42 protein-coding genes and 1 pseudogene (1 of these 43 running past the window's edge) are annotated in these 57,671 nt (G+C 55.0%); 20 read left to right on the top strand and 23 right to left on the bottom strand.

The annotated features are described in order from the left end of the window. A protein-coding gene (locus tag SHM7688_RS01150) for a hypothetical protein (protein WP_188128139.1) crosses the window boundary here: on the top strand, positions 1–103 show its final stretch. 479 nt of this gene lie to the left of the window's left edge; only the last 103 of its 582 coding nucleotides appear in the window; its start codon lies beyond the left edge, outside the window; its stop codon occupies positions 101–103. Here the strand turns inward: SHM7688_RS01150 and SHM7688_RS19535 are convergent. Together SHM7688_RS19535 and SHM7688_RS01145 are read right to left on the bottom strand one after the other, a co-directional pair. Continuing rightward, positions 81–185: pseudogene (locus SHM7688_RS19535) on the bottom strand (transposase); the annotation flags it as partial. The gene SHM7688_RS01150 and the pseudogene SHM7688_RS19535 sit on opposite strands and share 23 nt — an antisense overlap. A gap of 238 nt (positions 186–423) precedes the next feature. After that, positions 424–1,788, bottom strand: a complete 1,365-nt coding sequence (locus SHM7688_RS01145; protein WP_058238198.1) for an aminotransferase-like domain-containing protein — start codon at positions 1,786–1,788, stop codon at positions 424–426. A gap of 263 nt (positions 1,789–2,051) precedes the next feature. Between SHM7688_RS01145 and SHM7688_RS01140 the strand changes: the two genes are divergently transcribed. The 8 genes from SHM7688_RS01140 to SHM7688_RS01105 all read left to right on the top strand — a co-directional run bounded on the left by SHM7688_RS01140 (position 2,052) and on the right by SHM7688_RS01105 (position 8,603). Next, positions 2,052–2,534, top strand: coding sequence for an MSMEG_0572/Sll0783 family nitrogen starvation response protein (locus SHM7688_RS01140; protein WP_058238197.1), 483 nt, complete (start codon positions 2,052–2,054; stop codon positions 2,532–2,534). Positions 2,535–2,644: 110 nt separating this feature from the next. Next, positions 2,645–3,625 carry a Nit6803 family nitrilase gene (locus SHM7688_RS01135; protein WP_058238196.1) on the top strand — a complete coding sequence of 327 codons (981 nt, stop codon included), beginning with the start codon at positions 2,645–2,647 and terminating at the stop codon, positions 3,623–3,625. After that, positions 3,618–4,718 carry an MSMEG_0568 family radical SAM protein gene (locus SHM7688_RS01130; protein ID WP_058238195.1) on the top strand — a complete coding sequence of 367 codons (1,101 nt, stop codon included), beginning with the start codon at positions 3,618–3,620 and terminating at the stop codon, positions 4,716–4,718. The genes SHM7688_RS01135 and SHM7688_RS01130 overlap by 8 nt, the downstream gene beginning before the upstream one ends. Then, entirely contained in the window at positions 4,715–5,263 is a 549-nt protein-coding gene (locus SHM7688_RS01125; RefSeq protein ID WP_058238194.1) for an MSMEG_0567/Sll0786 family nitrogen starvation N-acetyltransferase, read from the top strand. Before SHM7688_RS01130 ends, SHM7688_RS01125 begins: the two co-directional genes overlap by 4 nt. Beyond that, entirely contained in the window at positions 5,260–6,246 is a 987-nt protein-coding gene (locus tag SHM7688_RS01120) for a sll0787 family AIR synthase-like protein (protein ID WP_058238193.1), read from the top strand. Before SHM7688_RS01125 ends, SHM7688_RS01120 begins: the two co-directional genes overlap by 4 nt. Continuing rightward, positions 6,239–6,517, top strand: coding sequence for an MSMEG_0570 family nitrogen starvation response protein (locus SHM7688_RS01115; protein WP_058238192.1), 279 nt, complete (start codon positions 6,239–6,241; stop codon positions 6,515–6,517). The genes SHM7688_RS01120 and SHM7688_RS01115 overlap by 8 nt, the downstream gene beginning before the upstream one ends. Before the next feature lie 11 nt (positions 6,518–6,528). Further along, a complete protein-coding gene (locus SHM7688_RS01110; RefSeq protein ID WP_058238191.1) occupies positions 6,529–7,785 on the top strand; it encodes an MSMEG_0569 family flavin-dependent oxidoreductase in 1,257 nt (418 codons plus the stop codon). A 59-nt stretch (positions 7,786–7,844) separates the two neighbouring features. Then, positions 7,845–8,603, top strand: a complete 759-nt coding sequence (locus SHM7688_RS01105; RefSeq protein ID WP_058238190.1) for a Pnap_2097 family protein — start codon at positions 7,845–7,847, stop codon at positions 8,601–8,603. Positions 8,604–8,989: 386 nt separating this feature from the next. Here the strand turns inward: SHM7688_RS01105 and SHM7688_RS01100 are convergent, their stop codons facing one another. Together SHM7688_RS01100 and SHM7688_RS01095 are read right to left on the bottom strand one after the other, a co-directional pair. Beyond that, positions 8,990–11,035, bottom strand: coding sequence for an NADH:flavin oxidoreductase (locus SHM7688_RS01100; RefSeq protein ID WP_058238189.1), 2,046 nt, complete (start codon positions 11,033–11,035; stop codon positions 8,990–8,992). A gap of 26 nt (positions 11,036–11,061) precedes the next feature. Continuing rightward, positions 11,062–12,639 (bottom strand): trimethylamine methyltransferase family protein, encoded by a 1,578-nt coding sequence (locus SHM7688_RS01095; protein WP_083498819.1) that lies wholly within the window; start codon positions 12,637–12,639, stop codon positions 11,062–11,064. A 215-nt stretch (positions 12,640–12,854) separates the two neighbouring features. Between SHM7688_RS01095 and SHM7688_RS01090 the strand changes: the two genes are divergently transcribed. Continuing rightward, positions 12,855–13,718, top strand: coding sequence for a LysR family transcriptional regulator (locus SHM7688_RS01090; RefSeq protein WP_058238187.1), 864 nt, complete (start codon positions 12,855–12,857; stop codon positions 13,716–13,718). Positions 13,719–13,862: 144 nt separating this feature from the next. Here the strand turns inward: SHM7688_RS01090 and SHM7688_RS01085 are convergent, their stop codons facing one another. The 12 genes from SHM7688_RS01085 to SHM7688_RS01030 form a co-directional block, all read right to left on the bottom strand. After that, positions 13,863–14,702: a GNAT family N-acetyltransferase gene (locus SHM7688_RS01085; protein ID WP_058238186.1), complete on the bottom strand. Its 840-nt coding sequence runs from the start codon at positions 14,700–14,702 to the stop codon at positions 13,863–13,865. A gap of 131 nt (positions 14,703–14,833) precedes the next feature. Next, on the bottom strand, positions 14,834–15,520 hold the full coding sequence (locus SHM7688_RS01080) for a fumarylacetoacetate hydrolase family protein (RefSeq protein WP_058238185.1): 687 nt from the start codon (positions 15,518–15,520) through the stop codon (positions 14,834–14,836). A 72-nt stretch (positions 15,521–15,592) separates the two neighbouring features. Beyond that, positions 15,593–17,227, bottom strand: a complete 1,635-nt coding sequence (locus SHM7688_RS01075) for a S41 family peptidase (protein WP_058238184.1) — start codon at positions 17,225–17,227, stop codon at positions 15,593–15,595. Continuing rightward, on the bottom strand, positions 17,227–18,636 hold the full coding sequence (locus tag SHM7688_RS01070) for a SagB family peptide dehydrogenase (protein WP_058238183.1): 1,410 nt from the start codon (positions 18,634–18,636) through the stop codon (positions 17,227–17,229). The genes SHM7688_RS01075 and SHM7688_RS01070 overlap by 1 nt, the downstream gene beginning before the upstream one ends. An 11-nt stretch (positions 18,637–18,647) precedes the next feature. Then, the gene (locus SHM7688_RS01065) at positions 18,648–20,894 is read right to left on the bottom strand and encodes a TOMM precursor leader peptide-binding protein (RefSeq protein WP_058238182.1); all 2,247 of its coding nucleotides are present in this window, start codon (positions 20,892–20,894) and stop codon (positions 18,648–18,650) included. Positions 20,895–21,011: 117 nt separating this feature from the next. Continuing rightward, positions 21,012–22,910: a thiocillin family RiPP gene (locus tag SHM7688_RS01060; protein WP_058238181.1), complete on the bottom strand. Its 1,899-nt coding sequence runs from the start codon at positions 22,908–22,910 to the stop codon at positions 21,012–21,014. 412 nt (positions 22,911–23,322) lie between these two features. Next, on the bottom strand, positions 23,323–25,662 hold the full coding sequence (locus SHM7688_RS01055; protein ID WP_058238180.1) for an ankyrin repeat domain-containing protein: 2,340 nt from the start codon (positions 25,660–25,662) through the stop codon (positions 23,323–23,325). Positions 25,663–25,781: 119 nt separating this feature from the next. Further along, on the bottom strand, positions 25,782–28,244 hold the full coding sequence (locus SHM7688_RS01050; RefSeq protein WP_058238179.1) for an acylphosphatase: 2,463 nt from the start codon (positions 28,242–28,244) through the stop codon (positions 25,782–25,784). A 40-nt stretch (positions 28,245–28,284) separates the two neighbouring features. Further along, on the bottom strand, positions 28,285–29,262 hold the full coding sequence (locus SHM7688_RS01045; protein WP_058238178.1) for a hypothetical protein: 978 nt from the start codon (positions 29,260–29,262) through the stop codon (positions 28,285–28,287). 46 nt (positions 29,263–29,308) lie between these two features. Beyond that, complete coding sequence (locus SHM7688_RS01040) at positions 29,309–30,856, bottom strand: hypothetical protein (RefSeq protein WP_058238177.1); 1,548 nt, start codon at positions 30,854–30,856, stop codon at positions 29,309–29,311. A 242-nt stretch (positions 30,857–31,098) separates the two neighbouring features. Continuing rightward, positions 31,099–33,285 carry a xanthine dehydrogenase family protein molybdopterin-binding subunit gene (locus SHM7688_RS01035; RefSeq protein ID WP_058238176.1) on the bottom strand — a complete coding sequence of 729 codons (2,187 nt, stop codon included), beginning with the start codon at positions 33,283–33,285 and terminating at the stop codon, positions 31,099–31,101. A gap of 4 nt (positions 33,286–33,289) precedes the next feature. After that, positions 33,290–33,754: a (2Fe-2S)-binding protein gene (locus SHM7688_RS01030; RefSeq protein ID WP_058238175.1), complete on the bottom strand. Its 465-nt coding sequence runs from the start codon at positions 33,752–33,754 to the stop codon at positions 33,290–33,292. Between the two features lie 415 nt (positions 33,755–34,169). On the opposite strand from SHM7688_RS01030, the gene SHM7688_RS01025 reads away from it, so the two are divergent. After that, on the top strand, positions 34,170–35,063 hold the full coding sequence (locus SHM7688_RS01025) for an AraC family transcriptional regulator (RefSeq protein ID WP_058238174.1): 894 nt from the start codon (positions 34,170–34,172) through the stop codon (positions 35,061–35,063). 12 nt (positions 35,064–35,075) lie between these two features. Here SHM7688_RS01025 and speB read toward each other — a convergent pair whose 3' ends face one another. From speB to speA, 4 genes are all read right to left on the bottom strand, one after another. Continuing rightward, positions 35,076–35,924 (bottom strand): agmatinase, encoded by an 849-nt coding sequence (gene speB / locus SHM7688_RS01020; RefSeq protein ID WP_058238173.1) that lies wholly within the window; start codon positions 35,922–35,924, stop codon positions 35,076–35,078. Continuing rightward, on the bottom strand, positions 35,921–37,090 hold the full coding sequence (nspC, locus tag SHM7688_RS01015) for a carboxynorspermidine decarboxylase (RefSeq protein WP_058238172.1): 1,170 nt from the start codon (positions 37,088–37,090) through the stop codon (positions 35,921–35,923). Before nspC ends, speB begins: the two co-directional genes overlap by 4 nt. A 79-nt stretch (positions 37,091–37,169) precedes the next feature. After that, the gene (locus tag SHM7688_RS01010) at positions 37,170–38,381 is read right to left on the bottom strand and encodes a saccharopine dehydrogenase family protein (RefSeq protein ID WP_058238171.1); all 1,212 of its coding nucleotides are present in this window, start codon (positions 38,379–38,381) and stop codon (positions 37,170–37,172) included. A gap of 23 nt (positions 38,382–38,404) precedes the next feature. After that, positions 38,405–40,294, bottom strand: coding sequence for a biosynthetic arginine decarboxylase (gene speA, locus SHM7688_RS01005; RefSeq protein ID WP_223229283.1), 1,890 nt, complete (start codon positions 40,292–40,294; stop codon positions 38,405–38,407). 400 nt (positions 40,295–40,694) lie between these two features. Between speA and SHM7688_RS01000 the strand changes: the two genes are divergently transcribed. The 4 genes from SHM7688_RS01000 to SHM7688_RS00985 are packed head-to-tail and all read left to right on the top strand — an operon-like array spanning position 40,695 to position 44,602. Continuing rightward, entirely contained in the window at positions 40,695–42,119 is a 1,425-nt protein-coding gene (locus tag SHM7688_RS01000; protein ID WP_058238169.1) for a circularly permuted type 2 ATP-grasp protein, read from the top strand. Beyond that, a complete protein-coding gene (locus SHM7688_RS00995) occupies positions 42,119–43,060 on the top strand; it encodes an alpha-E domain-containing protein (protein WP_058238168.1) in 942 nt (313 codons plus the stop codon). Before SHM7688_RS01000 ends, SHM7688_RS00995 begins: the two co-directional genes overlap by 1 nt. Positions 43,061–43,063: 3 nt before the next feature. Beyond that, on the top strand, positions 43,064–43,861 hold the full coding sequence (locus SHM7688_RS00990; RefSeq protein WP_058238167.1) for a transglutaminase family protein: 798 nt from the start codon (positions 43,064–43,066) through the stop codon (positions 43,859–43,861). A 9-nt stretch (positions 43,862–43,870) separates the two neighbouring features. Beyond that, on the top strand, positions 43,871–44,602 hold the full coding sequence (locus tag SHM7688_RS00985; RefSeq protein ID WP_058238166.1) for a proteasome-type protease: 732 nt from the start codon (positions 43,871–43,873) through the stop codon (positions 44,600–44,602). 149 nt (positions 44,603–44,751) lie between these two features. On the opposite strand, the gene SHM7688_RS00980 is transcribed toward SHM7688_RS00985, so the two are convergent. Beyond that, the gene (locus SHM7688_RS00980; protein ID WP_158500637.1) at positions 44,752–46,380 is read right to left on the bottom strand and encodes a phospholipid carrier-dependent glycosyltransferase; all 1,629 of its coding nucleotides are present in this window, start codon (positions 46,378–46,380) and stop codon (positions 44,752–44,754) included. A gap of 160 nt (positions 46,381–46,540) precedes the next feature. Here SHM7688_RS00980 and SHM7688_RS00975 point away from each other — a divergent pair, with 160 nt between their 5' ends. The 3 genes from SHM7688_RS00975 to SHM7688_RS00965 all read left to right on the top strand — a co-directional run bounded on the left by SHM7688_RS00975 (position 46,541) and on the right by SHM7688_RS00965 (position 51,211). Further along, positions 46,541–48,058 (top strand): UbiA family prenyltransferase, encoded by a 1,518-nt coding sequence (locus SHM7688_RS00975; RefSeq protein WP_058238164.1) that lies wholly within the window; start codon positions 46,541–46,543, stop codon positions 48,056–48,058. Between the two features lie 20 nt (positions 48,059–48,078). After that, on the top strand, positions 48,079–48,432 hold the full coding sequence (locus SHM7688_RS00970; RefSeq protein WP_144432451.1) for an EamA family transporter: 354 nt from the start codon (positions 48,079–48,081) through the stop codon (positions 48,430–48,432). 310 nt (positions 48,433–48,742) lie between these two features. Then, entirely contained in the window at positions 48,743–51,211 is a 2,469-nt protein-coding gene (locus SHM7688_RS00965; RefSeq protein WP_058238162.1) for a response regulator, read from the top strand. A gap of 266 nt (positions 51,212–51,477) precedes the next feature. Here SHM7688_RS00965 and SHM7688_RS00960 read toward each other — a convergent pair whose 3' ends face one another. Further along, entirely contained in the window at positions 51,478–53,226 is a 1,749-nt protein-coding gene (locus SHM7688_RS00960) for a GAF domain-containing hybrid sensor histidine kinase/response regulator (RefSeq protein ID WP_058238161.1), read from the bottom strand. 387 nt (positions 53,227–53,613) lie between these two features. Next, entirely contained in the window at positions 53,614–54,267 is a 654-nt protein-coding gene (locus SHM7688_RS20195; protein WP_083498813.1) for a competence protein CoiA, read from the bottom strand. Positions 54,268–54,436: 169 nt separating this feature from the next. On the opposite strand from SHM7688_RS20195, the gene SHM7688_RS00950 reads away from it, so the two are divergent. Both SHM7688_RS00950 and SHM7688_RS00945 read left to right on the top strand, forming a co-directional pair. Next, positions 54,437–55,501 (top strand): DUF4297 domain-containing protein, encoded by a 1,065-nt coding sequence (locus SHM7688_RS00950; RefSeq protein WP_058238159.1) that lies wholly within the window; start codon positions 54,437–54,439, stop codon positions 55,499–55,501. Between the two features lie 53 nt (positions 55,502–55,554). Beyond that, positions 55,555–57,246 carry a hypothetical protein gene (locus SHM7688_RS00945; protein WP_058238158.1) on the top strand — a complete coding sequence of 564 codons (1,692 nt, stop codon included), beginning with the start codon at positions 55,555–55,557 and terminating at the stop codon, positions 57,244–57,246. The last annotated feature ends 425 nt before the right edge of the window (positions 57,247–57,671 follow it).

The following is a 57,671-nucleotide window of genomic DNA, read 5'->3' as shown; positions in this document are numbered from 1 at the left end:
TGAAGCACGCATTGCACGCTTTGGCAGCGTCAGACACTTCCCTTTCGTGACATTGCTGAGCAATGCACTGTCGGGCAATGCATACCACCGTACTTTGATTTGAACTTGTAGAACGTGCCCTGGCTGAGCCCGTGCTTGCGGCACACCTCCGCAGTTGGCATGCCTGCTTCCTGTTCCTTGATCATCCCGATGATCTGCGCCTCGGTAAAACGGCTCTCTTTCGCATTCGTTTGCTCCTTCAACAAGTTGAGCAAACTCTACATTAAAGTGCGGGAGGTTTCGGTGGGCAGGTCACCAGTAACACTGTGTCTTCTGCGACCACCATGTAGACAGATGGCCCGGCAACGTTGCCGGATCAGGAATGGTAAATCCACTTATTCTCAGCTGCAAAGACTGGTCGGGCCATCGCGTAACTGCGCCTGACTACCGAGCCAGTTGCCAGATCTGGTTGTTTAGAGTTGCGAGCGTCTTGGGCAACGCAGCACGCGGTAGACGCCCGCCTAGGCAAACGCGCACATATTTTTCTTGATCGCCTGCGGTTCGAAATGCACTTTCTGGCGCAATGCCGATTTCATGGTTAGACATGTATGCCATCAAGGCCGCGCAGGTTACTGGTTCTGGTAGCCTTAGCCAAATGTTAAACGCATGTGGGTTGGCAACAAAATCTGTTTCGGTGATCACCTGTTTAGCGATGTCTTGACGGACTGCAGTTTCTTTGCGGATGAAGCGCCGTATTTGATCTGCCGTGCCATCCAATACCCAGCGCGTCGCGAGTGCCATTGATACTGGCGATGCCATTCCCGAAACCGCACTAATGCCATTTTCCATTGCAAAGCCAGCACGCGCATTTGGGGCAACCGAGTAAGCAAGCCTTAGCCCCGCTCCAATACATTTCGCAAGCCCACCGATGTACCACGTCAGTTCAGGGGCGCTGGTGGCCATCGGAGGTGGTGCGCCTGGCAGAATAAATCCATAAGCATCATCCTCGATCAATGGTAGATCATAACGCTTCATGATGTCCGTGATTTCAAGACGGCGGCTTTGAGGGACGATCATGGTTGTCGGATTGTGTAGTGTCGGATTCAGATAGAGTGCTCTGGGTTTATGCCGAAGAATGGCGTCTTCCAGTGCCTCAGGCAGAATGCCGTCGTTGTCCATGGGCAACCCAACCAGAACGAGACCAAGCTGTGCTGCGATCTTTTTGAATCCCGCGTAGGTAACATCCTCGCATAATACTGTGTCGCCTGGACGTGCCAAGATGGTTAAAATCGCCAGCATCGTCGCATGCGCTCCGGGAGTGACAGCAATGCGATCTAAATTGGGAACCAATCCCCGCATTGATAGCCAAATAGAGGCCGCCTCTTTATCAACGTCACCGCCAATAGGGTTTTGGTAGCGCAAGAGGTGCACAAGGTCATCAGACACCGCTGAAAGCCCTGCGCGCATACGCTCCAGCAACTCGGGGTCAGTTGGTTCTGGCGGCGTGTTCATTGTCAGATCATTAGCAAGTGCGCGACGGTCGTCGCTGTTTCTGCTTTTACTTTTTTGCGACAATACAAATGTACCGCGTCCAACGTGTGATTCAATCAAGCCGCGATTGATTGCTTCACGATAGCCCCGCGAAACCGTTGTGAAATCAACGCCGATCAAATCCGCCAGACGGCGTTGGGGCGGTAGCCTGTCGCCAGGCAACAGCACACGGTCTTTCATATCCTGGGCGATACAATCCGCGATCGCCAGATAGCGAGGTTTGCCAGCCTGTTCGATTCGTTGTGCCCAGTTGTCCATAAATCACCTGCGTTTTGATCCATTTCTCAAGTATTGTATGCATTAGGTGCAGGCAATGATGTGCAAATTGGCCGCAGTACTTTTTGGTTTGTAAAACGTTTAGCGCCTATTTTTTGCCAAAAATTCTTCTATTTGCATAAAATGAGGGCGGATTCATATAATCAATACAATTACATTGATTGCATAAATGTATGGATATGTGGCGCCACTCTCCAGGCTTCGTCTAGCGATGGGTAACCCAATGCGAACGACAGGAGAACGCAATGCCCGAAGTCACGACACCAGCCCATAAAGATGGCGATTTTTTCGTAAACTATGAAGAAAAAGTTTTTGAAGACGTCCAAGCCGAAGAAGGGCAAAAAGCCCTTGTAACCTTTCACACCGTCGCCTTTGAAGGTTCCATCGGCTTGGTGAACATCCTTCAGGCGATCCGTTTACAGCGCAAAGGTTTTGAAACCTCTATTTTATTGTATGGCCCCGGCGTATCACTTGGCGTTCAGCGTGGCTTTCCGACGCTTGGCGATGAGGCGTTCCCAGGCGCACAGAACTATGCAGCCAACTTGAAGAAGTTCATGAAAGAAGGCGGCAAGATATTTGCATGCCGTTTTGCGCTACAGATGTTGATGGGCCATGGCGAACCATCGCTGGTGCCAGGTATCACGCCAATTGCACCACAAGATGTGTTGGACCTGAAGCTGCTGCACGTGCGCGACAACGCTCTGATTCTTGATACTTGGACCCTCTAAGTTTCCCTCTGTCCGGGGCAGCAATGGCGTTGCCCCGGTCATTTGTTCCTCTTTGCAAACCTATTCTGAGCGGCAACGGCGTCGCTCGCCCCTGCACAAAGGCTACTCACATGACAGATCACATCGTCCGCGCCGCTGCTGTCCAGATCGCACCGGACTTAGCAAGCCGAGCCGGCACTATAGAACGCGTATTGAATGCTATCGCAGAAGCTGCTGAAAAAGGTGCAGAACTGATCGTCTTCCCGGAAACATTTGTACCATATTATCCCTACTTTTCGTTTGTATTGCCCCCAATTCAACAGGGTGCAGAACACCTTAATCTATACGAGGAAGCTGTGGTGGTCCCGTCTGCCGAAACTCAGGCGGTTGCCGATGCAGCGCGAAAGCGTGGCGTCGTTGTGGTCTTGGGGGTGAATGAGAGGGACAACGGTTCGTTGTTCAATACCCAGCTCATCTTTGATGCTGACGGTACTTTAGTACTGAAACGGCGCAAGATCACACCAACCTATCACGAACGTATGGTTTGGGGCCAAGGCGATGGAGCAGGTCTTAAGGTTGTCGACACCAAAGTGGGTCGTGTTGGTGCATTGGCGTGTTGGGAGCACTACAATCCGCTTGCGCGGTATGCGCTCATGGCTCAACACGAAGAAATTCACGTCGGCCATTTCCCCGGTAGCCTTGTTGGTCCGATTTTTGCTGAACAAATCGAGGTCACGATGCGCCACCACGCCTTAGAGGCTGGTGCATTTGTTGTGAACTCAACAGGATGGTTGGCGGAAGAGCAAATCGCCAGCATCTCTGAGGATCCCAAACTGCAAAAAGGTCTGCGCGGTGGTTGCATGACCTGCATCATCTCACCCGAAGGGCGTCATGTGGTACCACCTTTGACAGAGGGCGAAGGTATTCTGGTCGCCGATCTGGATATGAAACTGGTGACCAAACGCAAACGCATGATGGACAGCGTTGGCCATTATGCCCGACCAGAGTTGCTGCATTTGGTGCATGATGCGCGTCCGGCGCAGACTGTTGTGCGCATTGAAGACTCGCAAGACACGGTAGCAACCCCAAATCTGGAGGCTGAAGATGTCTGAAGCCGAACTTATCAATGAATTGCAAACCCGTGGAATTCGGTTGGTCGATCCAACTGCTGGCATGGAAAGCCGCCGGGGCGGTGCAGGTCCAACGGATCACAAGGCCGTAACTGTTGGCGACACGACCGTCATGGTTCCTGTGCACACAGCCCCGGCGTTTGAAAGCCCCTATGTGGTACAAGCGCCAAGCTCTGACGGGATTTCAGAGATAACAAAACGAGGTAGATCTCTGGGGAATATACGCCTCCCGATGCGTCCCAAGTTTTACGATCTTAAAACGGCTGATGGTGTCGAATACCATAAGATCGCGGCTCTACATTCCAAAGACGTGCTCGCGACGACCATTCTTCAAACGTGCATCCGGTATGAAAGTCGCAAGAAGACCTGCCAATTCTGTTCGATTGGTCAGTCGTTGGCGGCAGGGCGCACCATTGCGCGTAAGACACCGGCTCAGTTGGCGGAAGTTGCGAAAGCAGCGGTAGAGTTGGATGGCGTAAAGCATATGGTGATGACAACAGGCACGCCCGCAGGCAAAGATCGTGGCGCTTCTGTCATGGTCGAAAGCGCGGTTGCCGTCAAAGCCGCCGTTGACCTGCCGATCCAAGGCCAATGTGAACCGCCAGAGGACAACATCTGGCACGAACATATGTTCAATGCGGGTATAGATGCTTTGGGAATGCACCTCGAAGCGGTGACCCCAGAGGTGCGCCAACGCATCATGCCCGGCAAGGCGCAGGTGAGCCTTGAGAAATACTTCGACAGCTTTAAATCGGCGGTCAAAATATTTGGGCGCGGTCAGGTGTCGACCTATATCCTTGCAGGATTGGGCGACACCTCCGAGGCTATTCTAAAAACCTCGCAAGAGCTTTGTAAAATTGGTGTCTATCCTTTTGTGGTGCCGTTTGTTCCTGTTTCTGGAACGCCGCTCGAAAGCCATCCTGCGCCAACTTCTGATTTTATGGCAGGCATTCTAAAGCCGCTGTCAGGCATGATATTGCGCGCAGGTATGAGTGCAGAAAGCTCCAAGGCCGGTTGTGCCAAATGTGGGGCCTGCTCAGCATTGTCGACATACGAAAAGCTGCGCGTATCATGAGCTTTCATAACGCCCGCGTCTTTCTTTCGCCTGATGTGATCATCCGTGCCGCTGCTCGGCCTTGGGAATTCAGAGGCGTGCAGGATCTGCGTCATCAGGTCTTTGTGCAGGAGCAAGAAATCTTTGTTCACCATGACCGCGATCCAATTGACGACATTGCTATGCCTTTGGCGGCAATTAGCACGATGGCCAGTGAAGCAGATCAAGTGGTCGGGACGGTTCGTATTCACGAAGAACGCCCACGTCTTTGGCGTGGTTCGCGGCTTGCGGTCGCGCGTAGTCACCGCCGCATAGGGCGTCTTGGTGCCGAGTTGATAAAGCTGGCGGTGTGCACTGCGCATGGACGTGGCTGCGACCGTTTTCTTGCGCAGGTTCAGATCCAGAATGTCTCTTTGTTCAGGCGCTTACACTGGGCGCCTCTGCAAGAGATCGAAGTTCACGGCATGCCTCATTTGGAGATGGAAGCTGATTTGGCTGCTTATCCGCCTATGTGTGATCCTTTTGCGGGTTGGAAATCCTTGTTCCCAAGGCGGGGTCGACCATGATCAAGCCAAACCAATCCCTCCGCCAAATCGTGCGTGAATTGCGTAAGCATCCATCGATCCTCAGCAAGTTGGATATCGCGCAAGCCACCACAACGCTGGGGCTGACGTCTGCAAGCACAGGCCAACCTGGTGATGACTGCGCGGTCTTGCCGACCAAAGATGGGTTCGATCTGTTTTCGTGTGAGGGCTTTATCAACGCATTTGTCAAAGCGGATCCGTGGTTTGCAGGCTGGTGCGGCGTTATGGTGAATATTTCAGATATCCTGTCCATGGGCGGGCGGCCACGCTATATCACTAACGCGATTTGGGCCCCAAATGTCGGGCAGGCTCAGCCCGTTCTGGCTGGTATGAAGGCTGCATCACAAGCCTATGGCGTACCGATAGTTGGTGGCCACACCAATCTTCACACGGATGATCTACAGCTTTCTGTCTCGATTCTTGGCCATGCAAAAAAGGTGATTTCTAGCTTTGCAGCCGAACCAGGTGACGTCCTGATCTGCGCCATTGATTTAAGAGGCAGTTACCGAGAGCCTTTTGACAATTGGAATGCCGCCCTAACGAAACCGCCAATTGAACTGCGCGACAATATGGGCATTCTTCCGGCCCTTTCCGAGGCTGGCCTTGTTACAGCGGGCAAAGATATCAGCCAAGGCGGCATAGCGGGAACAGCGCTGATGCTGGCAGAAGCCTCAGATGTTGCAATCACACTTCAACTCGAAGCATTGCCGCATCCCGACGGGATCGACATGGCGCGCTGGCTGCGCAGTTTCCCAAGCTTTGGTTTCCTGATGACCGCGCGCGCCGAAAATGCCGAAGCCGTTTGCGCGGCTTTCCAAAGTAGGGGCATCGCCGCAAGCACTTGTGGAGATATCACTGACGGCAGTTTCGTTCACCTCAAAAGCAGAGAAGGTGCCGCCCAATTTTGGGACTATGCACGTTCTCCCTATTTGAACCTTGCAGCAAAAGAGGCTCCTCATGCCTGAGACCCGGTTTACCGTGCGCTGGCCAGATGGCCACATAGAAGAATGCTATTCGCCTTCGAGCGTTATCAAAGACTTCCTAACCGCAGACACGACATATCCGCTGGATGATTTCATCATGCGCTGCCGGATCGGCTTGGAAAAGGCCAGTTTCCGCGTCGAAGCAAAATTTGGGTTCCGCTGCTCCAGCGCCGACGCCCAACTGACCAAAATCGAGAGCAAGGCAGGTGCCTTTGATTCTCCGGCGCAGGTTACCTGCTTATCCATTTCCTAAGGACATCCTTCATGACCCATCGAGACCATAAATCAGTTGTTGTTGTTGGCGGCGGACAGGCCGGGCTCTCCGTTAGTTATTATCTGACCCAAGAAGGTTTGGATCACGTCGTGCTGGAGCGGCACCAAAAATTCCACTCCTGGCGTATCAACCGGTGGGACACCTTCTGTCTTGTGACCCCAAACTGGCAGTGCCGCTTGCCTGACTTTGCGTATCAGGGAGATGACCCCGATGGCTTTATGGTGAAGGATGAAATTACCGAATACCTGGATGCCTTCGCTCAGACGTTCAATCCTCCGATCATTGAAGAATGTGAAGTGACAAAAATTACCCGACGTCCGGACGGGTGTTATTTTGTGGACAGCAGCCAGGGCAACTTCAGCGCAGATCAGGTGGTGATTGCCACAGGCGGCTATGACAATCCGATTGTGCCGCCTTTTGCGGATCAGCTTGACCCCTCTATTTTGCAAATGCATTCAGTCGATTATCGCCGCCCCGAACAAATGCCGGAAGGAGCGACCTTAGTCGTAGGCACTGGCCAATCCGGCGTTCAATTGATGGAAGACATGCACCTAAAAGGCCGTGATGTTCATCTGGCAGTTGGCCCCGCACCACGCGCACCGCGCAGGTATCGCGGTCGTGACTCCACCGATTGGCTGCATGATATGGGGCATTACGCCATCACCATTGCGCAACATCCCAATCCGGAGCATGCGGTCACTAAGACCAACCACTATATGACTGGTCGTGATGGAGGTCATGAGATTGACCTACGCAAATTTGCAACGGAAGGGGTGTCACTTTACGGGTCTGTGAGCGGTATGGAAGGTAAGAAAATCCAGTTTTTACCGGATTTGGAAACCAATCTTGATGACGCAGATGAAAGTTATGTCGGTATTCGGAATGCCATTGATGCGCATATTGAGAAACACAACATTGATGCTCCGAGTGAGCCCGCATTTAAAAAGCTCTGGCGTCCAAAACAAGAGATCACCGAGATCGACTGTGAAAAAGAAGGTATTACCTCGGTCCTCTGGGCTATCGGCTTTCGCCCGAATTACAGCTGGATAGACGTCGATGTTTTTGATGATCACGGTCGCCCCGTCTATGATCGCGGCGTTTGTCAGCAAGACGGATTTTACTTCATCGGGCTTGGCTGGCTGAATACTTGGGGGTCAGGTCGTTTCTTAGGCATCGACGAAGACTCGCGCTTTCTGGTGGAGCAAATCACTGCGAAGGCAAAGTCTGAATTGAAGGCCGCATCGTGAACCCCGCAATTGGGTCCGCAACAGAGGCGGTGCCACGTCTGACGTCGATACGTCAAGGTATGGCACATTTGGCACCGCAGGGTATCTCTGAAGACTGGTGGTTAAAGTACTTAGGAGACGTGCACTGGCAGTTGATCGCGCAAGCGGTTGGCCAGAACACAACGGTCTTTCGCGACAGGCGAGGTCGTCAACTGTACGCCGCCTTCTGCGCAACGGAGTTTGAGCAAACTCACCCCAGCTTGGCGCGGTTGGGCGAAGAGGTCGACGTGCATTCCGAATTGCGGTCTGCTGGTCGCAGTCGTATCCAATCGAACCATATTCTATGCATCCACGGTACAGAGATCGCCCGTTTCCGACTGGTATCAACGTTTGTCGCACATGTGGAGGCCGGCGTGAACGCAAGCGTTCGCCGCGCGACACCTTATTTGATACCGGTTCTTGATCCCGCAACTGATGATTTTGCGACCAGAGCTGCGGCTTTGGCAAAACGACAGAAATCGGAAATCGGTGACGATACAATAAAAACGACGCCCTATACTCCCATCGGAAGTGACTTCAACGCGGTGGGGCTCTTGTACTTTCCTAGCTTCACGCGGGTTTTCGATGAAGTGGCGTTCGAGGGGGAAACCTCAATGAGATGGAACCCTGTGAAGTACCGCAAGATCGTATATCTCGCGAACATCGAATTGGGTGAGCAAGTGGTTGGGGCTTTTTCAATGGGGAGCCGCAATGCAATCGATTTGTGGGGGTATCCCTCAAATGCGGACATGCGACGTAAACTAGCGCATTGCTTAGTGTGGCGACACAGAGGAATTTAAAGCTGGGTGCCGGGATTGGGGGGAATGCGCTAATGCCAAATCTGGTGTCCAGGCGATCGCCATGTGTCGGCTTGATTTCGGGTTGAAGGGTTTATGTCGTTGATGAAAGTGACGTCTTGGATGGCATCAGCAACTCATCACGCTCTTTGATCAGGCGCTCCCTCGCTCTGGCGAATTTCGCCTCGAGTGGGCATTAAATCTTTTAATAGCAATGTTTTGACGCTGATGGCGCCCAGTAAGGAGAACTGGTCCTCCGTGCTGCGCAACCCGTTGACTATCTCGTCTGCCTAGAAATAAACCCGTTCGCTGAGGCCCGGATCGGCTTTGTGACAGTCATCAAAGTGGGCGATAAATGGTCCCCTCTGAGCCAAAGAGACATACAGTCGCTAGATGTCTTTCACTAATCTGAGTGCATCGTAGATTGCAGCGTGTGTATTGCGGGCACTGATAGCGTCGCCGATCCGAAACAGCTGGAACCGGCCTTTGGGATTGCGCGCGATGTCCTGAGGTTGGCCGTCAATCAAGGCGTTATAATCCACGGCACCACCATTTCTGGAAAACGGTTTCAGATCAAAATAGAGATCATCAAGTGGCAGTGTGCCATAGTTTATAACCACCTGATCATAGGCCTTTTCGGACGTGTGGTTGCTGTAATCCGTGCCGATGGTGGCGTTCAGAAGGTTCCCGACGCGTGTTACATTCTTTAGGCGACGGGTGACGGTAAAGGTCACATCCTTATCCTGAAGCGCGCGCATGTAGGGCACCAGATTCATCGCCATGATTTCGGGGGCGAACACCCGGTCTGGTGTCATGATCTCCACCGTGGCCCCGGAGTTGGCAGCAACTTCAGCCGCTTGCAGGCCGGGGTGATCTCCGCTTTCATCATAGATTAGAATGTTGTGCCCCGGTTTCACGTCGCCTGAGATGATATCCCAGCTTGTAACCACCAGTTCTTGCTCCTTACCGCTTTCAAACAGCTCCGTGTTCGGCAGGCCGCCAGTTGCGATGATCACCACATCAGGGTGCAGCGCGGTTACATCGTCCCTTTCGGCCCAGGTGTTGAAATGGAACGTGACATCGCGCGCAGCACATTGTGCCATGCGCCAGTCAATAATGCTGATCATTTCGCGCCTGCGCGGGTTTTGCGCAGTTAAGCGCACCTGTCCTCCCGGATCAGGCTGCGCTTCAAACACGGTAACGTCATGCCCCCGTTCGGCTGCTATCCGGGCTGCCTCCAGTCCGGCTGGTCCAGCCCCGACGATCACCACTGTTTTAGGCTGCGCAGCAGGTGAAATCGTATGTGGCATCGCCTGTTCCCGGCCGGTGGCTGCATTGTGCATGCACAGTGCGTCGCCCGCCTGATAGATCCGGTCAAGGCAGTAGGTCGCCCCCACACAGGGGCGAATGTCGGCCTCGCGGCCTGCGATGATCTTTTGTACAATATGAGGGTCAGCCATATGTGCGCGGGTCATGCCGACCATATCCAGCAAGCCGCTGGCAACCGCATGGCGGGCCGTTGCGACATCTGGAATTTTGGCGGCATGGAACGTGGGCATGCCAGTGGCTTTTTTAACTTCGCCAGCGAAATCCAGATGGGGAGCATTTTTCATTCCCTGCACGGGGATCACATCTGTCATTGCTGGGTCCGTATGGATGCGTCCTTTGATAACGTTTAGAAAATCAACCATTCCGCTGTTGGCCAGCCGCTTGGATATTTCGAGGCCCTCTTCAGGAGTGATCCCACGGTCTTCTACTTCATCCGCCGTGTAGCGCAGGCCCACGATAAAATCATTTCCGACCCGATCGCGTATGGCATGCAGTACATCCATTGGAAATTTCAGGCGGCTTTCCAGGGTTTGTCCGCCGTAAGGTCCAACCAAGTCATTGGTGAGGGGCGACCAGAACTGATCCAAAAGATGGCCGTAAACCTGTAGTTCAATCCCGTCCATGCCACCTGCTTTCATGCGTTCAGTGGCATCGGCAAAATCGGAGATGATGCGGTCGATGTCCCAATCTTCAATCAGTTTGGGAAAGGCGCGATGCGCCGGTTCGCGGTGTTTTGAAGAGGAGACCGATGGCAACCAGTTGCCCTTATTCCACCCCGTTCTGCGACCCAGATGCGTCAGTTGGATCATGACGGCGCAACCATGCTCGTGACAGGCATCGGTAAGCCGCCGAATATGCGGCACCACCTCGTCCTTGTAGGCAAGAATATTGTTGAAAACTGGTGGGCTGTCCTTGCTGACGGCAGCGGAGCCGGCGGTCATTGTCAATGCGACACCTGCCTTGGCCCGTTCAGCGTGATAGGCCACATAGCGCTCTTTTGGCATTCCATCCTCAGGATAGGCCGGTTCATGGCTGGTGGTCATGATCCGGTTGCGCAATGTCAGGTGCTTTAATTGATACGGTTGCAAAAGCGGATCATTGGACATTTTCAAGGCTCCTTGCGACTTGTATGTTAGTACCACATATCGGTCATTGAGGCTTTTTTTCGAGCGATGTAATCTTTCAGAGCATCGTTTGTGGCTACGTCCATCGCTGGTGCTTCATAGGTATTCAAGGCCTCTTTCCAGCGCCGGTTTGCGCGTTGGGCTGCATCTGTACCTCCCTGTTCTTGCCAAGTTTCATAGGGCGTGTCATCCGTCAGGCCGCTGTCCCAATAGGCTGTCTTGTAGTGGCGTAGCGTGTGGTCCGTGCCAAACAGGTGCTCTCCGGGGCCGTTCTGTGCCAGGGCTTCAAATCCAAGGGTGTCTTCGTTGACTTCTATGCCTTTGAGATAAGCATGCAGAGCGCCGCATAGATCGGTGTCCATGACAAATTTTTCGTAAGACATCGATAGTAGCCCATCGAGAAATCCTGCGGAATGGAGGATATAGTGCGCGCCGCCTTGAATGGCCGACATCATCGACATCATGGCTTGTTGCATGGCCTGGGCATCGGGCAGCTTAGAAGTGCTGAAATTCCCTGCGCAGCGTAGCGGCATGTTTAGCCGTCGTGCCAGTTGCCCCATCACCAAAGAGCCCAGTGCGGGTTCTGGAGTGCCAAATGTTGGAGAGCCTGAGCGCAGCGACATGGATGACAAAAAACCGGCAAGCACCGCTGGCGCGCCTGGGCGTACCAATTGTGTCAGAGCGCAGGAGGTCATGGATTCAGCCAAACACTGCGCAACAGACCCTGCCATTGTCAACGGTGAGACCGCGCCGCCCAGCAGAAATGGCAGGTGAATGCTGCCTTGCCCTGCCGCTGCATATTCGCGAATGCCAGCGCTTGTCACCCCATCCAGAACCAGAGGCGAGGTGGTGTTGAAGTTGCCCATGATAACGCAATGCTGGTCAACATAGTTCGCACCAAACAAGATGCGGCACATCTCAATGCTGTCCGCGGCACGTTCCGGGGCGGTGATTGATCCCAAAAACGCCCGATCGGAATAGCGCATATGCGCATAAATCATATCCAGATGACGTTTGTTTACGGGAATATCGGTAGGCTCGCAGATCGTACCACCTGAATGATGTAGCCAGGGGGAGGACTGCGCCAGTTTCACGAAGTTTTCAAAGTCTTCGAGGGTGCCATAACGGCGCCCTTTGTCCAGATCCATGACAAAGGGGGATCCATATGATGGCGCGAACACCATGGCGTCACCGCCTATTTCAACCGTATTCGCAGGGTTACGTGCATGTTGGCTAAAACGGGCAGGCGCGGTTTTCAGCACTTCGCGGATCATGCCCGGCTCAAACTTGGCGTTCCATCTATCTGTCGATAATTCAGTTATATGCGCCCCGGCGTCACGGAATAGGCACATGGTTTCTGGGTCTTCGCGCAGTTCAATGCCGATTTCAGCCAGGATACGATCTGCGGTTGCTTCGATTTTTCGCAGGCTCTCCTCGCCAATTAGGTCATAGGTGGGCGTGTTCCTGGTAATAAATGGGACACGCAGGTGCGGGTTTAGCCCCGGTGTGGCACTAGACTCGGAGTGTGAGCGGCCACGCCGACTGCGGCGGGGGGATTGCACGGGGGACGGAGCCTCTAATGACACGGGATTTTCCTTTTGATGAGGCCGAGTAGCAAGCCCTGGCCCATGGTCTGCCGATACTCTTCACTCTGGGCATTTGACGTGTTCTGGCAATTGCATTTAATTTCACCTTGGATTATCTGAATTAATCCTAATCGATGAATGAGCTAAATTTGTAAGGCTGAAATGATTCTATAGATGAGGTTGATTTGCTTAAACGTCCATATGATCTTCCGCCGATGAGTTCTCTGATTAGCTTTGAAGCTGCGGCCAGGCATGTCAGTTTTAAAGCCGCTGCACGCGAGTTAAACGTGACTCCTGCAGCCATCAGCCATCAGGTCAAATCTCTGGAACAGGAGCTGCAAAGCGCATTGTTCCGGCGTCACCATCGGGGAGTTGAACTGACAGAGACCGGGGCCTACTTGTTGGTGTCTCTTCAGCGTGGATTTGAATGTATGAATGACGCTCTGAATCAACTCAGAGCGCGCTCTACAAAGACCTCCGTCACCATCCGCGCAACAACTGCGGTCAGTTCTTTGTGGCTTACGCCGCGTCTGGCGCAGTTCTGGAAAATACATGGACATATTTCCGTGTCCCAAATTGTGAGCGACACTGATCAGGCCGGGTCAGACTGTGATCTGAGTATTCACTATGGCGATATGTCGAATGAGACCGGTACCTGTCATGCGCTGTTTCATGACCACATAATGGCGCTCGCCAGTCCGCGTTTTGCACAGCTTCACAAAATCGAACAGATTTCAGATCTTGGGAAAGTTCCGCTTATTCATTTGGATGCAGACAAAAGCACCTGGACCGACTGGCACGGCTGGTGCAAGGCACAGGGCTATCTGGGGCCTTTGCGAAACAGTCTTCGTGTCAATAACTATGTGATTGCACTTCAAGCTGCACAGGATGATATGGGCGCAGTTCTGGGATGGCACGGTTTGACAAAGATGTTCATAGATACCGGCAAGCTGATCAAGATCCTGCCTGAAACGGTGGCGTCACCGGTCGATTTCTATGTCAAGTTACACCCAAACGCCACCGACCGTGCAAAGCTGGTCTATGATTGGCTGACACATGAGCCGAGCTGTGACAAGTAAGACTGCGGCTCCTTTGTCTGCAAGCTTTCTGGGGATTGATGCCGGTCGCAGTGTACGCACTGCTCGTTTGGCTTTTCTGAGAAAGTGATCTTGCTTGGGGGCTCAGGAGCATTGTTTGTGACCAGATCAGCCTCCCAGCAGAGCTTAGCCCAACTCCAAAGAGGTGACCGCGAAAAATGGACTTGAGGTATCCTTGTACACACGGGGGGCAGGGCCGCGATACATGCGCGCCGTCGCAAAGCCGGGCGTGAGACCCAGCGTTGTGCAAAGCGCTTTGAGCGCAGCGGAGGTGTCGGGCACATCCAGCGTCATCTCGGTACCAAACAGGCTGGCCGCGTGGGATAGCAGGCTGCGGGCATCATCGGCTGACTGCGCCAGAAGCGGGCCGATTTTTGCTCCGGATGCGCATTGGCGCACGGTACAACAGCCGGTGATGGTGCCGCGCTCTGACAGGATCAGGGTTTTGCGGCTGTCGGCCTCTGTGAACCAGGCGTTCAGATAGGCGGGCTTCGCTGTGCCGGAGGTCGCGGCTTCCATCGCGATCAGGGCAGGTTGATCCCGTGCGGTGGCCATACGGATCTGGGGGTGACGCGTGGCGGGAATGGAACCGGTGAACCGTGTGGTCGCACTGAAGAGGTCAAACCCGGAGGCTGCATAGTTGGCTTGTTGATCTGGCACACCATCAAGGCCAATGGTGCGCGATCCGGCATGTTGAAGCGCGTGTTGCCACAGGGCGTATCCCACGCCCTGACCCCGATGGGAGGGCTGGGTGATGTAGAGGCCAAGAAAGGCAAAATCGGCAGAGTGGTTTACGACGGAAATTGCCGCCAGAAGCTCAGTACCATCGGTGGCGACAAAGAAACCTTCAGGGTCGGCCTGCCAAAAGGCCTCAGCGTCTTGCAGGCCGGGGTTCCAGCCTTCGTCTCTGGCCCAGTTCAGAATCTGCACAAGGTCCGTTTGGCTGGCAGTGCGATTGATAATCATGGTGGTCTCTCGGTCGTGGCGCGCGTGGTCTTCTGCGGAGCCTAGCACCGGTCGCGCGACGCGCAACGACTGCGAGTGTTTCAATTGGGGTTGGGAGAGCGGGTGCGCAGTTTTTCAGCAGGAGCTGCGGGTCAGGTGACGGTCACGGTGAGAGGTGCGAGCTCCGCTATCGAAAGGGTCATGACATCCCCCCTGATCACGGGGCCGACGCCCGCAGGGGTGCCCGACAAAATCACATCGCCTGCTGCCAATGTGAAGTACGTAGAGAGAAAGGCGATCATTTCGGGCACTTTCCAGATCATCTGATTGAGATTGCCCTCCTGCTTGATGGTGTCGTTGAGCAAAAGGCGGATGGGGCCTGTGTTGAGATGGCCGGTCTTCACGACAGGATGAATGGGGCCAATGGGGGCGGAGTGCTCAAATGCTTTGCCAATTTCCCACGGGCGGCCCTGCGCCTTGGCGGTGGCTTGCAGGTCGCGGCGTGTCATGTCGAGCGCGGCGGCATAGCCATACACATGTGACAGCGCGTTCTCGGTCGAAATATTGCTGCCGCCAGAATGCAGCGCAATGGCCATTTCTGCCTCGTGATGCACATCACTGCTTTGAGAAGGGTAGGGGAACGTGGGTGTGGGCGAGAGATTGTTAGGGTTTTTCTGAAAGAAAAAGGGCGGTTCGCGGTCTGGATCATGCCCCATTTCACGGGCGTGATCTGCGTAGTTGCGCCCGATACAATAGACGCGCCGCACCGCAAAAAGGGCGTCACTCCCCACAACAGGCAGGGCAACGGGGGCGGCGGGGGGCACGACATAGTCCGGCATGGCGCTCTCCTTCAAATGACGGTTGGCTCTTGTGATAGAGGCAACCGCCTTTGCGTTCAATCTGCGGGAGGCTCAGATCGCGCCTTGAAGCACATCGGCGGCGCGCAGCAGGAGATCCTGATTGCCGGCGACCACGTCACGCCGCGTGGTGTGGTGTAGGATATCAGGGCTGGCCCCCAGACCTTCGAGGGGCAGGCCATGGTTTGGCCCCACACGCAGGGCGCGGCGCACAGCGATGTTGGCTTCTATGCCTGCTGGCATTGGGGGCAGGGGGGCGGCACCGCCTTCCTGAGAAAAGCGTGAGATCTGTCCAAGGTTCCAGACATTGGCCCCACCTGCGCCAGTGGTGGGATCCAAGCCTATGATTTTGCCGATCTTGTTGTCTTCAAAGCCCGCCGCAAAATAGTCTGTTGTGGAATAACTCAAGGCATCGGTGATCAACACCACCGGCCCTTTGTAGGTGCCCTCCAGCCCCTGCCAATGGCTATCTTCTACCAGCGGAAAGCCCTGCGAAAAGGTGGCACCTGTTTCCAGCACCATATCCAGCGATCGCTGCCAGCGTTGAAAGAAGGCGGCGCCACTGCTGAGACGGCGTGTGGCGGGGGTGGCGAGAAAGGCATTCCGGCTGAAGTCTACGGGGTTTGGGGTGAGCAGGCGCAGGAGGGCTTCTCCTGCGGGGATGGTGCCACCCGGATTGGCGCGCACATCCACAATCAGCCCGGTTTGTGGCATTTGCATAAGCAGGGCGGCGATCTCTTCGACAAAGCCGCGTATGTTGCGGGCGCCAAATGAAAAAATCCGCAGAAGGCCAAAGCTCTTCCCATCGGGCAGGGTCATCACAGAGGAGCGCACGCCGGGGGCGGCACCGGTTGCGCCCTGCAGTTCATCAAAACGCATGCCAGAGCCGGTTACGGTCAGGCCAAGGCCGCGCAGTCGGTTTTGCCCGGGATCACAGAACAGGGATTTCAGGGTCTGGTTGACCACTTCGGTTCCCTCATCCAATCCCAAAAGGGGCACATTCCCGCTCTCACGGGTGCCAGCGCCCGCGGTTGCATCTGGTTTGAATGTCACCTGCCACAGAAATGTGGCCTGTCGCTGGGCGCCGGTGGCGTCCACATAGGTCAGCGTGACCCAATCTTCGTCTGGTGGGGGCGCAAAAGCCAGAGGGCGCAGGGTGAGTGCGCGCAGCGCCAATGCGATCCGTGCCCAAGGGTTGGAGCCATTGGTTTGCCAAGACAGGGTTTCGACAAACCGCTGAATCGGGGTGCCGTTCCAATGGGTGAGTTCTACCCCGACGGTGAAATGCGGATCGTCTGGCGCCTCCACCAGTTTTGTCACGATCAGCTTGCGCCGTCCGGCCTCGTAGCAGCTTTCTGCGACAAAGGGCAGATAGGCGATCATAGCGTTCCAAGGGGCGGGCAGACGGATGGAGGTGTGGCGATCCCGCAGTTTCAGGAAAATACGGGCCAGCCGCTGCAAATAGGCCGCAGTGGATGGATAAGCCGCCGCATCATCTGCGAGAAGCTCAAGCTCGCGCAGAGGGTTGATGGCCATGGAGGCGGTTTTTTGCGGCAGATGGACATAGTAGTCGCGCAACACATCGCGCAATTGCAGGGCAATGGCGCTGAGATCACCGGAGGAGATTTCAACCGTCTGATTGCGCAAAGCAAACAGAGCATAAGAGGGGCTGTTTGGGGTGTTTGGCATCAGGCGTCTCCTGGACCGGATAAGGCGAACTCGCCAATGGAGCCTTCAAAATGGGGATCTTGCCCTGTCAGGCGGGCGAAGGTGGCGGCATTGCCCAGCCCAAGGCCGCAGGGGGAAAGACCCATCGCGGTGGCCGCGAGATAGAAGGCCATATAGGCGGCTCCTGTGGTCTTGAGTTGCGTGGCATAGGCCATGCCCGCGTATTTCCACTGCATGCGTTGAAACCGGCTGCCGAAGGTGAGCACAGCATCGGGGGCAGATGTCATGGCCATTGCGGTGAGCGCGTCTTGTGCGAGGCTTGCGCAATCGTCATCCCATTCTCGCAGGAGCAGCAGCTCATGTGTGGCTGCGGCATAGTAGTAAAAGCCGGGACGCAGCCCAGCGATGTTTTGTGCGGTGATGTAGATTTCAGATTCATAAGCCCCCCCACCGGACGGATAGGGGCGGGAGGTGAAACTGCCGATATCGGTTTCAAAATGGGAGCGGATGCGGGCGGTGCGAAACAGGAAGATGCCCAGCTCTGCCAGAGTGAGTGCGCGTCGCAGTTGCGGGCGGCGGGAACTGCGGCGCTCCATGGCCTGCGTCAGCGAGATATCCGTCGCGGCAAGCATGTTCAGCTCTGGCGCAAGGAGCGGCACTCTGCCGAGGTTGTCAGGTTCCGGATGCAGCGCGGGCTGTGCGTAGATTTCGTCTTTGAAAGAGAAAGTCGCGCCGATGGGATCATTGGCAAACCCCATGCGGGAATGGGCGTGAAAGGCCAGATCCTGCGGCTGCCACTGGCGCAGGGTGTCATCTTTGTCTTCGGGCAGGAGGCCGTTTTCATCTTGCGGTGCAATGATGCCAGCCTGTGCCAGCATGGCACAGATTGGCGCGCGCTGGGCGGTTGGGATGCGCCCTTGGGCCAGTCCAGCGACGGTGGTGCCTTCGGTGAACAGGGCAATCAGTTTGGCCCCTGTCACTGTATCGGTGCGGATTGCGGCACGATAGCCGGAGAGCGGTCGTTCGATGATCAAGCGACTCCCTTCGCGCCGCAGGGTTGCAAAGCGTGACAGACGGTAGGTGAGAGTTTCCTCAATCGCCAGATCCATCGTGGGCAGAAGGTCAGGCTGCATGGGCCATAGGGTGAGCACGGCCTCTGTCCTGTCGGCGGAGCCAAAGCGCAGAGCGCCAATTGCACCAAGGCTTTGCAACAGACTGAGCAACACATCCGATGCCATGGTTTCTCCGCCGTCCATTGCTGTGGCGGTGATGGCCTGCAGATCCGCTATGCTGGTTCCGTTGGACGTGTCTAGGCACTCTAGGAGCTGTGCGCATGTGTTTGGGGCGTGCACACGCAGCGGCGCCAGTGCGGCTTCGAGCAGGGCCGCTTTTTCGGTGTCGTGACCGGGGTCAATCCAGACATGCATCATGGTGGCTCTCCTCAGAGGAACATGGCAATTGGGTTGAGCTGGTCTTCGCGCAGCGGCGCATCCAGACGCCCCATTTTGACCGGCACATCGTATAGCCGCCCCGGTGCATAGCGGGCCCAGAAGTGGCGCAGGCCCGGTGCAAAGACCCGCACCACGGGAAGGCCAATGTCGGCGCGGGTCTGATCAATCACCAGTACTTCATGCCCGGCCTCTTCCACACGCTGGATGGCCGTGCGCAGTGTGTGGGTGATGTCGCCGTCTGGCAAAGGGGCATAATCGGCCAGCTTGCGCGCAGGCCCTTCAGGCACAAGGTAGGGCTGGTTGTCATAGGTGGCGGTTTGCCACCAGTTGAGGCTGTCGGGATCGTCAAAGGCGTAGTGAGTGCGGCCGTCAACACCGACCGAAAGCACCGCCGGCATAAACTGGTTCATCTCGGTGATGGCCCGCATGATGCCCACGCGCGCATCCAGATGGGCGCCAAAGCCCATGACGATGTCTTCTGTCGGGCCGCCGGTGCGGCGATTGATGGCCACAAAAGACGGGATGCCCAGATCGGTTGTTATGTCGAGCACGTGGAACTCACGCTTATGCTGTGCATAAAAGGCGCGGTTTTCGGCGACGAACGCATCATCCAGCCCCGTGAGGTCCACCTCGGGCATGGCGAGGCGATTGTACCACCAGATGGCCACAGAGTCGCGTTCCACCAACTCCATGAGACCTTGCAGGCAGGCGTCTTCATAGCTGGAGCCCGCGGCGGCACCGTTGCTGTCTGCCCAAGAGGTGAAGCGGTTGTCCGGTGCTGGGTAAGAATAGAACAGCATGGAGGTGGGGAGGTATTTCATCCGCTTTTGGGTGATTGACCAGACCGGTGTCCATTCCACGATCTCATCATGGGTTTGATTTTCAGGCACGATCTGAAACTGGCTGCCGCGCGCGTTCCATGCCTCGCGATCGGCGTATTGCTGATCGGAATAAAGCATCAGTTCATTGGGATGCAGCGCGCTGTCACCCAGCATGCCCAGTGATGCCGGAATGCGGATTTCTTCGCCGCGGAACTTGCCGGAATAGCGCTCAAGCGCCTCACAGAGGGCAGAGGTGCGGGCCTGTGTATCGGTGCGGCCCTTGCCAGAAGATACAGAGCGCAGGTTTTGCTTAAGCCCCCAGAGGCCCGCTGGTTTGACCGCAAGATTATTTCCTGCCGAGTAGGTGCGCAGAGGGGTGACACCGTTGTAGGGAGAGGGCGTCAGATCCTTTATGACGCCGGTCAGCGGGCTGACGTGCGCGGCATATCGCGCGTAGGTTTCTGCTGCGGTCATGGTGCGCTCGCCGTTTTCGACGCCCTGCGCGGATTGGCGGACCTCAAAATCCTTGGGTGCGCCACCAATCAGCCCCTTTTGGGGATCGCCGCAACAGGCGCATTGGGGACGGTGCAGCAGGCTGTGTTGTTTGCGTTCCAACGTAAGGGGCATCAATTGGTTGATCACACCTGTAACCTCGGGGTTGGCTCCTGCCACGATGTAACGCATGAGCTGTGTTGTCGCGGTGGCGAGTGCCTGCGCATAAAAGGCATCAGATTGCACAACAGGGCGCGGAGGCGCGCCTTTTATGGCCATACGCCCGGCAAGCATGATTTCAACATCGCGGTTTTCCAGCAGGCGGGTTTCCAGGCATTCCCAGCATCCTGTGGTGCCGGGAATGAACAGCGGTCCGACCAGCGGGGTCAGACCCCATGGGCGCACCAGCAGCCAGGGATCACCCGATGCTGTCAGTTCGGCATTCAGAGCGCGCAGGTTTTCGTCCAGATAGTCTTCGACGATCACCAGTTTGATACGGCCGTTTTCCTGATCAATACTTAGACCAGCAGATTGCGCCCACGCCAGTGCCGTGGCCTGTTCCTGCGCATTTGGTGCCAGAACGGTGACAGGGCATTGCGCAAGCTGGGCGCGGGCAGCCTGACTGTTGATCCCCAAGGAAGACCAGAAGAGCGCCTCATCTGCTGTGGCATCTGGATCGGCCTCGCGAAGGTGACCTGCTTGTGTGAGATAATCCAGCGCCGCATAGACCTCTTCGGCGCTGGCGATGGCACTGAGTAGAGCGACGATGTCATCGCGGCTGTTTTCGCCATTCAGCAGCGGCAAGAGCTGGCTGAGAATATGCCCTTCCAACGCGAAGCTCTCCGCATCGGACAGAAGTACATGGCCTTCGCCATAGACAGCATAGGCTTGATAGTTTTCCTTTAAGATAGGGCGAAACAGCATGGGAGACCTCGTCGAATATTCAAATGGCATTGGCTTGAAATCATAGGGTGCATCGCCCGCGGGACAGGCGGGCGATGCGGGGGCTATGGCGGTATGGGGGACCGCCTGCCAGGAGTGTCAGTCGTCGTAGAATTCACCGCTTAGAGGCTGAGCCATGGAGGCGGCGCAGGCCGAAGCCATACATCCATAGCTGGCGGCCATGCCTTCGAAATCCCAATAGCTGCCATAGTCTTCAAATTCGCCACGCAATGGGGTCATTTGACGGGGACGCAGTGTGGAAAGGGAGGCCTTTGGCATCACAGGTGTGAGGGTTGGGTTGCGCAGGGTTGCGGTTTCCATAACCACGCTGTCACCGGCGCTGCCGTAACATGCGGCGGTGCCAACGGTGCCAGCACATCCGCCGAAGGAACCTGCGCTGCCGATTGTGCCTGCGCTGCCCCAGCATCCGCCCATCATGGGATCCTGTGCTGCTGCGCCATCAGCGACACAACCACAATAGGTGGCAAAGGAGCCCATTGAGGCGCCAGAGAGCCGGGTGGACCGCAGATCCGCCATAGGTGCTTTGGCAAAGCTGCCATGTATGGTGGCCGTGGTCTGTTGCGTCATCTGACAGGGGCTGACGCAGGGCGTCAGCGTAGCGATTTTGCTGCGCTCCAAGGGTTGTAGCTCATTCACAATGCCGGCGGAGCCGTAGGTGCCCACCGTGCCTGCGCTGCCTGCGGTGCCGCCAACAGAGCCCAGACACCCGACTGTGCCAAAGGTGCCGTTGCAGCCACCGGCCATCGGGTCGGCGGAGAGCGGCGCAGGCTGGCTGAGGACGGAACCGACCGTTTTGAGGCTGGCGACCGTGGGTTTGATGGTGGCCTGCGTGAGTTCAGTGGCCGGTTGAGTCAGACGCGGGGGCTGTGTCAAAACCGTTGGTTTGATGGAGGCGATGGTTTGCTGGGTCATGAGTGACGCCATGCAGGGGTCCATCGGTGTCAACTTGGCCTCATCTCCTCCGGCACAGCCGTAACAGCCACCAGTGCCCACTGTCCCGGCACAGCCGCCAAATGTGCCTGCGCTGCCGATTGTGCCTGCGCTGCCCCAGCACCCGCCCATCATGGGATCCGCGTAGCTTGCGCCTGAGAGGCGTGTGGATGAGACCGGAGCCGGTTGGCTCAGGATGGAACCGGTTGTGGGTTTGATCGAGGCCATGGTGGGTTGCGTCTTGATCGAGGCGACCGTGGGCTGCGTTTTGATTGTGGCCACTGTGGGCTGTGTCGGTTGCGTAGGCACGCAGGGTTGGGTTGGCGCGCAAGCTTGGCTCATGACGCAGGCTTCTGTGGGGCGTATTGTTCCGACCGTGGGTTTGCTTGCCTGAGAGAAACTGGTGGCCATGGTGGGGTGGGTCACAAGCGAAGCGGCGGGCCGTTCAGGATCTACCATGCCAGCGCTGCCATAAGAGCCGACAGTGGCAGCAGAGCCTGCGGTGCCTCCCACGGTGCCGAGCGATCCAGCTGTGCCGAATGTGCCGACGCAGCCGCCCATCATGGGGGCATTTGTTGCTGATGTATCCATGTTCACAGTCTCTCCTCCTTCAGAATTGCTTTGGTCAGAATTATCGGTGTCCGGTGTCTCGGCAGGGGGGGCATCCGGCGCAGGTGGGGCGGAGGCAAAACACGCCCAGCTGTAGCCTTGTGTGTAGCCCTGTGGGGGCAGGCCCGAGGCGGCCTGTTCCTGTGCTTTGAGGCTCAAAGCGCCGCTCACCATGCGTTGCGCGTCCGAGAGGGCAGGCACGAGGTCCTGCTCCGGATCGAGGTCAGCAAGCTCCGCCACGCCACATTCGGCAAAGGCAGTGGCCAAATCCGCAAAAGCGCGTTGAGCATAGTCAGGATCCTGCGCGGCGTTTGAAATGATTTTCGCCCAAGTAAGCTGTATCTCCGGAGGGGGCGATGCGGCGGTCGTATTGCGATCGGTGCCGTCGGTGGCGTCCGCAGACTCCTCCGACGGTCCTGAGGCTGGTTTCTTAGCCATCTCAGCTCCTTAAATTTTTAATTTTTGTAACTGCGCTCCCGAAAGAAATTGCGTGGGAGCTGTGCGTTTCAATGTCGTCCAAGATAGGCGAATCACGCGTGGGTCAGAAGTATGAATTGCCCTAGGATTTATCTCTTGGGCGTTCATTTGGGCGATTTCCAGTGTTTCTAAGGTGACCGGTATGTTTGGTTGGGGCTGGGTTATTACTTATAAAAACAGACACTTGAGCGTGGTTTTGTCGTTCTAAGTTCGGCTCGAAATACAAGCGTAAGAAAAAGTTAACGCAAGGTCACTCAGCGTGAGTGGTTCGTGAGTTTTTGGGGAATTCAGCTTTCGTTTGCTGGGAGCTGGTACAAATCAGGGCGCCACGATCGTGACGCCCTGTCTGTCATATGCAGATTTTGTGAGCGGGTTACTTGCTGTTGCGTCCCCGTTTTTTGCGCAGCTGTGCAATCTTTTTGCGCTCCCATTCTGCGCCGTGGCTTTCCAGATGTTCCTGCGCAATCTGGAGTGCGCCGAGCCCCTTGCGGTTGCGAAAGAAGAAATCAACGCCCAAATCGGCCAGTTCTTCCATGTGGCGGATCAAAACAACCGGTTTCAGATCACCATCTTCAGCGATGAGATGCGCGACGGTCTCGCCCAGTCCGGTGCGCCAGTTGATGTCACAGCCCTTGGCGAGCAGGGTTTCAATGCAGGCCATACGGCGGGTTTTGCCCATGGCAGCCACATGTAGCGCGTTGTGATTGTCTTTGTTGCGGGCATCACGGTCTGCGCCGAGATCACAAAGCTCTGCCATGGCCTCTTTCTTTTCCGCTTTGGCGGCAAGATGCAGCGCTGTGTTTCCGTCTGGATCGGTGGCGTTGATTTTTGCCCCCAGTTTCACAAGCGCACGGATGTGGGAGGCGTGTCCGGACATGGCGGCATAATGCAATGGCGTGAGCCCGGCGCTGTCCATTTCATTGACCTCGGCACCCATTTTAACAAGTGTCTTGAAGCTTTGTGCGCCATCGGCCCGGCTGGATGCGGCAGCAAGATGCAGTGGGGTCACGCCTGCGCGGTCTTTGGCTTCGGGGCTGAGCCCCATGTCATAAAGCGCGAGAATGCCGGGCATGTTCTTGGCTTCGCAAGCGGAGTGCATCGCGGTACGGCCGCGATCATCTTCGGCTTCGATTTCAGCGCCGAGCAGGGAGAGGATTTCGAACTTCTTTGCGGCGATGGGAGAGCGTGCCGCGTAGTGGAAAGCCCCTTCACCAATTTCGGAGGTTGCGTTTACATCCACGCCTTCCTCAATCACCTTCTCAAAGATTTCCAGATCGGAGCAACGCGCAGAAGAATGGATCAGGCCTTCGCCAAAACGGTTGAGCGTCTTGGTATTGGCGCCAAGCTGGGAGAGCGTGGCAAAGGATTTCCGCCCCAGAGCCTCCATGGTGGAGTTGATCGGGGTTTCGCCTTGTTTGTTTTCTTTCTCCAGATTGGCTCCGAATTCATGCAATTTCTTGATCACGTCGGTGTGGCCGAATTTGGCCGCGAAATGCATGGGCGTTTCTTCAAAATCATTGACGCAATCCACATTGCCGCCGTTTTCCAGCAGGGTTTGCAGAATCTCCATGCGGCCCCAGCGGGCGGCGTCATGCAGCAAAGAGGCCCCGTAGGTGCGGTGTTTGGCCAGATCGGCCCCCAGTTTTTCCAGAGCGCGGAAGGCGGCTGGATTGTCGGCATTGATGGTGAGGAAGATTGGGGTTTCACCGCGTCCGTTGCGTGCTTCAATATTGGCCCCCATGCCGTGCAGTTTACGCATGGCGACCAGTTGACTTGCGGCAGAGGCAGCGTGCAGAGCCGTGTTGCCTTTATTGTCTTGATCTTCAAGGCTGATGCCCAAGCCAATAAGACGATCAAAGAGGCGGACATCACCCAATGCCGCGGCCTTGTGTAGGATGGTGCCCCCGTCTTTGCGTCGCGTGTCCGCTTTGGCGCCAAGTTTCACGAGATGATCAAACATCTGTCCGCCATCGCGTGACGACACGTAAAACAACGGTGTCTCGCCGCGGCTATCCTGTGTTTCCAGGTTTGCGCCTGCCGCCAAAAGTGCCTCCACCGCATGCATATGTCCTGCCATGACGGCCAGATGCATTGGCGTAGTGGCGCTGTCGCCAGGGGCTTCGATATCTAGGCCAAAAGCTGCGAGTTTGGTGATCGCGTCCACATTGCCAGCACGTGCGGCAACATGCATCGGCGTCAGTTTTTGCGTGTTGGGCAGGGCGAAATTGAAGCCAAAGCCGACCAAACGATCCAGTTTCTGGGCTGGGTTGTCAGCGCGTACAGCGCCCTCAAGCGCTTGAAAGAAAATCTGATGGGTGCGCTCTTCTTTTTGTAAAGCCGCCCGGATCACCATCGCCATGGTCTCAACTGTACCGTAGCGCGCTGCCCATGTGACAGCAGAGGCTTCTGGGGCGATGTTCAGGTCGATGCGCGCGCCATTTTCGAGTAGGAAGTTGAACACATCTGCGCGTTCCAGCGCGGCGGCAAAGAGCAGGGGGCTGGTGCCGTAGGCGCCTTGAAAATTGACGCCGCTGCCGACGCGTGCGGTGTCTTTGATGGCGTCAAAATCGCCTGTGGCCACAGAGATCATCAACTCAGAGATATCCCCGTTTCGCAGAAGTTCTGCCACTGGACCGGTTTCGTCTTCAGAAGAGGTTGTCCTGATCAGGGCAAAAATATCTTCGGCGGTTTCGGCAGATACGCGTTGGTCCAAGGTTCGACTCCATCACTTTAGTGCTCATTCGAGTAAGGAAAAGAAGTTGACGGACTCTGAAAATTATCTCGCTGCACGTGCAAAACCACGACAATTATAAAGATTGAGATTAGCGGCGCTTACATCTTGGCTGCGGCAAAGTGAATCTGCTTGCTTCCTGCATCTGTAACGGAGGCTGCGATGTGTGCGGCAATGTCGATGGCAGTTCCCAAGGCAGGTGCTGCAAAATCTGAATGGGATAAGTCGCTGCTGATGGCTTGTAACCGCCAGTGTGAGCTGGCGTTCTGGGATCGTCGGAACGTCAGGCGCGCGCGGCCAAAGCCGGGAATGGCCGTTGCGATTTGCGCAGATAATCGGGCCAGCGTTGATGGGACCTCTGGCAAACTGTGCAGACCCTGTGCGGTGTGCAGGCCAGCAGCAATTGGCGTTTGGCCCAGCATGATCACATTAAGGTGATCCTCAGAGGTCCAGGCATCGAGCCGCAGTGGGTAACAATTTTCAGGGATGCGCGTGGCAAGCCTTGCAAAGTTTGTATCTGACGACACCTTAACGAAGGTACGCTTGTGCCACTTACGTGACAGATGCAATTGCCCGGTCACAGGCGGCGAATTTTGTAATTGCAGCAGCGCGTTGGCTGAAGGGATGACATGTAATTCCGTCATTGGCAGGCCCGCGCTGCCCAAAACAGTGCGCAGTGACATCTGTCGGGCCGGGCGGAACAGATAGGCGGCGAGGCTGGTTGGGGCCTGTGTGTCCCAAAGGGTCAATTGGTCGTCTTGATGGAAGCCCAGCACGTTGTCGCGCCAAGCAACTGCGGCGGTCCCCTGCGTGTGGTTGTAGGCTTGGGCAATGGCTTCGGTGAGTGTTTCTTCCACCTCAATCGGGGCAGATGGTTCTGCAGGGCAGGTGATGTCTTCGCTTGGAACCACAGCATCAAGAACAGCGGTATTGCGCAGGGTCAAACGCCCCAACAATGTGGGATGTCGACTGGCTTTGAAGTAAAGCTTGAGGGCCTGATCGCGCGTCATATCTCCCAATGGTACCGTGCCATCAGGCAACATGGCGTCAGCCAAATTGAGTGATTTGAGCGCGTCTGTTTCGCTGTTGGATAGACGCCCGGAAACCTGCAGATACCATTGGGCAGTTGTCCACGCCTGTGCGGTTGATTGTGAAGAAAATTTGGCCATCACAGGCTCAAAAAAGTTCACGTAGGCACCGTGCGTGGCATGGCGGAATACGCCGCCAAAAGGACGGTTGTTGGCCTCACAAAACACCGTGCGTGTTGTGCCCACAGGTTGCGTATAATCTTCGGAAAGAACGTCAAATCCCCAGAGGCTTTCAGACCCCAAGATTTTGGTGGCGTCTACGCAGGCCTCTTTGATGGTCGGGTGCAGCAGGTCGGTGACGGTGATCTGATCTGCCCCATCTGAGGTGTTGGGACGCAGGCCAAGTTGCACGAAGTGACCACTGGGCGGCACGCTTTCATATGTGAAGTCCTGTGCGGCGAGCAGATCGTCTGTCAGTCTATTTTGAGGTATCGGATTCTCTGCCCCGATACCGGGCAACGTTGCGCGGTCTGCGTTCTTTGCGGCCACCAGCTGCGCAATGGTATCTGTGCCGTTGCCAATTACATTGGCTGGCAGGCGCAGGTAGGCAACGACGAAATGGTCTCCTGCCAGCAGCATGCGCAAATCCACACCACGGACATAGTCTTCGATAACGACACGGCCATCCGGTGCGGCAGCCTGCGCCTTAGAAAACGCGCTGTTCAGAGCGGGCTGGGTGGTCACGTTTGTGGTGACACCTTCGGAGTTGGAGCCATGACTGGGTTTGAGCACCAGCGGTCCCTTGGCCGTGGAGAGGCGGGCCAAGGCTGTATCGATGTTATCAGCCACATGGCTCTGGGGGGTTGGCAGACCTGCCTGCTGCAAAACGGCCATGGTCAGCGTTTTGTCATTGGCAACCAGCGTGTCCAGATATGAGGCTTTGCTGAGTCGGGTGCTGCTCATGCCAAGGCGGCCCGTGGCGTGTTCCATCAGGTATTGCCGGGGCGCGCCTGCGTCGATGCGACTGATGACGCAGCCCGCATCTGCAGCGGCGGTTTCAAATTGACTGAAGCCCCAATCTTTTGGAATGGACTGCCCCCGATTGTGGGTTTTCAGGTCCGATGGCAGCGCGTCGTAGAGTTTTTGGCACAAGGCGCGATAGGCCGGATCATAGTGAAGATCCGGCGTGGGTTTTGCGAGCGGTGCAGATGCCTGAGGCATGGCCACAGGCGGCTGCGCGTGTTTGCTGTCCAGTATTTTGAACGTGCGAAAGCGGCGTGGGCGGACACTGCGGGGGTTAACGGCCGTCACTTCCGCGCCACGCGGGCCAGACGCGAGCGCAAGAGCAAAGTTCTCTGCCTGTTGGGCGGAGGCTGCGTACATCAATTCGACATGGTTGGAGCTGTTGCGTACCCAGCCTCCAATACCAAGTGCCAGAGCGGTTTTGCGCGCCCAGTTGCGGTATCCCACACCCTGTACCTTGCCTTCCACGGTGCAGTGGAAGGCGAGTGTTGTGTCTGTTGTTTGATCGGCCATCAGATTTCTCCATCTGCAGGCAAAGGTCGCTTGCGCGTTGTCAGCGCGGCGTGGTCTTGTGGGTTTTTCCAATCGCGCGCAGCACGGCATAGATCCCTTCCTGCAGGTGTTGCAGGCGTTCGGCATCCGTAGCAGGCACGTCGGCGACGTCATCGGCTAGATCGCTGAAGTCAAAAAGCTGCGGCAATTCTGGGCAGTAGGTTTGGTGCACATAGGCGTTGTCATCGGCACAGGTTTGCATGATTTCGCGCCGCTCGGAGGGCAGATAACAATCACTGGAGCGTACCGCTCCGCGTGTGTTGTGCCGCGAAATTTCTCGGATCAAGACACGGGTGTTCACATCGGTGGTGCGATTGAGCATGCCGAGAAGATGAGAAACCTCATGTGAGAGGGTCAGATTGGAGGGGGCCTGATCTGGCATGTTGGTCATGTCGGCATCTACGCCAATGTGCTGTGCAAAGTCTTTGACAATGTCGCCCTCAGGAAAGGCACCGCGTTCAAAGGGGCGCACGATCAAGGCCTCTTTGCCAAAGTCGCTGGCAAACCTATCGAGTACTTCACTGTAGCGCACTGCATTGCCACGTTTGGCCCAATAGGCTTGAGGGGTGCCCCGGAAGCGCCCGTTTTTGAGCGCCTGTTTGAACATGGACTCAAGAAATTTGTCCTGACGGCGGAGATAGGCGATCAGCCGCACCCGATGCTTCATCTCAGTTGGAAGGTACTGCGCCAACATCTCGGAGACAGAACTGCGAAAGAACATCTCAGAGGAAATGACATGGGTGTGGTCCGGGTGCGCCTCGATTTCGGCCACGAGGTTGTCCATCAGAGGGGCCACATCACCGTTGCGCTCAACAATTGCAAGGTGATTGTGGGCCGCGCGTTTGCGACCCGCTTTGACATAGTGCACACCATTGGCATGCAATTCTTTATGCTTACCCCAAAGGAAGGCCTGAATGGAGGTGGAGCCGGTTTTTTGCGTGCCGATATGGATAAAAATCGGTTTTTGATCGGTGCTCATGGCGGTCTTTCGTGGCTTGTTGTGCCATTTGGGGCGCAGGTGGTGGCTAACTCTGCTGCAATATGTCGAGGTCTTTCAGATCTTCCCACGGCGGGGATTTCCCAAGCGCTTTCATCACGACATGTTTGGTGTCTGACGTGAAGGGCACTACCGACAGTTCCGGTGCTGCGTTTTGTTGCATGGTGTCGATGGCTTTGCGCGACAGGCGATAGCGCGGACGTAGGCGCATGGAGCCGTGCAGGAGCGTGCGATCATTGAACGGATTGACGTGATAGGCATTGGTGGAGCCATTCAGCAAAGCGCCCAAAGCGTGTGGCTGTACCAATTCGAGGAAGGCAAGGTCATAGGCGCGGCTATGCGCCGCCTTGGGCAGGGTGTTGAGCCAGCGCAGATATCTTGCGCTCCATCGGTTGAGATCTTCTTCTGACCAGCTGTCCTGAATGCGCAGACGGGCGAGGGCGAAGTTGAGATTGAACGGCGCATCCAGCAAGTGACGACCGTATTGCTGCGCACTGAGAATGCCGACGAGATTGCCGCGGATCAGCACCTCATGTTTAGGGGCGAGCGCATTTGCCAGGCCTGCGCGCCGGTCGCGTGTGCCCCCCTCAAAGCCGGTGCGGAGGGCAAATTCATTAAAGCGGCGCATGTTTTTGCGGCGCTCCAATTGCTTTTTGTGCTCTTCGCCAAAGACGTTGATCACCTGATGCGGGACATCAAAGATTTTGCAGATGTTGGCGGCAATCAAACTGTCCACAAGCGTGTTGTGATTGGTGGCGTGGGAAAAGGCTGTGCTGAGGTTGTGTAACTCGCCTTTGCCGTAACTCAGCAACAAGCGGCTGTCATGGCCACCAGAGATGGGCAGGCAGCAGTCAAAATTGCGCAACAGCCCATGCATGATCTGCCGCAGACGCCGCTCCATCCGGGAGATTAGCCCGTTGCGCCGGGCGCGCATAATGTCAAAAGGCGTTTCTGCCAAGGGCCAGACACGGGGGAGCGCGAAGGTTTTCAGATCAAGGTAATGGTTTGGGAAAGCGCGTTCTACGCGTGGATCGCTGGTGTGTTCAAAGGCATAGTAGTTGTGCCCATTGAGAATGGCATCGCGATCAAACAACGGATTGGTCTGCAGATCTCCGAAAGCTGCCAGAGTGGCTGAAGAGGCGATAAGTCCGGCGTCTGCATTATAAACCACGGACTGATCCAGCGCGGCATCAAAGTACATGCGCTGTTTTTCAGGTGTTGCCAGAATGATTGCGAACCGCCCGGCGATGCCATGAATGACATCCTGCGCCTTGTCAAAAAAATCGTCGGCGTTCTGTTGCGCAGGCAGGGGGAGGCTTTGGGTGATTGCGTCGCCTGCGGCCGTGATGCCGATCCCGAGAAACCAGCCAACAAGGTCACCGACGCTGTCGAGGACGGGGGTGACGCGCAGCGAGGGGCAGGCCTGCAATGTCCAGTCGGACACTTTGTAGGCGCGCCAGCTCTCGGATGTTTCAGGAGGCGTTTTGCTCAGGACAAATTGAAATTTGAAGATCTTTGCGAAGTCGTGGCCTTCGCGGGTGCAGATGGTTTGTGCCACCAGAGTGTTTTCGGACATGCGACCCACGAACCCATATGTTTGTTGTTGATTTGGAAATAGTTTTTGCGCTCGACTGTATATTGTTTATGTCAGTTCGAGGCACCAGACAACTCGCGAATTTGGCGAGGTTGGCAAAACTATTCACAAATCTATGGATTGGGATGCACGTTGCGAAAGGTGGTTCGCGTGAGTTGAAGTGGGCGTGAAAGGGACGGAGAAGATGTGCCGCACCCGTAGAAACCTCCGGGTGCGGCAAAGCTTTATGCGAAGTAAACGCCAGCTTCTGCCATCGGCAGCTCTGCGATCAACTGGCTGTCATCGGTGAGTGCCGCAATCGCGTTGGCCAGCGCTGGTGCGGAAGGCGGAGTGCCGGGCTCACCAATGCCGGTGGGGGCTTCGGCCGAGGCGATGATGTGGGTTTCGATCTCCTTGATGTCGGAAATCCGCAGGGGCTCGTAATCCGGGAAGTTGGATTGCTCCACTGCACCGCCATCTAGTGTGATCTGGTCGCGCATGGCGTGGCCGATGCCGTAGCCGATGCCGCCTTCGATCTGCGCGCGCACGGTGTCCGGGTTGACGGCGATGCCGCAATCCACAGCAGCGGTGACTTTCTCAATCACGATGCCGTCGTCGTTGTTGCCCGAAATTTCCACCACTTCTGCCACATAGGAGCCGAAGGATTTGTGCACGGCGATGCCTTGGGTGTGACCGGCGGGGGCGTTACCCCAGCCCGCTTTTTCTGCAGCCAGTTTCAGCACAGCGGCTTTGCGGTCTGCCTCGCCACCGCCGGTCAGATAGGACAGGCGGAAGTCGACCGGATCCTGACCGGCGGCTTTCGCTGCCAGATCCATCATCACTTCCATCACATAAGCCGTATGGGTGTGGCCCACGGAGCGCCACCAAAGAACGCTTGTTGCCTTCTTGGTGTCGGTAAGGCCGAGAGATTGGCCTGGGATCGTGTAAGGGCTGTCGGCGATGCCCTCGACTGTGGAATGGTCGATGCCCTCATGTACAGCCATCGCCTCAAAAGCTGTGCCTTTCATGATCGACTGGCCGGCGACCTGATGATCCCAGCCAATGATTGTGCCGTTTTCATCCAGACCGACCCGCACTTTATGACCCACAGCCGGACGGTAGTAGCCGCTGCGGATGTCGTCTTCGCGGTCCCAGACCAGTTTCACGGGGCGGGAGCGATCGGTCATGATGAAGGCCAGGCCAGCTTCGACCTGGTAGTCGGCATCAGGGGTTGCGCGACGGCCAAAGGAACCACCGGCGAGCATGCTGTTGATCTCGATTTTGTCGGCGGGAAGTTCAAAGATTTGCTGGTAGGCCATATGTGGGCCCGTTGGCATCTGCGCACCGTCATGGAGCACGATTTTGCCCTCAGCGGTCTGCTCGATGGTGCAGTTCAGCGGTTCCATTGGCGCATGGGCCAGAAGCGGGAAGTAGAAAGTTTTTTCCAGCACCGTTGCGGCACCATCGACCGCCGCCTTCACAGCCGCACGATCTGCTTTGTTGACGTTGTAGGTTGGTTCCGCATCCAGCGCCGCCATGATCTCGTCTTTGATCTCCGCAGAGGAGCGGCTTTCAGCGGCGGAATTGTCCCACTCCACCTCAATGGCGTTGCGGGCCTGCATGGCCGCCCAGGTGTTTTCGGCGTAGACTGCCACACCGTGTTTGGTGGGCAGGGCCTGCGCCATGATGAAGCCTTTGACGTCTTTGGCTGCGCTGTCATCAAAGCTCGCCACAACGCCGCCTTTTTGCGGGGTGCGCTTGATCATCACAACCATCTGGTTGTCCAGATGCACGTCCATGGCGAATTGGGCCTGACCGTTGACCTTGATCGGGCTGTCCAGACGGCGGGTCGCGTCATTGCCGATGAGCTTCCACTCAGAAGCGTCGCGCAGGCGTGGCTCCGCTGGCACGTCCATTTCGGCAGCAGCGGCGACAAAATCGCCCATGGAAGCAGAGTTGCCACCACCGGTCACCATGCCATCCACGATGTCCAGAGAGGCGGCATCCACACCCCATTCTTTGGCGGCGGCGGAGATCAGCATCTCGCGCGCAGCCGCACCGGCGTTGCGGTACTGCATCCAGGAGTTGGCCATGGCGGTGGAGCCGCCGGTGCCCTGGAAGGGGCCAAACAGCAGGTTGTTATAGACCTGCGGATCAGACGGCGCGAACTCATAGGTGATCTGATCCATGGTCACGCCAAGCTCTTCGGCGATCAGGGTGGTCAGACCGGTGGCCGGGCCTTGGCCAAATTCGACGTGTTTGATGAGCGCGATTGCACGGCCATCTGCGCCGATTTTCACAAAGGGGTTGAGCGCTGCGTCCGCAGAGCTGGCAGCGGCCATAACGCCTTTGGCATTTGCACCGATATAAAGCGCGGCACCTGCAGCGGCGGCGGATTTCAGAAAGCCGCGACGAGAAAGATGAGCAGTCATTGTCTTATGCCTCCAGAATTTTGGCTGCACGCTGCACACCGGCGCGGATGCGCTGGTAGGTGGCACAGCGGCAGGCGTTGCCATACATGTAATCGTCGATCTCTTCGGCGGTGGGCTTGGCGTTTTCACGCAGAAGGCCCACGGCGTTCATGATCTGGCCGGACTGGCAGTAGCCGCATTGCACAACGTCAAGCTCCAGCCATGCCTGCTGCACAGCTGCGCCGACTTTGTCTTCTTCCATCTTTTCGATGGTGGTGATTTCGGCGTCTTCCACATCTTCGATGTAGGTCTGGCAGGAGCGCACAGGTTCGCCGTTCATATGCACGGTGCAGGCGCCGCAGGAGGCCACGCCGCAGCCAAACTTGGTGCCGGTCAGTTTCAGCTCATCGCGGATCACCCACAGCAGCGGGGTGCCCGGTTCGGCCTCGACCTCATGGGTCTTGCCGTTCAATTTCAGTGAGATTGCCATAGCTATCAGGTCTCCCTCTGGCTCAGTTTTTAGTTGGTCTTCCTTGAACTTTGATTTGGCTCAAAGATCAGGCAGCATGTCGGGCGGCAGAAAGTGTCAGAGATCCCGTCGGTGCCCTGTACGCACAACGGAGGCTCTTCGAGGATACGGCGCGCTGTGGGCAACGGATGTGAAAATCTCCCCTTATCATGCGCTTCCGTTTTGGCTGAACGCGGTAGACCCGGCAGCCATGAGCGATGATTTCTGTTTCCTGTGCACGGCTATTGCCGCCCTGTTGCCTGTTAAAAATAGCACAGAGATGCCTGGGCCCCTTGCCTTTTTCTCCAAATGATCTGCCTATTCCTCCGGGGTGCCGGGATTTGACTATTCTCTTCTTGCCTTGGGGGCCTATATTTCTGGGGCAAAGGAGACGCTGATGATTGCCAAAGATATTGTGCAGAGTGTTTTTGATCTGGTCGCTTCAGAAGACGCTTTGGGCGTTGGCTGTCAGACGGGCGTGGATGGGTTGTTTGCCTTTGCGGATCCTGAGGTGAGTGCGTGCAAAGCAGGGTTTTATGAGCCGGTGATGTGTCTGGTGCTTCAGGGCACCAAAGAGGCACAGATTGGCGGGCGCGTATTGCGGTATTCTGCAGGAGATACACTTTTGGTGAGCCACGCGGTGCATGTGGAGTCCGCTGTGATACAGGCAAGCGCGCAGGCGCCTTATGTGGCACTTGCCCTCAAATTGGATTTGGCGCTGGCGCGGAGCCTCTATGATGAGATCGGCGGTATTGGCGCGCCTGCGAAAGACCTACACTCTATGCGCGTGGAAAAGGGGGACGCTGCGTTGGTCGATGCCGTGATGCGGCTGTATCAACTGTCACAGGATCCTCTGGAGGCACGGGCGTTGGCTCCTTTGGTGATGAAGGAAATTCATTTCAGGCTCTTGCGTGCGCGCCATGGATGTATGCTGCGGCAATTGTTGCGCCATGAAAGTGCCGCGAGCCGGATCTCAAAGACCATTGCTTACATTCGTGCAAATTATACGTCCCAAATCCCCGTGGCCGATTTGGCCGCAGAGTCTGGTATGAGCCTGTCGGCATTTCACGAACATTTTAAGGCGGTGACATCTACCACACCGCTACAGTACCAAAAGGAGCTGCGCCTGATGGAGGCGCGGCGTCTTCTGGCGGCTGGCCAACGTTCGGTGGCGGCCGCCGCCTATGATGTGGGCTATGAAAGCCCGACCCAGTTCAGCCGGGAATACTCGCGTAAGTTTGGGGTGTCTCCAAGCGATCACAAAGCCACGGGCACGCTGCTTGCCATCTAAGAAGAGGCAGGGTCAGGACAGAGTCGCGGCCATTAGCCGGTAGACAATCTGTGCGGCGGTGAAATCCCAGGTTTCATCGCCGTTTGGGGCCAGCTCTACCACATCGATACCAACGCAGCGTCGCCCCTTGAGGGCGTGCTCCACCAGATGCAGCGCCTGATAGTAGCTCAACCCGCCGGGCACTGGCGTGCCCGTGGCGGGCATCTGGCTTGGGTCAAGGCCGTCCACATCAAAGCTCACATAGATCAGCTCCGGGAAATCCTCTGGCAGATCTATCGCGTGGATATTGCCGGTGACCAGCTCTTCGGCATCGACATGAAAGACGGCATTGCGGGCGCGGCTTTCTGCTTCCTGAGTGCAAAGCGCCCGCACACCAAACTGGGCCAACCGCACGCCTTCTTCGGCCAGCAGATGCATGACAGAGGCGTGGGAGTGCTTTTCATCCTGATAGGCAATGCGCAGATCGGCATGGGCGTCAATCTGCACTATTCCGATGGGTTGTCCCAAGGCGCGTGCCACGCCCATCACCGCACCATAGCTGAGGGAATGTTCCCCGCCCAAAGTGACGGGAAGCTTCCCGGCCTTCACGATGGCTTCTGTTTTGCTGGCAAGGTGTTCCATGACATCGGGCAGTGGCCCGTCACAGGGGAGGGCGGGGTGAGTATAAATGCCCTGTGCACAGGGTTCTGTGCCGTTACAGAGCCGCTCCAATTCATTGGAGGCCGCAAGAATGGCCGCAGGGCCTGCGCCCGTGCCAGCACCGTAGGACACGGTGCGTTCCAGCGGCATTGGCAGAATGTGAAAATGCGCCTTTTCGCTGCGCTCACTCTCGGTCAGTTCACTGTCCAGAAAAACGCTCATGACAGGCGCTCCTTAAAATCGGTGTAGTCGAATTGGCGCACCATGGTGAGCGCGTTGGTTTCGCTGTTCCACAGCGCAATGGCGGGCAGGGGCACGCCGTTGAAAGTGTTGGTTTTCACCATGGAGTAATGCGCCTGATCGAGGAAGGCAAAGCGCTGCCCGATCGCAAGTGGTTGCGCCCAAGTGTAATCGCCAATCACGTCGCCCGCGAGGCAGGAGGGGCCGCCGAGGCGATAGCTGTGCCCCGCGCCTGCCTCATCCAGCAGGGCAGGGCGATAGGGGGCTTCGATCACATCTGGCATGTGGCAGGTGGCGGAGATATCGGTGATCGCCAGATCCATGCCGTTACGGGGCAGATCGAGGATTTCGCCAACCAGAATGCCTGCATCCAGCGCCACCGCTTCGCCCGGCTCCAGATAGACCTCCAGATCATAGCTTGTGCGGATGTTTTTGATAAAAGAAATCAGCGCCGCGCGGTCATAATCCGCCCGCGTGATGTGGTGGCCGCCACCGAAGTTGAGCCATTTGAGATTTGCAAGATAGGGGCGCAGTTTGGGCTCTACCGCCGCCCATGTGCGTGCCAGCGGGTCAAAGCCTTGCTCACACAAAGTGTGCATGTGCAGACCATCCACACCTTCGAGAACTTCGGGGGTGAGGTGGCTCACTGGCGTGCCGAGGCGGGAGCAGGGGGCACAGGGATCATATTTGGGGATTTCGCCCTCAGAGTGTTCAGGGTTGATGCGCAGCCCGACGGAGACATTTGCGGCTTGTGCTTTCGCAAGGAAACGGTCTTTCTGGGCGGGGCTGTTGAAAATGATGTGATCAGACAGCGCCAAAATTTCGTCAATGTCGCTGTCTTTGTAGCCGGCACAAAAGGTGGCGACCTCTCCGCCATATTCCTCGCGTCCCAGACGGGCTTCAAACACGCCACTGGCGCAGGTGCCGCCGAGGTATCGGCGCACCAGAGGGGCCAGGGAGAACATGGAGAAGGCTTTCAGAGCCGACAGGATATGGGCCCCCGACTGATCCGAAACGGATTTGAGTATGCGCAGGTTTTGTTCAATGGCGGCGGCGTCCACCACAAAACAGGGAGAGGGTACGCGGCTGAGATCAAAATGGCGAAAGGCACCGGCGTCTCCCGCTTGAGTTTGCATCATGTCAGACATTGGAGGCTCCGAAAGAGGAGAGCCGGGGGCACCGCCCCCGGACCCCCGGGATATTTTTGGCCAAATGAAGGCCGTAGAGTTAGAAGCTGACGGGACCTTCGAGTTCATGCACCTGCCAAGGCAGGCCGTGGTCATTGAGCATGTCCATGAAATTATCGGGATCCAGTTGCTCCATATTCCAGACGCCGGGTTTCACCCAATTGCCTTTCAGAACCTGCGCCGCACCGATCATGGCAGGCACGCCGGTGGTGTAGGATACGGCCTGTGAGCCGACCTCGGCAAAGCACTCCTCATGGTCGCAGATGTTGTAGATGTAGTAGGTTTTCTCACCGGAGCCATCTTTGGCCTGACCTGTGGCGATGTCGCCGATGCAGGCTTTGCCCTTAGTCTGTTCCCCCAGATCGCCGGGATCGGGCAGCAGGGTTTTCAGGAATTGGATCGGGATGATTTCCTGACCGTTGTGCATCACCGGATCAATGCGGGTCATGCCGACGTTTTCCAGCACTTTGGCGTGCATGATATAGGCATCGCCGAAGGTCATCCAGAAACGGGCGCGTTCAATTTCCGGGAAGTGGGTGGAGAGGCTTTCCAGCTCCTCATGATACATGAGGTACATGTTTTTGGGGCCAATGCCGGGGAAGTCGAATTCGACTTTATGGGTCATGGCGGGTGTGGTTTGCCAGTCGCCGCTTTCCCAGTGGCGGGCTTCTTGCAAGACTTCGCGCAGGTTGATTTCCGGGTTGAAGTTGGTGGCAAAGGCCTGATCGTTGGAGCCGCCATTGGCGTCCAGCACATCGATCTGACGGATGGTGTCGAGCTTGTGCTTCTTCAGCCATGTGGCAAAGACAGATGTTACGCCCGGATCAAAGCCGGAGCCGAGAATGGCGGTCAGGCCGGCTTCTTTGAATTTGTCCTGATAGGCCCACTGCCAGTGGTATTCAAACTTCGCCTCATCCTCGGGCTCATAGTTTGCCGTATCGAGATAGTGGCACCCTGCCTCAAGGCAGGCGTCCATCAGTTTCAGATCCTGATATGGCAGCGCGAGGTTCACAAGAATTTCCGCGCCGGTCTCTTTGATCAGCGCCACGGTGGCGGCCACATCCATGGCATCCAGCTGCGCGGTCTTGATCTCTACGCCGACGCGTTCCTTGACGCTGGCAGCGATGGCATCACATTTGGATTTGGTGCGGCTGGCCAGTGTGATCTCCGTGAAGATCTCGGCATTCATGGCCATTTTGTGGACCGCCGCGTGGCTGACGCCGCCCGCTCCGACTACAAGTGTCTTTCCCATGATCGTCTCCTGACTGAAGAGGGTTATTCGAAGTAAGTATAGCCATTCATCGAGTCGCGGTAAGCGCCGATGAGGGTTTTGCGTGCACTGCTGGCGAGGTGGCCCTGTGAGATCGCCTCATCCACCATTTTGCGGAAGGCGGCGAGGCAGTCGGCTGGGTCATATTCCACATAAGACAGCACTTCGGCGATGGTGTCGCCTTCCTGTTCATGCAGGAGGTCAAACCCGCCATCCGCGCGCAGCTCAATGGTCACCACATTGGTGTCGCCAAAGAGGTTGTGCAGATCGCCCAGTGTTTCCTGATAGGCGCCGACAAAAAACACCCCGAGATAATAGGGCTGATTTTCTGGCAGCGAATGCACCGGCAGAGAGGGGGCAATTTCGCCGTCCAGAATGAACTGATCAAGTTTGCCATCGCTGTCACAGGTGATGTCGGAGAGAACCGCGCGGCGATCAGGCACCTGATCAAGCATTTGCAGGGGTACAATCGGGTGCAGCTGATCAATGGCCCAGACATCTGGCAAGGATTGAAACACAGAGAAATTGCAGTGGTAGACATCGGCAATTTTCTGCAGCTCTTTGTCGAGATCACCATTGGCCTCTGCGCTGCGAGCGATGTCTTTGATGCGGGCCATCAGATTGAGATAGATGCGTTCAGCCCGCGCCATCTGGCGCAGGTCGACATGGCCGCGACGGAACAGGGCCCGCAGTTCATCACGATAAAATCGCGCGTCGTTCCAGCATTCCTGCACGCGATCAGCAACCAAATAGCCGGAAACGGCAGCCAGATCTGAGACCAGATGGTGATCCTCTGGCTGAACGTCTGGGGCATCTGGTGCGTCATAGAGCGTGCTTTCCAAGACATCAAAGATCAGCATGGAAGAGGTGGCCGAGACCGCGCGGCCGCTTTCTGTCACCAGTACCGGATGGGCCACTTTGGCTTCATCCATGGCGTACGCCACGGTTTCCACCACAGCGGTGGCATATTCGGCGATAGAGTAGTTGATGGAGTTTTCCGAGGCGCGTTTTTCGCCGGTGTAGTCCACGCCAAGACCGCCCCCCAGATCCAGATGGGTGAGAGGCACGCCCTGTGCGGTGAGTTCTGTAAAATAGCGGCAGGCCTCAGTTGCGGCGCGGCGCACGTCGTTCACGTCAGGCACCTGACTGCCCAGATGGGAGTGCTGGAGTTTCAGACAATGCACCAGCCCCGCGTCGCGCAGCCGGTCGACCACGCGGATCAGCTGATCGGTGTTCATGCCAAAGGCAGAACGGTCCCCAGAGCTGCTTTGCCATTTACCGCTGATTTGGTTGGTGAGTTTGACGCGTACGCCCAGCAGGGGTTCCATCTCCAATTCGCGGGCCACATCGATGACGATTTCGGCCTCTTTGGGACTTTCCAGCACGATCACAGTGTTGAAGCCAATCCGGCGCGACAGGATGGCAAGGCGGATGAACTCAGCATCTTTGACACCGTTGCAGACGATCAGCGCGTCTTTGGCCAGACGATGCGCCAGAGCAATCACCAGTTCGGGTTTGGAGCCTGCTTCCAGCCCATAGTCGTACTGACGACCATATTCGACGATGCGGTCCACCACCTGTGCCTGCTGGTTCACTTTGATCGGGAACACGCCGCGGTAGGGGGCCTGATATCCGGTGCTGGCAATGGCGCGTGCAAAGCTTTCATTCAGCGTCCGGATTTCGGCTTCCAGAAAGCTCTTGATGCGCAGGACCATCGGGCTTGCAATGCCGCGTTGTTGCAGATCTTGCAGGATCGTGGGCAGGCTGAAGGGCGCGGTGTCAGGATGCGCTGGATCGCAGAGCGCAACGTCACCGTTTGGCAGCGTGGTCACCAGACCTTTGCCCCAGCGGTCAATGCCGTACACGGATGCGGAGATAGACTGTTCTTGTGTCACCGGAACAAGCCTCATGCGAGATTTAAGATGTCAAAAAAGGGAAGAGAGCGTGCGACCCGCTGTCAGGCGGGTTCAATCTGTCCTGCTTTTCGGAAATGAAGCCATTTCATCCGCGCACACTCCATTGCGGCTTCCTCAAGGGAAGAGTGGGGGCGTCATAGAAAGGGTGAAAAATTCTGTCAATTAAAAATATGCCGTGCGGGAGAGGAAAGAGCAGGTAGTGCTGGTGCGGAGGGCGCGATGGAAAACGCGGCTATTCGCGTTAAGCGGTTTTTAACACTTGCCCATTTGCAATGCCAGGCTGCGTAAAAAAAGGGCAGGTCAGGCGCCGATCCTGTCAAGGCGTCGACAAAATGAGCAAGGTCATAGACCTTCTGAGTGCCGTCTCAAAACTGAGGGCATGAGCAATGACACTATTTTTGACGAAATGCTTGGTCACGATCAGACGGTGCGTGGCCCTTATCAACAATTTGATCAATGGATCGCGGACGAAGATCCCAAACGATTGCGAGCGAAGCAACGTGAGGCAGAAGAGCTTTTCCGTCTCACAGGCATCACCTTCAATGTCTATGGGCGCGCGGAAGCGGAAGAGCGGCTTATTCCCTTTGACATCATTCCTCGCATTATTTCGGGCGCAGAGTGGGTGCGGCTGAGCCGAGGAATTGAGCAGCGTGTGCGCGCCATCAATGCTTTTCTGCATGACATTTATCATGGGCAGGAAATCATAAAGGCTGGCCGCATTCCGCAGGAGATGATCGCTAAGAACAGTGCATTTGAGCCCTGTATGATTGGGCTGACGCCACCGGGTAACATTTACACGCATATCGTTGGCATCGATCTGGTGCGGACCGGGCCGGATCAATTCTATGTGCTGGAAGACAATGCGCGGACGCCGTCGGGGGTGAGCTATATGTTGGAAAACCGCGAAACCATGTTGCAGATGTTTCCGGAGCTGTTTTCCAAGAACCGGGTGCAGCCTGTGCAGCAATACCCGGCACAACTGCTGCGGTCTTTGCAGGCCTGCGCGCCCAGCGGGTTGGGGCGCAAACCAACCGTTGGGGTTCTGACACCGGGAATTTTTAATTCGGCCTATTTTGAGCATGCTTTTCTCGCAGATGAAATGGGGGTCGAGCTGGTTGAGGGCCACGATCTGCGCGTCGTGGATGGCCGGGTCGCGATGCGCACCACCCAAGGGTATCAGCCAATTGATGTGCTCTATCGGCGGGTGGATGATGAGTTTCTTGACCCGCTCAACTTCAATCCTGAAAGCCAGCTGGGTGTGCCGGGGATCATGGACGTGTACCGCGCGGGGCGGATCACCATTGCCAACGCACCGGGCACAGGTATTGCTGATGATAAGGCGATCTATAGCTATATGCCCGAAATCGTTGAGTTCTATACCGGAGAGCGCCCGCTGCTTGAAAATGTGCCGACCTGGCGCTGTGCGGAGCCTGACAGCTTGGCCTATGTGCTCGATAACTTGGAAGAGCTGGTGGTCAAAGAGGTGCACGGCTCTGGTGGGTACGGGATGCTGATTGGCCCCACGGCCACCAAGCGTGAGATTGCTGCGTTCCGTAAGAAACTCAAGGCGCGCCCAGGCAACTACATTGCACAACCGACTTTGAGCCTGTCGACAGTACCGATTTTTGCGCGCTCTGGTCTGGCACCCCGCCATGTGGATTTACGCCCCTTCGTTCTGGTCAGTCCGGATGGGGTGCAAATCACACCGGGGGGCTTAACCCGTGTGGCGCTGAAGAAAGGTTCGCTTGTGGTGAATTCATCGCAGGGCGGCGGCACCAAAGACACTTGGGTTTTGGAGGCGTGATGCTGGGGAAAACGGCAAATGGCCTCTACTGGATGTATCGCTATCTGGAACGGGCTGAGAATGCAGCACGTCTGATTGAGACCGGGCAGAGGATCGCTTTGACGCGGTTGGGCAGTTCTGACGAAGAGTGGCGGTCGATCCTGCAAACCGGCGGGATGGCTGAAGGGTATGATGCGGCGCACGAGCGATTGACCAAAGATGCAGCAATCAACTGGATGTTGCGTGATAAGGACAACCCGGCTTCTGTGATGTCCGACATTTCGGCCGCGCGACAGAATGCGCGTATGGTGCGGGCTGCGCTGACAGAAGAGGTCTGGGAGGCGCTCAACGGTGTTTATATGCGGGCGCAGTCTCTGACACAGCGCAAGGTCAGTGAGCGTGATCTTCCCGCGACTTTGGGGGCAATCCGTCAAGGCACGGCTCTGGTGCGCGGAGCAACCCATGGTACGATGATGCGCAACGACATTTATGATTTTGCGCGCATCGGCACCTTTCTGGAACGGGCGGACAACACGGCGCGTATTCTTGATGTGAAATATTACGTGCTGCTGCCATCACTGAGTGCTGTGGGCTCTACCGTGGACAATGTGCAGTGGGAGACAATCCTGTCGGCGGTTTCCGGGCGGGGCGGGTTTCGCATGGAATACGGCCCAATTGCCGATCCGCGTGATATTTCTCAGTTTTTGATACTGGACAAGCGTATGCCGCGCAGCCTTGCGTTTTGTACCCGGAAACTGCGTGACAATCTGGGATATCTGGCCTCGTCTTATGGGAGCCGGATGCCATCTATGGCCAAGGTTGGGCATTTGGAGCGTACCTATCTGTCACATGATATTGATGCTGTCTTTGACTTTGGTCTGCATGAGTTCATTCAGAAGGTGCTCATGCTGCTGGCTGATCTGGGGCAGCAGATCGAACATGACTATCGGTTCTATGAGTAAGACATGCGCCTGAAAATTCGTCATTCCACCCGCTATCACTTTGATGCGCCTGTGGCCTATGGTCTTCAGCAATTGCGCAAAACGCCCAAGACGGGACATCAGCAATGGGTGCTGAACTGGTCTACAAAGATCGAAGGTGGCCAGAAAGAAGTGCAGTTTGAAGATCACCATCACAATATTGTCGAATTGCTGAGCTTTCACCGTGAGGCCACCGAACTGGTCGTGACCAGTGAAGGGGATGTGGAACTTTCAGAAAATCACGGTGTTGTCGGGCGTCATTCGGGGCTTGCGCCGCTTTGGCTCTACCTGCGCCAATCCACGCGCACGCAGCCGGGCGCGGGCGTTAAGGCTTTGATCCGGGAGGTGACTGGCACCGGGGAGCTTGACCGGCTGCATGGGCTTATGGGGGCGGTGCATCAGGCTGTGAAATATGAGGTCGGCGCTTCCGATCCCGGCTGGGCCGCGGAGGATGCGCTGTCGCATGGGGCCGGGGTTTGTCAGGATCATGCGCATGTGTTTCTGTCGGCGGCGCGCCATATGGGGCTGCCCGCCCGATATGTCTCTGGGTATCTGATGTTGGATGATCGCACAGAGCAGGATGCCATGCATGCTTGGGCGGAGGTGCATGTGGAGGGATTGGGCTGGGTTGGTTTTGACCCTGCCAATGGCATTTCGCCTGATACGCGGTATGTGCGCGTGGCCACGGGGCTGGACTATGAAGGGGCTGCACCTGTAACTGGGACACGGATTGGTGGCGCAGGCGAAGCGCTGGCTGTCCAGATCGAAGTGGCACAGCAGTAAGGGACTCCCATGACGTATTGTGTTGGCATGATGCTGGATCAAGGCATCGCCTTCATGTCGGACACGCGCACAAACGCCGGTCTCGACAATATTTCGACATTCACCAAAATGACCACTTGGGAGATGCCGGGAGATCGGGTCCTGACTGTGATGACGGCTGGCAACCTTGCGACCACCCAGTCTGTGATCAGCCTGCTGGATGAGCGTACCAAGGCGCCGGATGAGCGTGCACCCACCCTGCTTGAAGTGCCCTCCATGTTTCAGGCGGCGCGGCTTGTGGCAGAGACATTGCGTGAAGTCATTGCACGACAGGGAGATGAGGGCCAGCGGGCCGACAGTGCGTTTAACGCCACGATCATTTTAGGCGGTCAGATTGCGGGCGGCCCGCCACGTCTGTTCCTGATTTATCCGGAAGGGAACTTCATAGAAGCGGGGCAGGACACAGCCTTTTTCCAGATCGGTGAAATGAAATATGGCCGTCCTATTCTGGTGCGCGCCTACGATCGTCAAATGAAGTTTGACGAGGCCATGAAGTTGCTTTTGGTCAGTTTCGACAGCACGCTGAAGGCCAACCTCACAGTTGGCGCGCCGTTTGACTTTCACCTCTACGAGACAGATAGCCTCCGGAAGGGGCGGGAAGGCCGGATTGAAGAAGATGATCCATTTTTCTTGAAAATACGTCACGGGTGGAGCGCCGCGCTGAAAACGGCTTTGGACAATCTCGACGATTTTGAGCTCTAAAGCGTTTGGGGTTTTACCTGCCTTTTATCGCGGCACGAATGTCTCGAGAATGCCGTTGGCATGGCAGGGTATTCGTGTCTCAAGTTAAGCCCGAAACGCTATAGATATGTCGGTTTGCATCGCACGACACGCCCATCAGGCGCGGCCGGTTAGGTACAAACATAGATCTCGGTCAGATATTCCAGGTACATGGGTTTTGCGGGGGGGAAACTGCGCTCTATCTGACAAGACGTGACAATCTCTTCAAAGAACTGGCTGACCACCTCTGACGGGCGCTGTTCCAGATGATAGGCGACATCGCTGAGGACAAATACGGTGAAGCCCTGTTGTGTCCAGTATTGCAATTGCCACTCTTCAGGTTGAAGGGGCCAGGTGTGTGCCTGAACGGTGTAGGTTTCTTCCCCTTCTGTCACATCTTCGAGGCCATACATGGCTTGCGGCAGGGGTACCCAAAATATGGCTTGCTCAGAAGTACCTGCGGCGCGGGATTCTGGCGCAACTTCTGGGAGCGCGACGTTGTACTTTGCGGCAAGGCGCTGCAGGCGTGCATCTTCCCAGTCACGCGCGGCGGGAGACTGTTTGGCTTTTGTGCGCATCATTGTGACCACGCGGTCATCAGCATGGGTTTGGGCCAAATAAACATCGATGGTATCCGCGAGAGGTGTGCGCATGGCTTGGGCGATTGGGTGCACCATATAGATTGCGAAACCGAGCAAAGTAGTCGCCAGGCTGACCTTGCCAAGGAGGGCCGCTTGTCGCTTGGCGGATTGCGCAAACCCGGCCAAAAGAATGGCCCCCAATATCAGGAGTTCTCCGAATGGTGCGATGAAGAGCTGCGTCGGTTGGCGTGTGCCGGTCAATGCGGCAATCGTTACGGCCCCAATAGCGGAGGATATCCAGAGGATGCGCCACAGAGGTTTGTCTTTGATCTGACAGGTTTCAAGGCGTACTAATATTCCTCCCAGTATGGCCGCAATGCCGAGAATCCAACCAATGCCATATTGCGGCGCAAGCAGCGTGCCGAGCATCTGTGATATCCCAGCCCAAGTACCGCCTTTCTGGCTGACCGACATGGCCGATTGAATACCTTGAAATTCCAAAAATCTCTGAAAATCCAGAAGGATTCCAATATTCAGAATGCTCCAAGCCGGGACGAATATTAAGACCGCGCGTCCGTAAGACCTGAGTGCGGTCTTGCTGCTTTGACGCTGAGCAAGCAAAACAAACATACCGATGGACAATGGCAGGAGACCGAAAATCGCGGATTGTTTAAAGCTCATGGCGAGCGCGAAGCTCAGCCCCACCGCAGCGTCTTGCTGCCATTCTTTTTGACCGTTTCCTTGCGTCACACGGTACGCCACTGCGAGAAAGCAAAGGGCTGTTGCCGCACCCAAGGGAATGTCGCCTTTGGCAAAATGCGACAAGTGAACGGCCAGCGGGAAGAGGGCGGCGATCGCGCCAACACTCACGGAATGAAGCGTGCTGAGCCCAAAATGCCGCGCAAGCAGATAGGCAATGGGGGCAAGGGTTGCGCCGAGGGCCGCAACAACCAGCCGTGCAGTGACGTAAAATACTGTGGGGTCAGAGAAATACTGGGCGCGGAAATCGGAGAGGCCTTCCCACCAGCCGAGCGGCAAGCCGATCACATACATTGCGACAAATGCGATTGCATTCAAATAGTTCAGAAGCGGTGGATAGAAGTGCTGTCCGGGCACAAGTTGGCCTGTCAGCACCTTGGCTGCGTCGTTTATTCGTTCATCGCCGAAAAAGTATCCCACGTCTGCGCCAAGTGCCCTTGGCAAAAATGCGGCTAAGAAAAGTAGGAGCAGTAGAAATCTTTGCATATGCTTGTCAAAATAATGGTGTCATAGAGAGTGAGCTTATTTCCGGCGGAACGCGGGTTGCAGTATTTCAAGCAACTATGGTGAAGATTAGGCAATGATTGAGAAAAATTCGAGTGATGTTGCGACGGAAGACGCTCTTGCCGTGAAAACAGCTTCTGACACTTTGTTGGACGATCTTATTCTCTATGTTGATTTGGATGGCACGGTGACGCCGACAGATACAGCGCAGGAGCAAATTCTAGATTGTGTGTTTAACGGGCGTGGCGTCGGAACGTTGCTCCGTGCGGCTTTGAAACGGGATATTCCTGCGATCAAATCGGCGGCTAGCCAACATGCCGCGTTCCGCGCTGATTTACTTCCCTATTGCGAGGACGTGTTGCAGTACATCAAAGATGCGAGTGCACAGGGGAGGGCTGTTGTTCTAGCCTCTGCCGCGGACAAGGTCACTGCAGAGGCTGTTGCCGCGCACCTGGGGGTCTTTGATCGCGTTTTGGCGTCTGAGGACGGGGTGAACCTGAAAGGTGAGAGAAAGCTCAAAGCCATTGTGCTGGACTGTCAGGGGCGTGGGTTTGAATATATCGGTGACAGTCAGGCGGATGTCCCAATCTGGGATGCTGCGGATCGGGTCGGTATCATTGCTTCTGGGAAAATGGCAAACATCTGGAAGCAGCGATGGCGCCCCAAGATGTCTTTGTTCGTCGATCAGACACGCTCATTTGCGGATTTGGCGCGGGCGATGCGCCCGCATCAATGGGCCAAAAACCTGTTGATCTTTCTGCCATTGCTTTTTGCGCATGCCTATGCGGATGCCGCTGCAACAACCGCCGCGCTGCTTGCATTTTTCGCCTTCTCTTTTGTGGCTTCTGCGGTCTATCTGCTCAATGATCTCTCTGACCTTGTTGCGGATCGACAGCATCCCAGAAAGTGCAATCGTCCCTTTGCCGCTGGCAGAGTGCCCCCTATCACGGGCGTGGTGACGGCTATTTTATTGCTCGTTGTGGCTTTTGCGATTGGCGCGTTCGGGGTCAGCAGTGGTTTTGCTTTGATGCTATTGCTCTATTTGGTGATGACGACAGGCTACACGCTGTATCTGAAGGCCTATTCGACCGTTGATGTTCTAACCCTCGCGTTCCTTTACACGCTGCGCGTGGGGGCAGGGGCCGCTGCGACCGGAATCTCCGTAAGCCCATGGCTGGTGACTTTCTGTTTCTTCTTCTTTGTCAGCTTGGCCTATATGAAGCGGTTCATTGAGGTTCTGGACGTTGCCGAAGACGGTGAAAAACTCCCCTCTCGAAACTACTGGGGGGGGGAGGACATGTTGATGTTCAGTTTTGGCATCGTAAATGCCGGGCTGTGTTTGCTGACACTTGCGCAATACATTGGCAGCGTGCAAGTCGCGGAAGCCTATGGTGCGCCCGATTTGCTTTGGTTGAGCATTCCCTTGCTGATGTTCTGGCTCAATCGCAGTTGGCTATATGCCGCACGCGGCAAGGTTGGAGATGACCCAGTTGCATTCGCTGTGAAAGATTCCATTAGCAGGATTGTGCTGCTTATGGTTGTTGTGACCATTTTTCTGGCAAAATATCTTCACTTAGACACGGTGCTCCTATGAACCTCTGGCTGCTGCTATTAATGACATTCAGCGTCGCGCTTTCTGCTGTCGCTCAGACGCTTTTCAAACTTGGCGTGTCGCAGATTTCGTTTGCACCGCAAATGTCTTCTTTGAGCAAGGCGGCATCCCTCGTTTTTTCACCATATGTTTTGGCGGGCTTGAGCCTCTATGCGTTGGGCACGGTTTTTTGGCTGTTTGCTCTTAAGGCGCTTGATCTGTCGGTGGCGTATCCTTTTGTGGCGCTGAGCTTCATCTTTGTGGCTGTATTGAGCTTCGCTTTTCTGGGGGAACCTCTGAGTGTGACGCGCCTGATCGGAACTGCGTTAATCGTATCGGGGCTGGTCGTGATGTTTGTTGGCGAAGTTGTGGGGTGATCCTGAAGCCAATGGGCGAGGGGCGCGCAAAGCATGTGTGGTTGTCCTCCCCCGTTCGCCTATGTTTTCTCGAAATTGTTATTTCTTTTCAGAGGGTAGGGTGATTGCAAACGATACACGTTTCTGATCTTACTAAGAGCCAATACATGCAATTTTGCTGCAAAATTTACCATAGGGGCACGAAATTTAGCCGAAACCTTGGGTGGTTGCCATTTTTTATACTTTTGTAGTTACTGTGATCCTGCATCCGTTTGAGAGGCTGACTTTGAGTTTTTTTGCATCTGCCAGAAACAATTGAAGGGTACAGGCGTTGGATTTGCAGAGTGTTGTTTCCCAAGTTTCCGAGCTTTCGCGGGATGCCATTTACATTGCAGAAACTTGTGATGGTTCTTGGTGCGATCTAACGATTGTATGGTGCAATGACGCTTTGGTGCAGTTGAGCGGTCAGACACGGGATTCTCTGATTGGTCAATCGCCACTTGCTCTGATTTGTGACACTCATATTGTCGACGTGACACAGCCAATGCAGAATGCGTTGGAAAGCGCTCGAAATTTTCATCGGCACATTCAGTACAAATGCAAAGACGGCTCAACGATTTGGGTTGATCTTGAAGTGCGACCTGTCATGGGCGCGACATTGCCTAGTAGGTTTTGTGTTTGTTTTCAGCGTGACATCACCGGTATCCTCACCAACCATGCAGAGTTGGAAGCCGCACGTGAGGGGGCGGAGCGGGCAAGACATCAGCTAGAGGAGGCGGTCGAGGCGCTCCCACAAGGCTTTGTCATGCTTGACCCTGATGACAAGCTTGTCGTTTTCAATAGTAAATTCAAAGAGCTTTATGCTCACTCTGCGCCCGCGATCCATAGAGGCGTGACTTGGGAAAGTATTATGCGGTACGGGCTTGAGAATGGTCAGTATCCAGAGGCGCATGGGCGGGAAGCGGACTGGCTTGCAGAACGCCTCGATCGTCAGAGCCGACAGGCGCGGCCGATTGAAAGGGAGCTGCCTGGCAATCGATTTTTGCTGATCCAGGATGTCATTACAGAGAATGATAACCTTGTTGGGCTGCGATCTGACATCACGGAGTTTCGCCAACAGCAGCAAAGACTGCAGGAGCAGGCAGAGACCTTAAGTGAGGCCAAACAACAGGCAGAGAGTGCTGCACGGGACGCGCGTGAGGCGAGAAATGATGCGCTTGAAGCTGCGCAGGCGAAAGAGCGATTTCTGGCCAATATGAGTCACGAAATCAGAACACCCATGAATGGTATCCTGGGTATGGCCGAGTTGCTGAATGAGACGCAATTGACGGACGAACAGAGGTTGTTTGCAGAGACCATCGAAGGTTCTGCCTCTGCATTGCTGCATATCATCAACGACATTTTGGATTTTTCGAAGCTCTCTGCCGATAAGCTGCCCCTGAAAGCGGATGTGTTTTCGCTCCGCAGCCTCATTCATGACGTGACCATTTTACTGCAAACTCAGGCGAAAGAGGGACTCATCGAACTTTGGATCGACTATCCTTTGGAGTTGCCTGAGTTTTTTGTTGGCGACGAAAGTCGAGTCCGGCAGATTTTGTTGAATCTGATGGGCAATGCCGTGAAATTCACGCAAAGCGGGGATGTTGGCGTGACGGTCGCGCATAGCAACGACGCCCCAGGAGAGTTGAGTATATCGGTTACTGACACTGGTATTGGTATCCCGGAAGAACAACTCTCCACGGTGTTTTCAGCTTTTGAACAGGTGGATAGCGCCTCGACGCGAGAAACCGAAGGGACGGGTTTGGGCTTGGCGATTTCTCGCAGCCTCGCTCGAAAAATGGGAGGGGAGATCCGTGCACACTCCCAACTTGGACGGGGGTCAACGTTTACAGTCAGTTTGAGTTTACAACTGCCTGAAGAGGTCCCGGAACCAAGCGTGGCACCGGACTTTGCAGTGCTTGAGGGAAAAATGATTGCCGTCGTTGATGATTTGGAAATCAACAGGTTGGTTCTTAGTCGCAGGTTGTCGGCATGGGGCGCGCTGGCGACGGTGTTTGACAGCCCGACGGCCTTTTTGAAGAGTGAAGGCAATATTGATCGCTTTGATGTCATGATTTTGGACATGAATATGCCGGGTATGTCGGGGATCGAGGTGCAGCAAACGCTAAGGGGAGTACATGGGGATTTGGTGCCGCCTGCCATTCTTTACTCGTCTAGCCGCCCGGAACTACCGATTGAAGATCTGCAGGATATTGGTTTCTCTGGTTATCTGATGAAGCCTGCGAGGTCGGCCAAGATGGCAGGAGCTCTGGTGGATGCCATCATGCGCCAGAGTAACGTCACCAAGAGCCTTGGACATCGTGCCGTTTCTGAAGTGGACGGAGAAGGAATACCAAGCCGTGTTTTGTTGGCAGAAGATAACGCCACCAATCGATTGGTCGTACGAAAAATGCTGGAGGGCACAGGGGCAGAGATTCATTGCGCCGAAAATGGTCTTGAGGCGGTCGAGCTATTCAAAGAGTTATCATTTGAGATTATCTTGATGGACATGTCGATGCCGGTCATGAATGGCTTGGAGGCAACGCGTTTGATCCGCCAATACGAGAGATCCAATGGGGTGTCAGAAGCAGCAATTATCGCGTTGACAGCCAACGCGCAAAGCGTTGACGCAGAAGCCTGCCGTGCAGCGGGAATGGATGATTTCTTATCCAAGCCCGTTCGTAAACAATTGCTGATCGACACCATCGGCCATTGGCAAAAGAGATTGTCTATACGCGCCGCTGAGCAACAAGAAAACTAGCATATAAACGTATTACCTGAGCATGCCCTTTCGGGAGGGCTGTCCCGACATGTTCAATGATTGTCGGTAGTCTGGCGAAAATCACCAAAGAAACAGCACCTGTCTGGAAGTTGCGTGTTTCAGTGGGCAGGGGAAGCATTTGTAGCCGTGTGGATATCTTGCTCCATCAGGCTCAGGCAGCTTTGGGTATTGGCCGTTTCACAATGGCCATCAATGCGCATAGATCTCCTTGATTTATGTTCATCAAAGCTAGGTTGGAGATTCGGCTATATGTGCTTGCTTAACATTGCCTCGAGCGATTTGGCATCAAACGGCTTCGTCAGATAGTCTGTCATACCTGCGCTCAAACACTTTTCTTCGTCGCCATGCATTGCATTCGCAGTGAGGGCCACGATGGGTAAGGTTGTCGGGGCTGAGCTTGTCTGTTCGCGTTCTCGAATGATCTTGGTGGCAGCATAGCCATCCATTTCAGGCATCATGCAGTCCATGAACACAAGATCGTAGGTTTTACCTTCTATGAGGTCCAAGCTCTCTTTGCCATTTTGGGCTGTGTCCACTTCGCAATTCAAAGTTTCAAGAAGCTTGGTTGCAATGGTGCGGTTCACAGCGGAGTCCTCGACCAAAAGCACCTGTCTCCGCGCGGTGGCGGTGATGCCAGCCACCTCAAGCGTATTCGATGCGTTTTCCTTAACACTTACGTTGCAAGTGGTTGCGGGAATTTCAAACCAAAATCGGGCGCCTTCTCCCAATTGGCTTTCAACGCCGATTTGACCTCCCATGCCTTCAATGAGCTTCTTACAGATTGCGAGACCTAGTCCTGTGCCGCCGTACTTGCGTGTGGTTGAAGCATCTGCTTGCCTAAACAGCTGAAAAATCGTCTGGTGGTGGTCTTTGGAAATCCCGATGCCATTATCCTCGACTTCAAACCGAAGCGAAGTAGGCGTAGTGTCCGCGGGTGCCTCGCTCACGCGGATTTCCACACTGCCATCGGATGTGAATTTCAAGGCGTTACCGACTAGATTGAAAATAATTTGCTTAATACGCATGTAGTCAAGCGCGTACCTGGCTGAAACCGTTTCTGAAATCGACAGGTTGATCGGGACTTGTTTCGCCTTGCCGGAAACATGAAAAAGTGCGCAGACCTCTTCCAAATTTTGGCGCAGATTTCCAGGTTCCAAGTTCAGTTTGAATTCACCACTCTCGATTGTGGAGAGGTCCAATAGGTCATTCACCAGTGTCAACAAGAGCTGTGCAGAATTGACAGACATTTCGTTGAGTTCACACTGCTCCTTGTTCAATTTTGAATTTGACAGCAGGTTCCCGGCGCCAATAATTCCGTTGAGTGGCGTTCTGAGTTCATGGCTCATTGCAGCCAGAAATCGCGTTTTCAGTGTGTTCGCTTCTTCGGCCTTTTCCTTTTGTAATTCAAGCTCGGCGGTTCGGGCCGCAACCTTTTTGGCAAGGGAGGCATTTGTGGTTTTCAAAGTGTCTTCGTACTTCTTGCGCTCCAAAATGAAGCCCACAGTATTGCCAAGCGATTCAATGATATCGGTCTCCATTTCGCTTGGTGCTCGGGGTTCTTTGAAATACACCGCGAAAGTGCCAAGTAAGCTGTTGTCTTTGGAGAGCATTGGCTGTGACCAACTAGCCATGTAACCACACGCAGGTTGTAGATGTCGAAAATCGGCCCAAAGCGGATGGGTGAGCATATTATCGACAATGACTTGCTTCTTCTCGAATGCGGCGGTGCCACAGGATCCCACATTTGGCCCGTACGGCAGTGGATTGATCTGATCAATATAGTCGCTGCTCAGGCGAGAGCCGGCCGCAAAAATCAGCGTTTCCCCCTCTCCTTTGAGCATCACACTTACTGCGTGACGATCATGGAGTGCGTCCAGCCGATCAGTGAGGCTCTTTAGCAGGTCTTCCACAGGTAGGTCGGACTGCGCCTGTTTGAGAAACGCATTCTGGATTTCCAGAATGTCTTTCCAAGAACTGAAAAAGCTTGATTTCATAGTAACCACTCTTTCACGTTAACGAGCTGTCCTTTATCCAACCATTTTTGAACAAATGGTCAACGTGTTTCGTCGTACCTGCAACATAAGGGAGCTTCCCTTAAGATCGGGCTAACCACGCTTTAGTTCAGCACAGCTTGGATAGCCAGTAGACTGTGGCAATAGTTACTACGCATTCCTTGCTGACTATACTCAGACGGAGCCAACAGCGGGGGGCACTTTTGGGGGCATTTTTGACGCTGGGAGATCCGCTGAGGCCAATAAATACTGATGTCTGGATTGATGGCTGGGGTGGTAGGATTCTACATTTGTTTCAGGTGTTTAGCTTGATCTCAGGATGTCGGTCCACTTGTCAAGTTCACAAAGTGGTTTGATAGCTGATGCGATTTACATGTTTTGAATTGGAGGGGGACGGTTCCCTCGTTTGAACTCCCTCACAAGAAGGGGTCTCCTCAAGGGGTACACGTAGGAGGAGTTTATGTCACTTCGCCCTATTATCCAAAGGTCTTCACCGCCAAAGTCGAAAACGATAGGTGCATTCAAGCCGGACCATTTCTTCAAAAGCAATGAGTCAGAGTGATACCGCTGGAATATTGGGGCGCCTCGGGAGCGAATCCGGTACCCTACGTCGAGGGCATGGCTGAACTGCTTCAAGCTGTTTTCCAGTCTGAGGCCGTCCACAATCCAGCAAATGTTACCGTGGAAGTTGGTTCTTACTTCAACTTCATCTCTCTTGATCGGTGAATGTTGAAATTCCAAGGCCAACTCTTGCGGGGTCAGAACGTCGGCAATGTGAAGCTCCCCTATCGGATCCCTTCGACCGTGTTCCTGCCATTCTATTGGGAACACATCCTTCCATGAGCGATGCCACGGAGTTTCAGGCTCCCACAAACTGTCGCAATTCCGGCGACTCTTGTGAGCCCAATGACCTACCTTGATAGATCCGCATTTGGCGATTACGACACTCCCGCAGTGCGGGCATACTCCGGCGTGCCCTGGATTGGCCTCGCAACGAACACTGTCGATTAAAGCAAATCTCATGATTGCAGTCTAAGGGACTGTTTTTCAGCATATAATTCTATATGCGGCTTTGGTTTGCAATGAAAGTGCAGCCATCAGCGGAAATTTTGGAGCAAAGTGACGAAAGGGCTTGTGCAACCAGGGGTGCACTGGAAGAGTTACTCAAAAGTTGTGAAGCAAGAGCTCTAATTTGTCCAAACTATCAAGCAAACTCATCTCAACCCCTCAGCTCGAAGATTCCGGGTCTGACACCGCCAAGAGGTTTCAGTACCAAGCACTGTACGGCCTCGCCTTGGTGTTCGAAGAGCACAAGTCAGGTAACGATTATGCGGTTGTCTTTGAGTTTCATGACGATCTCGCCGTGCTTGATAGCAGTACGGTCCCAGAGCGGGTCAGGTTTTTCCAGGTCAAGACAAAGGCTTCAGGGCATTGGACACTGACACCGATACTAAAGCAGGAGAAAGGCAAAGGTAAGATAAGCCCGGAAAAGCTCCTTCCCTCATACATGGGCAAAATGTACCAGAACGTTTTGAATTTTGGGGATAGTGTTGAGGCTGTAAGCTTTGTTTCCAATGCCCAAATGAACTTTGGGTCAAAGTCCTCAAATTTCTGTCTGGATAGTTGTACTCCTGAAGAGGTTGCCAGAGTGGTAAACCAGATCAAAAAGGAGCATCCAGAATGCAAAGATGTGAAAACACAGTTGGTACGGTTTGTTTGCAGCAGTCTGAGCTTGGAAGATCTTGATGTACATTCAAAGGGTAAATTAAGTGAATTTGTTTCCGAAAACCTGGGTGAAATGGAGTATTCTCTCGATGCCCTTTATCGGGCGGTAGTGGATGAGTGCCAGAGAAAATCCAGGACAAAATGTGATCCCAAATCCATTCCCGATTTATTGTTGAATAGAGGTGTGACGAAAACTGACGCAGAAGCTTGGCTTACACGAATAAGGCAGAAGGCGTCCGCTCCGGCTTGGGATGAAATTTCATCGGAAGTTTCAGGCAGCTTTTTCGAGAAAAACAGTATGAGAAAGGAGTGGGCGAGATACGGAATTGAGGCTCTCAACAGCAATGTGGCCATAGATGCCGTTAGGTTGGAAATTCAAAATCAATTGAATGATAAGTTCGACGGGGAGATGACTCTGATGGAACTTGTTTCCGAGATTTTCCCAGAAGTGGCGCCAAAGGCGCGGGAACACCTCTCACCCATCAGCGACCAACGTATCAAGGTGATGATAATATATGAAGCGTGCATATGATCCCGAACTCAAGAAGTTCAAATCTTTAGTTAGAAGCTTGCGAACAAAAAAATATGAAAAAATTGAAATTCAAAAAACTCTGGCTGCTATCAACAAAAGAGCGCAAAGCAAGGAAAATTGATCTGGATGACAATGTCACAGCCGTTGTCGCAGACAATGAATATGGCAAGTCAAGCTTAGTCAAATCACTTTATGCCACCCTGGGTGCGGATCCGCAGAAGACACCTGAGTCTTGGACAGCAGCAAACGTTTCCAGCTTGTTGAACTTTTCGATCGATCAGGATGAGTTTTATATGCTGCGCTTCGGGCCAGTGTTTGCCTTGTTCAATGATCGTAAAGAACCCTTGTGGGCGGTAAATGGCATCACGAAAGGGCTCGCTCCTAAACTGTCAAAGATGGTTGATTTTCAAGTCGAGCTGACAACTAAACAGGGAGGGGTTGCGTCGCCCATTCCCGCATTGTGTTTTATGCCTTTTTATATCGACCAAGATCGCGGATGGACCGAAAGTTGGGAGTCATTTTCTGGTACGGGTTTCATTAAAGGGTACAAGGACATTGTCGCAAATTTCCATACAGGAATGCGGCCGAAAGAATATTACCAGGCGAAATCGCAGAAGGATGAGGCCGCCGCAAAACTCACTGGTTTGCGCAAGGAAAGAGATGCCCTGAATCGAGCCCGCGAGCGTGTTAGTGCAAAACGTTCTTCTGTTGGCATTGCTTTTGAACCGGAAGTTTTCGCTGATCGTATCCAGGACTTGTTGAAAGAGCAGAACGCCCTTCAGTCCAGCTACGATGAGATAAAAACTAAGGTCGCTGAACTTCAATCGTCTCGATCCATTGCCCTGGAAGAGATGCAGATTGCTAAGAGGATTCTTTCTGAACTTGAGGAGGATATAAAATTCCTAAAGAAGGAAGACGAATCTGAAATAATTTGCCCCACCTGCAATACTGTTCACCTTAACGATTTTTCAAATCGGTATGGTTTGATGAACGACGCGGATGCTTGCCGAGAGATCTATGTCACAAGTGTTGCAAATGCCGAAAAACTAAGTTCTGATATCAAAAACGCTATGGTTCCTACCATAAGGCTCAATGAGCGGATAGCAAAAATCACCTCGATACTTGAAACTGTGAGAGGTGAAATGAAGCTGCGCGATATGCTCAAGGATGAGAGCGAGCGCATGGTGGATGCAGTTTTTCTGGATGAATCCAAAGAGCTTGATGAAGAAGTCGGAAAAGCTGATCAGAGTATCGCCTCGGCAAACGCCGAGATGAAAAAATACGATGATCGCAAGCATAAAAAGGAGATAACCGACTACTACGTCAAGAAGATGGTTGAATTTTGTAAGGAGCTCGATATCGTCAATGTTCCAAGCTCTGTTTACAAAAAGATCCGGCCAACCATCAGTGAAGCGGGCAGTTCCCAGCCGCGCCTTTTCCTAGCATACAATTACGCGATCCTGCACACGATTGCGAAGTTTTCAACGGGGTGTTTCGCACCAATCGTTATAGATACACCCAAGCAGCAAGATCCGGACAGCGCACGTGCTAAGTCTGCTATCGAGTTCTGCATCAAGCATAAGCCAAAAGGAGCGCAACTGATCATTGCGTCTGGAAGTATGCATGCTGTGGAGTTTGCAGGGCGGACGATTGAGCCACAAAAGAAGCACTCAGTGCTGGAGGAGACCCAGTTTTCAAGTGTGCACGAATTCATGGATCCATTCATTAAGTCTGCAATGGACTGATTATTATAGAAAAAATGTGTAGGGTGGTGTGTGATGTGGAAGCCCTGACTGGCCTCCGTGCATAGAAATGTTGGTTCCGGAACAGCCGAACAGAACACAAGCCCTCTTAAGGAGGGCGTTGTTCTGTTCGGTCGTTCGAAGAAAAGTTTGCGGTTTGTTTCCGAAAAATCCGAACGAAACAATTTCCTGTTCACCTGAGCGGCATGGGGCCGTTCAGATGAGCATTGGAGACTTCCATGACCATTTCAAACTCGCAATCTGCGCCCATCGAGGGCTTTGCAAGCGGCAGCGCTTCTAACGCAGCAGGCCACACGCCAGAACTCAACAAGAACTTTGACCCAGCCCCCTGAAATCGGGCCATTGAGATGTTAGTAATCCGTCCAAGCAAAGGATGGACAATGAAACGCAGATTTTCGGACGAACAG

The sequence above is a fragment of the Shimia marina genome (assembly GCF_001458175.1).
GTDB lineage: Bacteria > Pseudomonadota > Alphaproteobacteria > Rhodobacterales > Rhodobacteraceae > Shimia > Shimia marina.
Note: the sequence above shows the minus strand (reverse complement) of the source record. Positions and strands in the feature narration are given on the sequence as shown.

What these genes read in the sequence shown, in the direction of transcription:
- SHM7688_RS20195 (WP_083498813.1), bottom strand. Translation starts at nt 54,267, where the DNA reads ATGAGATTTGCTTTAATCGACAGTGTTCGTTGCGAGGCCAATCCAGGG.
- SHM7688_RS01085 (WP_058238186.1), bottom strand. Translation starts at nt 14,702, where the DNA reads ATGATTATCAATCGCACTGCCAGCCAAACGGACCTTGTGCAGATTCTG.
- SHM7688_RS01125 (WP_058238194.1), top strand. Translation starts at nt 4,715, where the DNA reads ATGAGCTTTCATAACGCCCGCGTCTTTCTTTCGCCTGATGTGATCATC.
- SHM7688_RS01030 (WP_058238175.1), bottom strand. Translation starts at nt 33,754, where the DNA reads ATGGCAATCTCACTGAAATTGAACGGCAAGACCCATGAGGTCGAGGCC.
- SHM7688_RS01090 (WP_058238187.1), top strand. Translation starts at nt 12,855, where the DNA reads ATGAGTTCTCTGATTAGCTTTGAAGCTGCGGCCAGGCATGTCAGTTTT.
- nspC (WP_058238172.1), bottom strand. Translation starts at nt 37,090, where the DNA reads ATGTCTGACATGATGCAAACTCAAGCGGGAGACGCCGGTGCCTTTCGC.
- SHM7688_RS01120 (WP_058238193.1), top strand. Translation starts at nt 5,260, where the DNA reads ATGATCAAGCCAAACCAATCCCTCCGCCAAATCGTGCGTGAATTGCGT.
- SHM7688_RS01110 (WP_058238191.1), top strand. Translation starts at nt 6,529, where the DNA reads ATGACCCATCGAGACCATAAATCAGTTGTTGTTGTTGGCGGCGGACAG.
- SHM7688_RS01070 (WP_058238183.1), bottom strand. Translation starts at nt 18,636, where the DNA reads ATGATGCATGTCTGGATTGACCCCGGTCACGACACCGAAAAAGCGGCC.
- SHM7688_RS00970 (WP_144432451.1), top strand. Translation starts at nt 48,079, where the DNA reads ATGACATTCAGCGTCGCGCTTTCTGCTGTCGCTCAGACGCTTTTCAAA.
- SHM7688_RS01010 (WP_058238171.1), bottom strand. Translation starts at nt 38,381, where the DNA reads ATGGGAAAGACACTTGTAGTCGGAGCGGGCGGCGTCAGCCACGCGGCG.
- SHM7688_RS01065 (WP_058238182.1), bottom strand. Translation starts at nt 20,894, where the DNA reads ATGCTGTTTCGCCCTATCTTAAAGGAAAACTATCAAGCCTATGCTGTC.
- SHM7688_RS01145 (WP_058238198.1), bottom strand. Translation starts at nt 1,788, where the DNA reads ATGGACAACTGGGCACAACGAATCGAACAGGCTGGCAAACCTCGCTAT.
- SHM7688_RS00995 (WP_058238168.1), top strand. Translation starts at nt 42,119, where the DNA reads ATGCTGGGGAAAACGGCAAATGGCCTCTACTGGATGTATCGCTATCTG.
- SHM7688_RS00985 (WP_058238166.1), top strand. Translation starts at nt 43,871, where the DNA reads ATGACGTATTGTGTTGGCATGATGCTGGATCAAGGCATCGCCTTCATG.
- SHM7688_RS01080 (WP_058238185.1), bottom strand. Translation starts at nt 15,520, where the DNA reads ATGCCGGACTATGTCGTGCCCCCCGCCGCCCCCGTTGCCCTGCCTGTT.
- SHM7688_RS01025 (WP_058238174.1), top strand. Translation starts at nt 34,170, where the DNA reads ATGATTGCCAAAGATATTGTGCAGAGTGTTTTTGATCTGGTCGCTTCA.
- SHM7688_RS00990 (WP_058238167.1), top strand. Translation starts at nt 43,064, where the DNA reads ATGCGCCTGAAAATTCGTCATTCCACCCGCTATCACTTTGATGCGCCT.
- SHM7688_RS01060 (WP_058238181.1), bottom strand. Translation starts at nt 22,910, where the DNA reads ATGGCTAAGAAACCAGCCTCAGGACCGTCGGAGGAGTCTGCGGACGCC.
- SHM7688_RS01040 (WP_058238177.1), bottom strand. Translation starts at nt 30,856, where the DNA reads ATGTCCGAAAACACTCTGGTGGCACAAACCATCTGCACCCGCGAAGGC.
- SHM7688_RS01115 (WP_058238192.1), top strand. Translation starts at nt 6,239, where the DNA reads ATGCCTGAGACCCGGTTTACCGTGCGCTGGCCAGATGGCCACATAGAA.
- SHM7688_RS01100 (WP_058238189.1), bottom strand. Translation starts at nt 11,035, where the DNA reads ATGTCCAATGATCCGCTTTTGCAACCGTATCAATTAAAGCACCTGACA.
- SHM7688_RS01045 (WP_058238178.1), bottom strand. Translation starts at nt 29,262, where the DNA reads ATGAGCACCGATCAAAAACCGATTTTTATCCATATCGGCACGCAAAAA.
- SHM7688_RS00960 (WP_058238161.1), bottom strand. Translation starts at nt 53,226, where the DNA reads ATGAAATCAAGCTTTTTCAGTTCTTGGAAAGACATTCTGGAAATCCAG.
- SHM7688_RS01105 (WP_058238190.1), top strand. Translation starts at nt 7,845, where the DNA reads ATGGCACATTTGGCACCGCAGGGTATCTCTGAAGACTGGTGGTTAAAG.
- SHM7688_RS01130 (WP_058238195.1), top strand. Translation starts at nt 3,618, where the DNA reads ATGTCTGAAGCCGAACTTATCAATGAATTGCAAACCCGTGGAATTCGG.
- SHM7688_RS00975 (WP_058238164.1), top strand. Translation starts at nt 46,541, where the DNA reads ATGATTGAGAAAAATTCGAGTGATGTTGCGACGGAAGACGCTCTTGCC.
- SHM7688_RS01035 (WP_058238176.1), bottom strand. Translation starts at nt 33,285, where the DNA reads ATGACTGCTCATCTTTCTCGTCGCGGCTTTCTGAAATCCGCCGCCGCT.
- SHM7688_RS01075 (WP_058238184.1), bottom strand. Translation starts at nt 17,227, where the DNA reads ATGCCAAACACCCCAAACAGCCCCTCTTATGCTCTGTTTGCTTTGCGC.
- SHM7688_RS01050 (WP_058238179.1), bottom strand. Translation starts at nt 28,244, where the DNA reads ATGGCCGATCAAACAACAGACACAACACTCGCCTTCCACTGCACCGTG.
- SHM7688_RS01135 (WP_058238196.1), top strand. Translation starts at nt 2,645, where the DNA reads ATGACAGATCACATCGTCCGCGCCGCTGCTGTCCAGATCGCACCGGAC.
- speB (WP_058238173.1), bottom strand. Translation starts at nt 35,924, where the DNA reads ATGAGCGTTTTTCTGGACAGTGAACTGACCGAGAGTGAGCGCAGCGAA.
- SHM7688_RS01000 (WP_058238169.1), top strand. Translation starts at nt 40,695, where the DNA reads ATGAGCAATGACACTATTTTTGACGAAATGCTTGGTCACGATCAGACG.
- SHM7688_RS01140 (WP_058238197.1), top strand. Translation starts at nt 2,052, where the DNA reads ATGCCCGAAGTCACGACACCAGCCCATAAAGATGGCGATTTTTTCGTA.
- SHM7688_RS00945 (WP_058238158.1), top strand. Translation starts at nt 55,555, where the DNA reads ATGAAAAAATTGAAATTCAAAAAACTCTGGCTGCTATCAACAAAAGAG.